This window comes from Sphingobacterium sp. BIGb0165, assembly GCF_024810095.1.
GTDB lineage: Bacteria > Bacteroidota > Bacteroidia > Sphingobacteriales > Sphingobacteriaceae > Sphingobacterium > Sphingobacterium detergens.
The window spans coordinates 634,387-692,057 of record NZ_JANUEB010000001.1 but is presented as its reverse complement, the minus strand read 5'-3'; the positions used below and the strand labels follow the sequence as shown (position 1 = coordinate 692,057).

Here is a 57,671-nt window from a genome sequence, read left to right as displayed (position 1 = left end):
TCCTTAGCGATATCAAAATATCCTTTCCCTCTGAAAGCTACTTTTCGTATGCTACTCCCAAATTCGGTAGATATAGTCAGCTCACTAAAGGGTTCCATGATGATATGGCTACCATCTTTAAGGTATATAGTGTCACGATTGTCTATTGTCACAAAAGTGTACCGTTGTGCTGCATTTTTGGGTTGGAATATAAACCATGCTCCTAACAGCAATACGGGAAGAATAAGTAGCATACTTTTCCTCTTTTTTCTTTTAGCCTGTTCCTTTTTCTGGATACGTTGATCAATGTTTTCCCATAAGGATTCAGACGTCTCCTGCTTCACGGAGGGGGCCTCTGAAATTGCATCCCAGATTTCTTTCGGATCTTTTTTTCCTTTCGCCATATCGTATAGATGGTATCTATAAACTATTACGTCTATACCCCGATATCGTACACCCCCTATTTAGAAAAAAATTAAAAATTAGCCCGAAGAAAAGTCATTGCTTTGTTGATCTGCTTAGCAACGGCTGTTTTGGATATTTTGAATTTATGAGCAATCTCACTGTAACTTAACTCATCCACAACACTATCAAGTACCATTATTTTTCGACGTTCTGGCAGAGCTGACAATAATAAATTCAGTTTGTCTACTTTGATCTGATAGGCAGATTCGTCAAACCTCTCTTCGATTTCTGTCAGCTCGTATGCGCTATCAAGGGAAGTAAATTGAACCTTTTGTTTTCTATAAAAATTGGCAATTTCCTGTTTGGAGGTTTTAAAAATTATTGCTTCTGGATTGGATACCCCATATAGCTTATGAACATAACGCCACAGGTGAATAAAAACTTCCTGTACTACATCTGCAGCATCATCTTGGGATTCAATATAGTATTGAACGAATAAAAATACTTTCTTATGGTATCTATTAAATAGGTCTTTGAAGTACTCCTTCTTCATAACGATTTTTATTCAAATCAGACAAACGATGTCTAAAAGCTAACTCATAATTGGATAAGGTCTTTTACCTTTTACAGATAAATCTACAAAATTAGTAAGAACCCTACAATCCAAATTGAATATTAAGTTGTTCCAATAAGTTCACCAGACAAAAATACAAAGCCTATCACCATTATATGAGCAAAGTAGCAGATTTCATAATTTCTTAACACGAACTTGTATTTAAAATATGATATCCACCATGTACTGATAATTTTTGTCCTGCTTGATCCTTTTGGTTAATTCACACAACTATAAACCTACTTTTCGATATAAAGATTCAAGTCTCAGGTTTCTCCCAAAAAGTAACTAGTAACAAAAAAGAGAAACTATTCTTCTCTGGTACGTTATTTCAGTTAGATTTTTAGGATGATCGCGTCATTGCTTATATTTGAAAGTGAATGAAGAAATATGGATTACAAAAAATATCTAGACACGCGAATTAAAGAAACCGAATCAACCCTTAACAGTAGAATAAAAAGCAACGATTTCAATTATTTTTATAATTGCATTGATAGGTTTCTTGAAGAGAATGAAGAAATATTTTCTGAGACCTTCACCGAATTCGGGATACAATTTGAAAATGAATATCACATAGCAGAAGTCTTTCAAAAAATATTCTATGTCAAGTCGGAGCTTGGCATTATTGAATTCAACAAACAACCTAATATTGAAAACTTTACGAAGTTGATTAACGCTTACTACTGGCTTAATTTGGCTTTTATAAAAGGATATAAAACGAATCGTGAGGTAAAAGGGGAGTTTTTTCAAGATACGGTTTTTGCTGCATTATTGGCCTATTGTTTTTATCCGCATGCTTTAGCTGCAACACTGAATTATTTGACCGTGATATACAACGAATCTTTCAAAGACGAGAAGGAAATGGTCGCTCCTGAAAGAAGAAAATACAACAAATATTATGGTTATTCAGATGTATTTCAGTTGTTAAGAGTACTCGTTTCGACGCCTGAAAATGTAGCTTTTAAAGCTATGATCGATGTACCTATCGAAGAGAATTATCAGTTTGTCATTGATCATTGTCTGAGTGAAGATCGTAATCTTGTCAACACGGTGTTGGAAAGATTAGCGAAATTTCATGTGAATAATAGCGGTGAATCATATTTGGACACATTCAATCATGCTTGTTGGAAAGTTTTTCCCTTGGAACTGATCAGTATTTTAATCTGTAGAAAAAGAAAAGGATTATCCAATGAAGGAATCAGTCATCCTTTAATTAAAGCATTCATTCCATTTATCTACAGCACTGCATTGCTTCCTGCTGACGAATTAACGAAAAAGTTGGAAAAGAAGATTTAGCTTAAAAATGGACAAGAAATATCTGTCACATTCGTATAGTAATATTTAGAGTTTATTCCTGGTGGAAGCTGGCTCTGGACTTATGTTTTTTTGTCAAGTATCCGGTCAAATAGGTCCGAATATCTTTTGGAAGACCACTCAGCATAACTTTTAAGCTTTGGACAGGTTTACAGTCCTTTCCTTCTCCACAATAATAGTCTAGATGGAAGATATAGTCCTTGTTTCCATAAATGACAATATAGGATACTTTCATATCATAGCTCTCATATCCCCCACAGTAATAAAAAGGAATGATAGCCGCCTTTCGCCCACCAAGGTTCTGGATATGTATTTCTTCCTTTACGAAGTAGATTAACGACATTTGAGAATAGGGATATGTGTAGACCACAGATGTAGAACTTTTTTTGTTTTTCACACGCGCTTCGATCTGGGTGAGTACTCCATCAAATCTAGACGAATCAGCATTGCAGGGATTCGTAACTTTTACGTGCAATGTGTTTTTTCCATATGCATCTTGATAGACGCGTTTCGTCACGATGGTATCAAAGACCTGCAGTTCCGAAACACTTCGAACGGTATCTTGCAGATACCTCCTCGAGGTTGCGAAACACGTAGTAGTAAAGAGAAGCAACACCATAAATATGGTACAGCTAGAAATTGTGGCAATATACCCTCGAGAAATCGCTACAACGGGCATATTATGTATATTTATCGGTTTTGCCATGTGCATAGGTTCATAAAAAATGGTATCATTTCGTCTGTATAATCGAGCAAAATCTGTTCCAACATAGGGTCATTTTGCTGTCTTTGAGTTCTTGCTTGTACAAGGTCAATTTTTCGATTATTACCATCGGTATCGGACGCATTTCTGATTTTGCTTTTCAATATCTACATCCATTTTTTTATATTATATCCTTTGAAATTGACAATTCACTAATTAAATATACATTTCAGATCTGAATATACTTATGTCATTTATTATTCGTGTTTAATGGATTTATATTCGCTTAAAAATTCTTTCGTTCTGTGATCCTCAGCTGAAAAATGGTCTCTCAAAACTGTACATTGGCTGCAACTTCTTATACCTTACTGAAATTAGACTATCCAATCACACTTACCACAAACAATATCACCATAATTTCAGGTTTACACTGCAGGATCAGACATTAATCATCGTATATTGTTTTGGGTTGATACCGAAATGCTCCTTGAATACTTTTGAAAAATGGCTTAGGTTGGTAAAACCGAGTTTATAACCAACCTCTGAAACGGAATACTTTTTTTCTTCCAAGAGAAGAGCGGCTTTTTTTATTCTGAACTTCTGATAATAACTAAATATACTGTCGCCGAAAATCTGCCTAAATAGTCGCTTTAGTTTAGTAGGGCTCATAGCCGCTTCAAGTGCGAGCTCTCCAATAACAGGAGGCGTTTCGAGGTGGTCAAGGATTTGATCTTTTATTCTATACAGGATTGCGATATCGTGGTTGCTCAAAGCGTACATACATTTCTCATCCCGCTTTTCCAGTTCCATCAATAGCCTGCAGATCATTTCCTCTGCTTTGATTCTTCGAAAGAACAGTTCGAACGTTTCGTCAACAGTTTCCGATACAATCTCATCGACCACTTTCTGCAAAGAAGGCGAAATGATCTGTTCAAAAAGATAAGGTTGTGTATTCTGAAGGAGACTTTGTAAAACCGAAGACTGCGCTGATATGCTAAATAATTTACTCAGATAGCTGGCCTCTACTTCAATATTAATAGTTGACGTATTGGAATGGATGGAAATTATCTCATCTGTATTAATACGACTGGTTCCTATCAAAACGGTAGGTATTTCTTTGGGATTTGTTCCCATAGATAATGATCCAAGTCTGGGAAAGATGTTCTGGAACTTAAAAAATATAACCTTTTTTGCATCATCACGCTCTAGATTATCAATCACAACATCCTGATTCAACTCGTAGTTACTGATCAACATCCTCATATGTGCATTAAAAACAAACCCACTGCAGTATCCGTTTCCATATTCGTTGGGGATCTCTAATTTTCTTCTTTTAATTTCAGTTCCAAGGAAATAAGCCAGCTTTTGAAGAACAAGGGGAGTTGTCTGATCATCTTTTTTCATAAAAGTCTTTTATAGCTATTTTTGGGTCTAATGTAATTATTTTATTCCTTAAAAGGCAGCCAATTTTGTATTGATCTTAAACAATACAAAAATTATGGTATTCAAAAATAAAAAAATAGCGATCATTGGTGCTGGGCCTGCCGGTCTTACATTGGCTAGATTATTACAACAAAATGGTGCAGATGTCACCGTTTATGAAAGGGATAAAGAAACCCAAGCTAGAATTCAAGGGGGTACACTTGATCTGCATAAAGGCTCAGGTCAAGAAGCATTGAAAAAGGCAGGGCTGCTGGAGAATTATTATTCTTTGGCATTACCTATGGGAATTATCATAACCGATGAAAAAGGAGCTTCACTTTTCACCAAACATTCTACTTCTGAAAATCAATACGACAATCCTGAAATCAACAGAAATGTTTTTCGGAAAATGCTATTAGAGAGTTTGACTGTTAATACTGTCGTTTGGGATAGCAAATGTACAAGACTTGAAGTTACAGATGGACAATGGCTACTACATTTTCAAACAGGCTTCCAGGCAACAGCGGATCTTGTAATCGGAGCCAATGGTGGGATGTCAACAGTGAGATCATATGTTACTGACGCACAAGTTGAAGATACTGGAACCATAATCATTCAGGGAGATATTTCTGATCCCGAACATTGTGTCCCGAAATTTTATCAACGCTGCGATAGGCATAGACTAATGGTTGCCCATAAAGGAAACCTACTAGTGGTCAATCCAAACAATAATGGGTTGTTGAGCTATGGTATCATTTTCAAAAAGCCCGCTGGATGGAACAATCATAAGGAAGAAAACTTTCAAGATCCAAACTCCCTCCATACTTTCCTTTTGGATAGATTTTATGACTGGGATAACCAATTTAAAGAACTGTTCCTTTCAACATTGTCTTTTAGTTGTCTTCCGACAAGAAAATTCTCATTGGACACTCCTTGGAAGAATGGTCGTCCTCTCCCTTTAACACTTATTGGTGATGCGGCACATTTAATGCCACCGTTTGCAGGAAAGGGTGTCAATACGGGGTTGTTAGATGCATTGATTTTATCTGAAAAACTCAGCGATCAATCGTTCACCTCACTTGAGGCCGCCCTTAAGGCCTATGAAACAGAAATGTTCATCTACGCAAAAGAAGCACAACTAGCCTCAAGCAAAAACGAAATTGAAATGCGCCAGCCTAACTTTTCTTTTAAACAGTTAATTCAATAAGAATATAATCACCTGTGTTACCACTATATTTAATTACTTTTGGTTCCGCGCCTGTAATTAAAGATAATTTCTATATAGCTCTTTTTGTCTTCATTTTATTTTGAAAAACACATACAATAGGTTTTAAAGACTAGACAATAATCCACTATTAAATCATTCATTACTTCATTAGGAATAATGTGGTTAATTATTGACCTATAATAGGTTCTTGGCAATCACCGGCTACATATTTATTATTTTTCTCGTCTTTGAGATAGTCAACTTTGTTTGTTTTAGGTTTATACACCAACTTGAATGTTCTTTTTTCAAACCTATCTTCTTTTTCAGGTGTGAAAATCAAAATATCTTTTTCTGTCTTATACGATCCATTGATAAATTGCATATTCTTTTCTTCTAGCAGAACATACCCTTTCTGTTCTGCTTCTTTCTTTTTTATCGGATCATAATTATAGGAGCTAATTACCATTCGGGCATTATCTCCCGCCCAGCCATACTCCAATAAGTTGCTGCTTATGTACAGTAACGAATCTTTCTTTTCTTCGATCTTATAAATAAAACATCTCTTCGTCTGTTCCGTAACAAGATCTTCTATTCTTTTTGCCTCTGGCATGGGATATTCCTTCTTTTTTATTGGTCGCGGAATAGTATTCTTATTCGATTTTTTCTGCTGGCCAAAAACAAAAAAATGGGAAAGGGTTATTAATGCTATCAGGAATATTTTCTTCATTTGCTCTAATTTTTAAAAATTGACTATTGCTATTGGTTAACCAAAAAACTAAAATTTTTCAATGTATTATCATTTCGAAAATAACGTTTCAATAGTTAAATATAGACTCTTCCCTTCAAAAACACTTATATCATTTAATATTCGCTTTTAATGGATTTATATTCGCTTATGTAAATAAAACTTTGGTTTGACTATAGTCTTATAACATATATGTCTGCTGTTCCATTTCCTAACCAGATTACCGGTAAATCAATATATTTTGCTTAATATCTACCATTCCTAGTTATATAATTGAAGTTGTAATTTTATGGAACTTTAAAAATTCTATTTTAAAATGAAAGAAGAAAATATTAGTCAAACTAAGGCTTTGGTTGTAATTGATGTCCAGAACGTTTTTGTTTCGGGTTCCTCGGCAGTACCTGATCATGCTAGATTAATTTCTGCTGTCGATATATTACTTGATAAAGCAAGAATTGCAAAATGTCCCGTAATCTTTCTTCAAAATGATGGTCCACCGGATGCGATAGACGCACCTTTTACCTGGGGCTGGAATTTGTTTTTCTCTCCGCTACCGGAAGAATATGTAATTAGGAAACAAACAGATAATGGGTTCGAAGGGACATCCCTCTATGCTACTCTGACTAGATGTGAAATCAGAAAAATAGTAATATGTGGCATGCTTTCTGAAATGTGCCTCGCTGCGACCGCTAGAGCAGCCCTGGAATATGGTTTTGATGTTTTGCTCCCACATGATGCACACGCAACTTATAATGTCCCACCAGGCCCTGGTTCCGAAGGTGTCCCAGCGGCAATGGCCGCCAGAGCAGCAGAATGGTCCCTTGGCGATGAGATCCAAATATGTGCATCAGCGTATGATGTCGTTTTTGTTTCAAATTCTTTAGAATGACACATTATTAATCTAATTACAAAATTCAAACATGTATAATTTGTACGATTAAATAAGAAACCGGAGAAAAATATCATTCTATTTTTATTACTGGTGAATTTTTTGTGCAATCTGTTTTTGGAAGATCAGCATTGAAACCAGATACCTTTAAGTCATTATGAATGATTGATAAATAATATTTTTTTTATGATTATCACTAAATATTTATTATTATTGTATTGAATTTTAAACTTATAAACCATGAAAGGAATGGACAATATTGTATTCAAGGGATTATATATAATCGTTTGGATCATATTTATTGGATTATCGATAGAAGCTGGAGCCATTATCGTTAACTTCATTTTCAGTATCTTCAAGCCAGAATTTGTAGGAAGACTTTACCAAAAACTTGATTTATCCGAGATGTACAATCAAAGCAGAATGTCTTTTTATACAATTTATTTTTTTATTATTGCCCTTGCGGTACTAAAAGCACATTTATTTTATCTACTGATCGAAATGATGCACAAGTTGGATTTAAATAAACCATTTAGCAATTTAGTTTCGAAACAGATTACACGAATCAGTTATTTTACATTTTCAATTGGTTTGTTGAGCTGTATTGCTCAAGAAACTATCGGTAGAATAATTCGAAAAGGCTATGAAATCGGACACTTAACACAATTCTGGACAGACAGTCAAGCTTTTATTTTAATGGCGGCTGTGATTTATGTGATATCTGTGATTTTTAGAAGAGGAATAGAACTACAAAACGAAAACGATTTAACAGTATAAGATGCCAATAATTGTGAACTTGGATGTTATGATGGCCAAGAGAAAAATGTCATTGAATGAGCTATCAGAGAAAGTTGATCTCTCACTTTCAAATCTTTCAATTTTAAAAACTGGAAAAGCCAAAGCGATAAGGTTTAGTACATTGGAAGTTATCTGTAAAGCATTGGAATGTCAACCTGGCGATATCTTAGAATTTTTGGAAGATTAAAAAGCTCATTAGATTCCAGGGTATATGGTACTGTTCAATTCCTGTCTATCCATAGGCAAATTAACAATTTGTTTGTCACAAGTATTCCAGATTGTTTTGGGTGACAATAGCCTGCCACCATTTTGGGGTAAAACTCTTAGTTCTTGGATAGTTGATAAATTCCGTTATAAACGGTTCTAAAGATGGCTGTTTGTCTGCATAAATCTTTGGATTGTCAAAATTATAGACGATGCGATGCTCTCCATTTGGATATATCAGCAAATTATAAGAAAACCACGTACCTTCCTCTTGGCTTTGTTGGTATATATACTTCTTTACCGCACTCAATAATTTAACAGTTGACTCCTCTCCATCATATAAATAATATGTTAATTCTAATCTTTTTCCATGATCATTGACGTCAAAATAGTATCCTTTCATACCTACACCACCAATATCTTGCCCCTCTATTTCCACCCGATTCCAATATGCCTCCCCAATAGAATTTTTCAAATCCTTCAAAATCAATTCTACAACACGATCAATTTTATTCTTGATAAAACTATCAACATAAACTTTTGATCTGTCCATTTGGATGGGTACTTGTTCCTCATATTCTATTTTATCACCCACAGAAAGATTCGGAGAATTTGAGATTGTAACCACAGTATCCAAAAAGAAATTCCAAAATTCTACTCTTTTCTCTTTACTTCCCTCATGTGAGAAAGGATTTCCACCAGCGAACGCATTTGCCGCACAAAAATCTGTTGACCAACTCTCCGAATCATAAGAATTATCATCTTCATAATCGTCAATATCGAATAGGCTTGCAGCATCAGTATAAATACTCGCACAAAGAGCCAAACAGGCTAATCCAACATCCGAGAAGGGTTTTAAATTAACTGCCTCTAAAAAGTTTTTGTTTTTGTCATAAAGTATTTTAAAATCAAAGTTTTCCTTTCCATATAAATGGCGTTCCGCTTTGTTCAAGATATCGGACAATAGACTGTCATTTATTTCTAAAGTCGAATAGACAAGTTTACAGCAGGCTAGGAAAACCTTATTAATCTTTATAGGATCACGCAGGTTTTCAGCGATATGAGCCCTATTCATCAAGGGCAAATGTCCGAGGTCACTTTTAAGCAATTCTATCTTAGCATCTTTGACTATATCTATTAGCATTCTCTAATTTTTATGAAGACGTTTGTATTTCCATTTTTATTAATTTTAGTCATCAATCTACTATTATACTTCTTCATTTTATCCATGATCGAAAACTAAATTCCACTTAAATTTACCCTATTTCTTGTTAAGGTAGGCCTATCAATTAATATTTGATAGCGTTCATCTATAATTCGCTTTATTATAAACACAATGATTCATGGGTTATTTGATCGTACTTATTATATTTAAAAATCTATCTTCTGATCTACTCTCTTTTACAAATTTCGATATCATCAATTAATAATATCTAAGCTTCACCAATATCACCGAAACTAGAGTTAGCAGCCTATTCCTTCACCCGTATGTATTCATAGTTAGACGTATTATCTGTTCCCGCAAGAAAAACAAATATCCAGCCCCAGCTATTCTGCAACCTATCCACACGCAACTGGCTATCTTGGTCCAACCAGAGTTGGAATTGGTTATTCTGGATCATTCCATATATTAGTGGGATAGGTATAATGGTACGCTTATGCTGAGATACGAAATAATTGCCTTTTAACTTTCCTTTTAGCACAATGCTTTTCTTCTCAATCCCGCTCTCCAACCAAGTCGCTTTGATTTGGCTCTTTCCGATTGCTTTGAGTCTTATTTTCGCGTTCTTGAAATCCAACATATCAATCTCATTTTTCAGGATCAACTGATTCCATAGAGACGAAAATTCGCTCCCCTTATGATCACTTGTTAGATTTTCATAAGTTCCATCGAAGGACTGTAATTCAGAAATTTCATGCATGCTATCTTGTCTTGTCTGCTTCAACGAAGCACATCCACATAGACTTAAAATAATACACAGAAGCACTAATCGTATCGTCACCTTTCTTATGGGCTTTCTTTTGTCAGCTATCACCATTGCACGGTTTATATAACTTTAAATATAACCATCTTTAGGCATATATTATATGTCCAGATAGATCTTACAGACTTAACTCGCTCTATAGATACTACAGAAAATTTTTGTAAGCTAACTCCTCCCTGATGCCAATAAAAATGTATTCGTAGTATATTTCGATTGGATTTAGTCCCGTGTACATTACTACCTATTTTTGGCTATGCGTCTATTTATTCGGATTAAGAGTAATCCTATTAGCTGGAAGACCACAGTTATAATCACGCTATTTGTTAATACGCGATTCATGCCCAGTTCAGAAACATCTACAAAAGGATAAGGGTAAAATCCAGAAAGTGCTCCATGCCATAAAGTATATAGCAAATAGACAAAGGGGTATAATAACCAGCTAAATATAGATCTCCAGTATATAACACGCTGATCAATCATATTCCACCAATAGATTAAAACCAGAATAGGAATAAGTGAGTGGAGCATTTCATCCACAATCCTAGCTATTCCAGCAGGCTGCCACAGGAAACGAAGTATCAGATTATAGATAAGTCCAACAATCAGAATATACAATGTCACTGCTGTGATTGTTGTCGGTTTCGCAAAAAAGAGCCCTATTTTATTCTTTGGAAACAGTACGATACTAGTACAACAAATCGCAACCATGAGATTCGTCAAGATTGTAAAGTAACTAAAGAACCTCACGACTAATTCGCTAATAGCAATAGAGGAATTACTGTAACTAATTAAAAATTGAGCACCAATAGCGGTCCAGCTTAATATTGCAATGAAAGCACCAAAGCTTCTTTGAGACAAAATCTTGTTCTTCATTTACTATCTAAAAATAGGCAATTTATCAACTAAATTCCAAGGATCATCATAAGTAAATCCAAACGTTACGTCTAGCGACTTCCTTTCTTGATGTTAGTTTTATTTCCTATTAATGGATTTATATTCGCGCAAAAATTCGTTAGCTTTATTAACGTACTGCATCATCTGAATCAACAGTCAGTCTGCCTAGAGATGGGTAATCGTTGTCATAAAAGGTGGGAAATATCAGGAAGATAGCAAAATCTAAAAGATCAAGCTACATGTTGACTGTAATAGTCCGAAAAGAAAGATATTTTTTTTAAAATAAAAGGTGATACTTTGACCACAATTGGTACATTGTTATAAAAGGTAATTATAATATGCACAGTATTAGTAATTCAAATCGAGCCGTGAGGCGACAGGCACTTATAATGGATCTGTATAAAAGTGCATTTCCAGCAGTCGCTAAATATGTCAGTCGTATGGGGGGAAACTTTGATGAAGCCAAGGATGTATTTCAAGACGCCTTGGTAGTATATTATGAAAAGACCACGCGGACTCCAACGGTACTGACGAATGATATTGGGTATCTGGTCGGTACAGCCAAAAACCTCTGGTTGAAACGTTATTATCAAACGAGCCAGAACCTACCCTTAGATCATATTGAAATCCCATTAGCGAACGATGAGTCTCCTTCAAGTAAGCGACTGCTTCGCTTCTTGGAAACTGCAGGACGCAAATGTATGGATTTATTAAAAAGCTTTTACTATGACCAGATGTCACTTCAAGAAATCGCAGATGAATTCGGCTATTCAGGAACCCGCAGTGCTACTGTTCAAAAATACAAATGCTTAGAGAAAGTGAGAGAAACTGTTAAAGAAAAATCCTTGGTTTATGACGACTTCATGGAATGAAACCCAACAGATAGAAACTCATCTCCTAGGGACAAACCATCCTAGTAACGCATTGCTTTTCGAAGCCCATTTGTTGCTGGACGAGGAACTGGCGGAGAAAGTAATTATGCAACAAAAAGCTTACGAAGCCATACAACGATATGGTCGCAAGCAGTTAAAAAGTGAAATTGAAGCGATACACCAAACACTGTTTACACAACCCAAATACATCCGTTTTAGCCAAAAAGTAATGCGGCTATTTAGAAAACCATAAATCTCCAAAATCATGAATATTGACAAAAATGAGTTCCGCAAATTTGCGGCTGGGCACTGCTATGTCCCAAAAGAAAGGGTAGATAACTACATTGCACATATCGAAAGTTCCAGTATCCCCCATGCGATGACACCTTATATTACCGAGGAACGCGAGTTGCGAGTATCACAGATGGATGTTTTCTCCAGGTTAATGATCGACCGTATTATATTTATGGGAGCTCCTGTCGAATCCAATATTGCAAATATCGTACAAGCCCAACTATTGTTCCTTCAGTCCGTTGACCCCAAAAAGGATATACATATGTATATTAACTCACCTGGTGGTGAAGTTTATGCGGGACTTGGCATTTACGATACCATGCAATTGATTAGTCCGGATGTTGCCACAATCTGTACCGGCATGGCCCTCTCTTTTGGCGCAATATTACTTTGTGGTGGCGCTAAGGGCAAACGAAGCGCCCTGACGCATGCACGGGTTATGTTGCACCAACCCTTAGGAGGTGTGCAAGGACAGGCATCAGACATTGAAATTACTGCCAATCAAGTTTTAAAAATAAAAAAAGAACTTTATGATATTATAGCCAAGCATAGCGGCCAAAGCTATCAGAAAGTTCACGATGTTAGTGACAGAGATCATTGGATGGTCGCAGCTGAAGCAAAAGAATTTGGAATAATCGACGAAGTTTTGACCTAATGAGCTCTAAGTCATTGATAGTACATAATCGTTATTGACAATTCCCGTTCAATAACGATTATTATATTATCTAGCGAAGGTATATAACTAGCTTTTCCACAACTATATTCAAATCAACTATCCATTACTTTTCTAAGCTTTTTTCTGAACACTAGAAATTCAACAATAGTACATAATAAATAGATTATTGAAAAGCATAACAGTATTTTTAATGGAATCAGTGTTACACTATATTGGTAAATATCAACCAAAACAGTGACAGCCAGAAAAACAACGCACAAGAACGGAATTCCTGAAAATGTCAATAAGGACAAAAAATAACTGTTCCTAATTTTTTCAATTTGATTTAGAAAAAACAACGGGGTACTAACGCAAATAACAACAACATATAGCATTGAAAACCCAAGACTTAGAAACAAATCCATAATGCTAAGAAAACTATCAAAAAGAGTCGCACCGGCAGGCTCTAATCTGCTAATAACAATTCTATAAAGGATAAATAACAGAATACATAGTAGAAGATTAAACAGCGAAAACCTAAATATAATTTTTTTCATATACTTCCAAGTAAACATTCAAAATATGAATTTTCATTAAGTAGTTTCAATTCAATTATTTCTATGACTTTCTTCAAAGTGTTGATCACAGATTAATGGTGAATTCGACTTAAAACTACGTTATTTTTCATCACAACGAACCACAATCTTATATTCGATGCACATTGTTTAAGATTCGTTTTTATGATATGACTATTCGTTATATGTAAATGCACTAAAAGATAGTCTACTTGCGAGAAACCCATCGATTTGTTGCTCCGTTCGCTCTTATTTACTAACTTCAGCAAGTTTATAGAAAAGTATAGGAGAAATATCAACGGCATCCACAAAGTGGATTATGAACAGATATATATACAACTATAATTTGCAAAAGGCCTTTATGCTAAGAATTACAACCCAAACCGATACACACTATTGTTTATCGCTGGATATAAATATCAAATCAAGTATAAATGCCTGTAGACTCTCCATATTTTTCTAGGCAAACTTCATCCGCTATCCCATAAAGTATCTTTTCTGTAAAATCACTAACATTATAGGGTATTTTCTCTGGCTTATCTAAAATTTCAAAATAGAAATTTTCACCATTACTCACCACCCAGTTTGCAATATCTTCCCTCCCGTCTTCTGACTCTTCCATATAATCAGTGTATGGTTCACACTGTAATTCAATAGAAGCGTCCACAAATTCTTCCTGAAACCTAATTATTTCCTCTTTAGAAAAAGAAATAAGAATCTCTTTCAACTTTTCCCTACTAAGTGCTGCCTTTTCTACAATAGCCCAAAACCATTCGGATGTTTCAATATTTTCCATTTATATATTTTGTGAGTCAATTTTAATCATTTTTTCAAGCTTTCTATCATTCGTTTGCTACCGAATTTCTTGGTACAGACAGTTCCGATGTCTTATTTAAGCTTGCAACTCTGTTTGTCCTTTTGTCTTTCTGAATTCAGTCAAGCTCATTACATGCCGCTTTTTAAAGAATTTATTGAGATGGCTTTCGTCGGAAAAGCCAAATTCGGAAACAATTTCGTTAACCCGCATATCGCTGAAAAGAAGTCTATGCTCAATCAATCTTATTTTATAATTCAATATATAATGCTGGATAGTTTCACCACATTGCTTTTTAAAGTAGCTACCAAGATAGCTTTCAGAGAAACCAAATTTTTGTGCTATCGAAGAAACCTTTAACAGGGCTGGATCATGGATATTTCCTTGGATATAATTAATGATATCTAATGCCCTCTTGTCTGTATTAGAGGCTACATGCTCTACCCTCATCTTTGAAATATTGCGTGCAGCAATTACAATAATAGCATTCACATAGTGTAGTGTCAGCTCTTCATGGAAGAGGTCTGGATGATTGATATTGTGAAGAAGTGACGATACAATCGAATCAACCAAAATTACATCAGGTTTATTCTGTAAGATGCAGCCCGACAAATAGGAAGCACCATATAATAGGCACTCCATAGAATTAATACTGTTCCATTTGTAATCCTTAACATAACGTTCGCTAAACTTGATAAGCAAAAGTTCCGTTTTCTCGACAATTTCCAAATAGTGCTGATCATTTGGTGTAAGGAGGATCAGGCTACCTTCGCTGTATGAGGCTGTATTGTTATTTATCTTAAGGAATCCTTTTCCACAAATCACATATATGATTTGAAAAAAAGAGAACTGATTGTCTTTTAGTGAACAGTTTACCTCCTTATGATGCTCTACTTTGACCAATTGGTCGATATTCTCGCGTTTCATCATGTAAAAATACCTATTTATCATTAAAATATACTGATTTTTTAGAATTTTTCTGTTCAAATTTGCTATACATAAATTTTAGACATCAATGAAAAATTCGATCTACGTCCTGGCCCTGGGCGCTTTTGGCATAATCACCACTGAATTTGGGATAGTTGGCATCCTTCCAACGATTAGTCGGCAATTCCAGGTATCAATAGATACTGCGGGGTGGTTGCTTAGTGCTTTTGCCATAACTGTCGCAGTCTCCTCTCCTTTTATCACTTCATTCACGACCAAAATAAACCGAAAACTCCTTTTGTGTTTGGTCATGAGCATATTCGTTTTCTCAAACTTAATCTCAGCATTTTCGTCAAATTTCTCGATACTCATGGTCGCCCGTATACTACCAGCCATTTTACATCCCCTATTCTGGAATATCTCTATTGCCATAGCCTTTAAAAACAATGGTGCAAAAGGTGTTTCTACAGTGATGTTAGGGCTAAGCTTAGCTACAGTATTAGGTATTCCATTAACGACATATGCTGTAGATCTCTTCCACAATTGGCAGGCTTCGTTCTTCCTCAGTAGCGCAATCAGTTTGATTGCCTTTATCGGTCTATTACTCTTCATACCTTCTATCCCAGCAGATAACTCGAAGTCTACACAGAATCAGATATCCGTTCTAAAAAGTCCACAATTGTGGCTCAATCTGATTTCTACCATTTGTACATTAGCAGCAATGTTCTCGAGTTACACTTATCTTACTGCCTATCTTGAGCAAATTACAAAAATGGATGGGGCACAGATCAGTATCATGTTGCTTCTTTTTGGTGGCATGGGAACTTTAGGAAACTGGCTTATGGGGTTAGCCCTGAATAGAAATGTGTTATTGACTGCAAGACTTTTTTTGGCTTCTTTAATTACAGTACAGGTTTTAGCTTACTACCTTGGTGGAATCTTTACGCCAATGGTCGTTATCGTTTCCCTTTGGGGAATGATTCATACGGGAGGCTTTTTAGTTTCAAATATCAGAACAACACAGTCTGTTCCTCATCATGCCTTAGAATTTGTCAATAGCTTACTTACTTCATCATTCAATATTGGCATATCCTTAGGTGCATTTCTCGGTGGGGTAATAAGCGCGTATTACGGAGTTCATTATGTTTTATGGGTAAGTATTCTGTTGCTCGCTGTAACATTCGCTATGAGTTTTGTCAGTTTTCCAAAAGAAAATACAGAAAGTGAAGAGACAATGCACACAAAACTTGCTCCATCGGTCTGTGAATAAACGCTGAAACCATATCAGCTGCTTTGTGGTGTAACTTAAGCAACCTCCGGCAACGGAAAGGTTGCTTTTGTGTATTCTAACATAATTTAATGAAAGAATTGCTATAGAAATAAACGACAATAGAAAGCACAATCGATACTTTATAAAACAAATACAAAATTTACCCGAAGCAATTACTACTGTCTTAAATTTGCTATTTTTATCCCTATGGAAGAATCTTTGAAACAACTCTTTAAGGAAAAAATATACTCATATCATAAAATTTCACAAGTTTCATTTGAGAATCTTTTAAAAATAGCAACAGTTGTGAACCTCGAAAGAAATCAAGTACTTGTGCAACAGGGTTCCATTGGACGTGAGTTTTGCTTTTTGCACACAGGTTATTTAAGAGCATATATAAGTGATGAAAAGGGACAAATTTATAACAAGAATATTGCTGTTGGGGGTGACTTTGTCGCATCTACAGTTTCCTGCATTCTAAATCGTCCCTCAAAATTTACCCTTCAAGCCATAACCCACTGTTCATTATTGAGTCTTTCCTATAAAAAGTTCAGAGAACTGCTTTTCCAAACAGACGACCTAAAATCCTTTTATATTCATTATCTTGAAAAGAATTGGGTCATCGATAAAGAAGAACGAGAAGTATCCATCGTCATGGAGGAAGCTCAAATTAGATATGAGAAATTTTTAAAACGTCATTCTAATATAGAGAACTACGTATCCCTACGGGATATCGCTTCCCATCTCGGTATTACCCCCACCCAGCTTAGCAGAATTCGTAAGCAGTTAAAATAGTATTTTTCTCAACATATGTAAAGCACTATGCGATCTCAGTCTTATAATTTTGACTTATAAAATAACAATGGAAAATATTTCATGAATTATATGTTAAGGGATATGATACGAAAGAGTCTAAATTCAGAATTCAATACGATGTACGAGATTATTAACGATGCATCTACAGCTTACAAGGGTAAGATACCTGAGGACCGGTGGAAAGAGCCCTATATGGATGAACATGAGCTGCGGGAGCAAATTGCTGATGGAGTTGAATTTTGGTGCTATCACCAAGATAACGCTATACTTGGTGTAATGGGGATTCAACACAAATCAGATGTGACCCTAATCCGCCATGCATATGTGAGGACGACAGCCAGAAATAACGGAATTGGTGGCAAATTGTTAAAACACCTTTCAACACTTAGCAACAAACCAATCCTAATTGGCACTTGGGCTAATGCCAATTGGGCAATTAATTTCTATGTAAAAAACGGCTTTCGTCAAGTTAGCCATATAGAAAAAGAAGAATTACTGCGGAAATATTGGAATATCCCCTTGCGACAAATGGAGACATCAGTCGTGCTCGTCAGTTCAGATTTTGATAGTAAGTTAGTGTTCTGAGGCATCTATCTTAAAAGGATCTTGGCGTAATGTACCAGTCCTTCTATGGTATGCGTCCATCTCACATCATCAAATTTGCCAGTTTCAGCGTAAGAGGAAACTGGCTCCGTCGCTCAATGCTAATTCTTAACTGGGTACCTAGAGGCAACTCCTATTGATCCTTGATAACAGGCGCTACTATCATATTTTACCATAAATACGAAGCCAGGCTTATCAATTTCTCCATATCTCTTTAAAATACGTTGTAATTTTACTGTCACTATTGAATCGTGCATTGCTAGGGTATGGCGATCTCCCAACTCCGATCTGTAACTGTAAACCCTAAAAATGGATTTACCCATAAAGAATAAACCTATTAACGGAACAAGAAAATATCTTTTTGGCATAATAATGTATTTTATCTGTTCAAATCTTAAACGAGCATGCGCTTATCTCAAATTGTTTAGTCAAACTTAAAGGATACGAGTTTCTTATTGAAAAAAAAGTGACTAGTTTCGATGATTTGATGACGAAATAAGTTTATCAAAAAATGCAAGAGATCCTTCGATTATGTTGTAACGAGCTAACATCCAAGACGGTAAATTGGTAGAAAGACCTTCCAATATTTATCTGTTATCAGTCAATAAAATTTATTGTCGCTTATCGTATTTTTGATTAAATTAATGTTATATTTATGTTAATTCCCAAAACAACAATAAATTATGGCAAAATCTGCAAAAATTCCATCTCCAAAAAAAGAATTAAAAAGTCAAGTAATTACTCATCTACATAGTGCGATCGAGTACTTGCGTGCTCATTTGAGCGAAAAGGAGTTTCGTAATCGGATAGAAAAAACCGCCAAATTATTGACAGAAGGCATTAAAAACAAGGATTTAAAGAAAAAAAGCGTTAAATCAGCAAAAGAAAAACTTGTAAAAAAAGAACTTGTTGTTGATAAGAGTAAGTCTACTCCTATCAAAGAAAATACACCTAAAGCATCAGCTAAAAAAACACTAATTAAAGATGCTCAACCAGTTACTAAAACGAACAGCGTAGATAATCAAGAACCTAAAGTCGCTCAAGCAACAGTTACAAATACACTTAGTTCAACCAAACAACAGCCTAAGGTCACGCCTACAAAAGCAACATCACCGGCTCCTAAAGCAGCTGCAGTTAATTCGTCTACAAAAAGCAGTGCTCCCAAAGTTGTGCAAACAGCAGCCAAAAATACCCCTAGCTCAACCAAACAACAGCCTAAGCCCGCACCAACAAAAACAATATCATCGGCTCCTAAAACAACTGCAGTTAAATCACCAGCCAAAAGAACAACCCCCAAAGTCGCTCAAGCAACAGTCAAAAATACCCCTAGTTCAACCAAACAACAGCAGTCTAAGGTCACGCCTACAAAAGCAACATCACCGGAACCTAAAGCAGCTGCAGTTAAATCGTCGGCCAAAAGCAAGGTCACCAAAGTTGTACAAACAGCAGCCAAAAATACCGAAGATACTAAAGCAACATAATTTACCTCTTATTTGCAGTGATATTCAAATAGGTCAGATCTGTATTACTTCTTAAAATCAAATTTTGAATGATATAAACCCTTGGTGAGAAGGACTACTTCATTAAATAGATTTTTCAGTTCGGCTGTATTTTTTTCCAATGATTTTACATTCAAAGTCAAAATAGCATTCACTTTATTTTCAAGATTTTGAGGCGTAATTTTTGCCGTTGAAAGCAATTGGATTGCATACTTGTCGCTGATAGGATATGTTTCATTTAATGCAAACAACGTTTGCACCAAACTTTTCAGGATACGGGCAAAGCTGCCGGACAGATTGTATATATCTTTATTTGAAGTGAAGCCATCAAGATGCGCCAATGTAAATTCTGCTGACCAGAGAGCCGTAGTTATCACACTTTCTTTTAATGCCTGGGGATATTTTGTGGACAGCCGCTTTAACCGATTTATAATACCTTTTGCATCATACAAAGGAATACAAGCAATACATTCTGCCAAATAAATCATTGATGTAAATCCAAAAGGTGGCTGTTGTTCATAATGGTTTTCCCATTTGCCCGCTTGTGCTTCGTCAATCGTATTTTCAATATGTTTTATATTTCTATATAAAATATCTACTTTCCCCACTTCTGTATGCATCCAAGCGCCACCGTTTACCCATGGTCCCCATTCATAAAAACCAACGACTACAGGAGTATCATCCATTGTGTATTTTTTTACAAATTCTCTGATGTCTTGGATTGAAAAAGGCTGCTTTTCGTTATAATAAATGGCTATATCAATATCGGAGTTTTCATTTGCTCTTCCCGTCGCATGTGATCCCCCCAATGCAATCGCCTCAATGTGTTCTATCGCGCTTAGATCTTCAACAAAGCGTTCAATAAAATGTCTCTTCCTATCTGTTAAACTTATGATATCTTTCACTATGTACTTCATGTAACTAATTAATTTTTTAATCTCAAATGTGAATGTAAACAGTACGCTACCAGACAATAAAGGTATATACTTTATTCTAATATAACTTTTACGCCATCAATGAATAAAATATATACCTTAATCTAAAATTCACTTGCTGCTATTTTCTAAATAGCGCCTTTTTGAGCGCTAACGCGCCTTGTTCTGTTGAAAGCTTCACTGCTTCGATATGATCCAAAGGATTCAATAATCCATAGTCATGAATAAACCCATTATAAGTTTGAATAGTAGTTGGGACACCTGCTTCATCTAATTTTCTAGCATAGGCTAATCCCTCGTCAAACAGGATATCGTTTTCCGCTAGCTGCACCAATGCCGGCGGAAGTCCCTTCAACTGTTCTATCGAAGCATTGAAAGGTGTTGCATAATATTCTTTACGTTTTGCGGTATCCGGTAGATAATTTGCCCACATCCACTTCATTAACGGGGCTGTAAGAAATCGTCCTTCAGCATATTTCTGCCAAGACTCACGAGAGAAATCGGCATCTGTGACCGGCCATAACAACAATTGAAATTTTATCTCTGGACCAGCTTTGTCCTTTGCCATTAGACAGAGAACAGCCGTCATATTACCACCAACACTATTTCCGGCAGCAGCCAAATTTTGACCATCTACACCAATTTCAACGCCATTTTCAGAGACCCATTTCGTAGCTGCATATATTTGGTTGATAGCAACAGGGTATTGGGCTTCAGGCGAAGGCGTATAATCTGTAAAAACTGCAGCTGCACCGCTATTTACCACTAAATCCCGTACTAATCTCCGATGTGTTGGATAATCTCCTAATACCCAACCCCCGCCGTGCGTAAACATAAATACCGGAAGGTTTTCGGAAGCAGCATTTGCAGGTTTTACGATATGTATATTCACTGTAACTCCGTCCTGCGTAATTTCTCTTTCTGTTTCGGTAATACCAGAATAGTCGACTTCTACTGATTTTTGCGCATCGACTAGTACTTGTCTTGCCTCTTTGGGCGTTAATGTTTCTAATGGCTTACCGCCGCTATTATTTAGCGCTTTCAAAAATTCTCGGATACCCAAAAGGATTTGCGGATCGTTTTCCGCTTTCATGTTCTGTGCCATAATTAGAATTTTAATGATTAACGTAACTATTGTTGATCGTTGAGTTCAATTTATTAATTTATTTCCCTTCAAGTTGTCGGACAACAATCTTGGCCATCTCCTTGGAACTAAAAGGATTATGTCCTGTGATAAGGTGGCCATCGACTTCTACGTTTGAAGTCATCGGGACAAACGCCTTTTTAAGATTCGCTCCACGTGCCTTGATAGCCGCTTCAAGATTAAACGGTACTTTTTTCTTTCTACCAGCAATTGTTTCTTCAAACCAGTCAAAGCCAGTAATTGTTTTTCCTTTGATCAGATATTCGCCATTGGAAAGCTTAACATTAAGTAGTCCACGTACGCCATGGCAAATCGCAGCAACGTTTTTCCCACTTTCGTACTGTGTCTTAATGATAGATTGTATTGTTAAATCATCCGGAAAATCATACATCGTACCATGGCCCCCCGCAAGATAGATCAAATCGTAATCTTCATCTGCAACTTCGGTCAATCGTTTACTATTATTCAACAATTTTCGAAAACTGTCTTCATTCCAATACCTTTTAGAAGTTTGATCAAGTGTAAAATGTTTGAGGCTTTCGGGATCGACGGGAATATCACCTCCTTTAGGGCTCGCAATTGTAACCGCGTAGCCCCTCTCCTCCGCGGCATGATACAAATGGGTCAACTCACTCAACCATAAACCGGTTGCTAGGTTACTATTTGCATATACACCAACATTGGTCACAATAATTAAGATTTTCAGCATACTCATCTTTATTTCCTTTAGTATAACAAAGTTCCATGGAAACAGTTGAAATGAAGTAACCGAAATAAGGAAAGTTGTAGCCAAATCTCTGTGGCAGGCACTAATTAAATGATACCCTAAATTCTAATGGAGAAATCGAGGTACGACTTTTAAATAAGCGATGAAAAGATTGCGGATGTTCAAAGCCCAAATGGTATGCAATTTCGGAAACAGACATCTCAGTGGTTGAGAGCAGTTCTTTCGCTTTTTCAACAAGCCGATTCTGAATATGCTGTTGTGTTGTTTGTCCGGTTTGAACCCGAAGCATATCACTGAGATAGTTTGCACTGAGATTCAATTGTGCTGCAATAGAATGAACACTGGGTATCCCATTTTCAATCAATTTATCATTCTTGAAATAATCATCCAATAAGATTTCCAGTTTAGAAAGTAGATCGTTGTTGGCTTTTTTTCTTGTCAGAAATTGACGGTTATAAAAACGGTCACAATATTTTAATAAGAGGTCAAGATTAGAGATTAGCAAATCTTGTGTGAACGCATCCATGTTGGCATCTATTTCCCTTTCAATATTGTCTATAATATCTGTAATGGATTTTTCCTCCTTATCCGAAAGATACAAAGCTTCATTTGCTGTATAAGAAAAGTATCCATATTCTCTTACCTGGGATGCTAGTGTATATCCATGTAGGAAATCTGGATGAACAACCAGAACAAAGCCTTGAACACCGTTCAATAGTACATCTTTAAATTGCAATACCTGATGTGGAGCGATAAAATACATGATACCCTCGTCAAAATCATAATATTGTTGACCATACCTGCATTTTCCTCCTGCACAGTCCTTCTTTAAAGCAATAACATAAAAATCTGTCGTCACTGCGCTGAGAATAGTTTCTGATTCTAGCCTGACCTGATCAAAATTAAATACACTGATCAATGGGTTTGAAGGTTTTGTCAATCCCAAAAATTGATGCAGTGTGTTAATTGATGAAACCTTCTCCGGGGTGTTCATTGTCGAGTTTATATAATACGAATTTACTTATTCTATTTTGATTGTGAGCTGTTCATTTTTATCAAACTGATGCCCTGATGGTACGATGTTACCTGAAACTCCGGAAATCTGTTCCGAAATTTTGAATCATCGAATATATTGTCATGTTCATATCTTGGAAGAAGCTCAAGTAGCTCTTTTAATCGCTTATTAAATAGTGCTCCTATCTTAAATACAAACTTTGGCACAATGGTATACTGCAGTTCCTTATTGTAAATACCAGACGCGATACGAATAAACTCCTTATAGGTAGGGTGTTTTTTGTCAACAGGAAGATGCCAGGTCTGGCCAAAGGCATCAGGTGTATTTCCGATCAAAGCCGTTGCTCGACTTGCATCTGGTGTCCATATCAGACTTCTTTTCTTAGCCGCGCTCAATGGTACCCTGAGTTTCTTATCTTCCTTAATGTTGTTAAAAATGAGGGTGTTGGTAATGCTCTGGGTTTTATCTGGTCCATAAAATTCAGGTGCCCGACATATCACTGCGTCAAGTTCACCAGACTCGATTTCACTTAATACCATTTCGGCCATTTTCCTTCTTACATTCCCTTTTCTTCCTACTGGGGCAAATGCCGTTTCTTCAGTTAAAGCATGATCATTCTGAGGATACATGTAAGTGTTATCAAAAAATACAAGTTTTGTTACATTGATCTTACAAGCGTCAATCACGTTCCTTAAAATAAGGGGAAACTGTTCTTCCCACAATGCCGAGCTAATCGGAAGACCTAATGTAAAATAGGCAATTTTACTTCCTCTCACTGCTTCAACTGCTTCCTCGTATACGGAAAGATCGGCTGAAAATACCTCATCCGTCTCATTTATCTTTTTTGCATTTCTGCTGACAATGCGAATAGCTGAAGTAAAGTTTTTCTTAAGCTCCCTTGCCAGTTCTTCGCCAATCTGTCCATTGGCTCCTAATATTGTTTGCATATTATTTTGTTTTACCTATCGACACAAAGTTCTGAAGAACTGTAATAATCAGTGTAACTCAACTAGGGGAATTTGTAACAGAATCTCTGCTATTTATAAGTACCTAAGGCATAATTCTAAAAATAGGATAAAGAAGGTGTGACTTTTCATAATAGTTCGAATGTCTGTATACCCAATCTAACTGTGCTTTTCCGTCAGCAGCAAATTTTGGATTGCTTGCTTTCTCTTTATCAAATGCAGATTTTAGATCTTTATCTTCCTTTAAAAGTTTCGCAGCAGTATCTTCAAAAACATAGGCCGAATAGTATTCTTTTTGCCCTAAAATCGCATCAAAGAAATTCCAATTGAAATAGGAATCAATCGCTTCTGGTTCCAGTGTTTCCAAAAGAAATTTTACCCCTACTTGATTCAGCGGGACCAAGAAGTCCCCAGCTCTGAACTTAATTTCCTTCAGTTCTTTGAATACATAAGTATCATAATGGAGATAATGTCCCTCATAGGGGCTTGAAGTTGTCTTAAAATCTTTGATCTTATATTGTTCTACAGTAATAATAGAATCCTTTTGTATTGGATTCAATTTGATCTGATTGAGTTTCAGTAAATCAATAATTTTCCATTCGGATTGTGGAATTACATAATACTTTGGTATAGTAATCTCTTTGGTTGGGATATAGGTGTTATACAATTTAACTTGTTTTGAAAATTTGGCATTTCGGTCATACCATAATCTACTTTCTGAGGAAACTTCACTCGGCTTATATTTAGCCTCAAAACCTTTAAAATCGATGTTTTCATATTTTGTAGAATCGAGTTTCCACATAATGGGATATCTATTCCCTATACGATACTGTTTGAGATTTTCTATTCTTTTTTGTCGGATAACTTTGTGGTTTTCATCAATAAATTTGAGGTTATATAGCATATAATCATATGTTGCCTTTACCCGTTCTTTATAAGGCTTCAACATATGTGTCTCCACGACGGTACCAATTACATTGAATAGACTTGTATAGCCTGTTGCATATCGCGGCGAATCCATAAAAACTGGAAAACCACCATCGGGAACATCATTATGAATATTGACATAAGGGACGGAAATAAAACCGTCATTTTCAAGATCCATAAGTAGTTTTCTTTGCATATGACCATTAAAATAGTCTCCTAACTCCTTTCCTAAACGCTCCTTATTGGTAGATATATAGGTGAATGTATACTGATAATCCGCCCCATTACTGACATGATTGTCAATAAACACATCCGGTTTTATCCATTGAAAAATCTGCTGAAAACTCCTCGAATTTCTGGTATCTGTTTTTATAAAATCCCTATTTAAATCGTAATTTCTTGCGTTCCCACGAAACCCATACTCCTCTGGTCCGTTTTGATTCGCTCTAGAAAAACCATTTCGGTTTAGCATACCACTTACATTATAGCTAGCTATGGCAGCAATAATTACATTTTTAGGCGCTTTTATTTTTCCTGTCGCCAAATCTCGCATGAGCATCATTGTGGCGTCAATTCCATCTGGCTCACCTGGATGAATCCCATTATTGATAAACAACACTGACTTGTCTTTTCTCGATCCTTCCAAAGGTTGTTCTGAAAGGTTGAAAATCACTACATCAATTGGAGCCTTATTATCGTCCTCTCCCCTTGTTTCATAACTGATCGCGGGAAATTGCCTTGACAATCCCCGATAGAATTCACGCATTTCTTCAAAAGTCGTGGATTGATTGCCATTACCTTTTTCGTACGGCGTAAGATTTTGAGAATAGAGTGTATTAGAAACCAGTAGTAGGAATAAAATTGGAAGTTTTTTCATGAGAACAATTTATAAGATCTAATTTAGAAAAATCTTATTGAAATCTATGTCCTACGACAATTCAGCTTATAAATTAACGAGTAACCATATATTATAATGTATTTTCATAGAAGACCCACAAAGGGTAATACGATCTTAATCAACTCCTTTTAAATTGGTTTCCATTTACCCTTTTTTAAAAAATACATTATTAAATTTAGTAGACTCAAACACCAATTCTCGTATTTGCAATAGTGACCTCTATTTTTACTATAATACAAATAATTGTATTGACGAAAAGCCAGTAAAATACAGCACAATGTTTTATGATTGTAGTCTTTCTATGAATACCTTATCTTTATTATGGAAAATGGCACAATACAATCATATTACATAATAGATGAGAAATATTTTTTTGTTCACGTTATTATTACTTATTCAATCGGTTTTGGGCCAAAGTATGATGGTTCCTAATGCATTATCTCCTAATGAAAAACTTTCCTCAGACGCCTATATCGTATTAAAAACCAATAAATTTCTAGATTTCAAAGGCAGAGATTTCATGGAAGAAATCATTGACGGGCAGATGTACAAAAAGACTGATTTAAACAATTTTTTTTCCTATAGAAAAGACTGGAATACGATAGAAAATGAGACATTCTACAACTATAAACAGAACAATCCGAAGTACAGTTATACCTATACCGACAACACAATGACGGAATCCTATACGCTATACGGTAGCTATGATGTTCAGCGCGACATAAAAATCGAATATAATGCAAAAGGCTTTGTATTAAGTCGTGAAGAAAAAATAGCAATCAATAATATTTTTAAAGAAAGACGCCTTACGATCAACAAATTTGACTCAAAGAATAGAGTAATAAAAATTATCCATACGAGCGAATACCTAAAAAAGGAAGAGGATAAAAAAGCGGATATCGATATCACATATGAAGCCGATCTTATAAAAGTAACGAGTGATAATGGCACTATAATCTGTAAATTTATGACTGGAGCAAATCCAGAAGGTTTTATATCCAGGCTAAGTCCGAGAGAAACAATATCTCAATTTATGCACGCGTTAACAGGAGAAAATCCTGAAAAAGCAAAAGATCATCTATCAGATCAAATGCGGAAAAATAATCAATCACTTCCAAAATGGGTTTCAGCGCAGTCTATGGGAGGAACAGACACTTATTCTTCAGACAAAGTAATCGCTGAGGAGAGTTGGTTAATAGAATTCTCAGTAGGAAAAAAGGAACGGCGAAACGTTCAGTTGACCTTGATAAAGCAAATAAATGGATGGAAAATAGACCGGTTTGTAATAGATCAATCCATAGAATCTGCAAGACCGCTATAAGATAAGCTAGTATCATTCAACGAAATAAAAAAAGAACAGTAACCTAAAAATACTAGTTATGATTTTTATTCTTTTTTTGTTAATATCAACATTGGAAAGGATGGACCTTTGTTCGATCCCAAATTTTACGCATATTTCAGCTATCTTTCACAGCTACGTACTTCAAAAAGAAGCCAATAAAAGAAAAGTAAATATGGCGTAGAATGGCAAGTTTATTGTACCTTGATAGTTGCCGACAACCTTAAGCCCAAAACACAACAACAGTTTGCAAAAATACTCCAATGAGGAGAATCATGCTAGTAGTACCACCTGGAAGCTTTGAAATAAAACTTCCATGAAACATATCCACATATTTTGGGAGAACAGTTTCCATCTGGAAAAGCTTCTCATCTCCCGATATTCCCACCGTATTAAGACCCTGTTTAATTTTCTCAACTTAACGACCTTATCTAATAGCTGTTAGAAGTGCTCAGATCGGATTTTAAGCTATTTTATGTTAATATAATTTTAGTATTTAACAATATCTGTTTATATTTAACACAGAGACCTGACAACAATCAATTATATACTAAATGAAAAAAATAATTCCAGACGAAGAGCTGATAACAATCGGAAAGATGCGAAAAGATCCTTTTATAATGGCAATGGAGGAAAAAATAGCTTGGAAAAAAGACCTAGGAAAGGATATCCGCTGCCATCTGTTCTCCCAGCAACTACCTCTGATCTATCATAAAGACGGGCAAATGATTGCTGAATATCAGGATGGAACAATTCGAATTATCTGATTATGGCAACAATCTACGTAATTGCTGGGCCACCAAACATTGGAAAAAGCACTTGTGGACCATATTTTATACCTGAAGGCATTAAAATACTTGATCCTGATCTCACTGTACGGCGTTATCGCGAACTCGGAATAATGAATGGATACAAACGGTTCGAGAAAATGTTGCAGGATAAACTTCTAGCTAATCAGGATTTTGCGATAGAAGTCAATTTAGGGTTGAAAAAACATTTCGACCTGTTGAGGCAAATAAAAGCTTTCCACCCAGATAATAGAATCGAAATGTTATTTTTCTATACAGACAATCTCGACATTTGTCTGGCTCGGGCTCAAAATCGAAAGGATAGCCAAATACCTCGCAGTTTAGAAAATATTGAGGATTTATACATTCGGGCACTCCCACTCCTGAAACGCAATTTGGATATTTTCGATACATTAAAAGGAGTAGATGTGCGGGAAAACCACATAGAGCCCGAAATTATTTTTCAATATCAATATGCTTCAGCAAACATTGAAGTATCCGAAAAACTCCCACAATGGGCCCGATAATAAAATTGAAAATTTATTTGTGTCGTAGCCGAATTTTATTTTAACTTTGCAATCATCAGATGATATGACTATATGAAAAATGAACACATCGTACGAAGATCCTTGGCTGAAGAAGTAGCTGCCGCAATTGAAGAAAAAATCAAATTGGGTAATTTTCCGGTGGATTCAAAACTCCCTACTGAACCCGAGTTGATGAAACAATTTGCGGTTGGAAGATCTACAATTCGGGAAGCAATAAAGTATTTAAGTCAATCTGGTTATCTAAATGTACAACAAGGCTTAGGAACATTTATCAAAAGTGTGACCGGACACCATGCGCTTGATGCAAAAATTGAAAAAGGTAATTTTAACGATATTTTCGAGGTTAGACACGTTCTAGAATTGAAAATAATTGAAAAAGCCGCGATAAATCGTAGCGCAAAAGGATTGAAAGATATGGCTCTCGCGCTTAAAAATAGAGCAAAATATGCCGTTAGTGGGGATCTTATTGCTTGTGTAGAAGCAGACATCGCTTTTCATAGCGCAATCGCCGAATCTTGTGGAAATAACATTCTAACAGCGTTATACAATACCTTATCAGTTCACGTGAATAAATTTTTTATGGAAATCTATAAGGATACCACACCCTTCATTGCCTCACAAAAGCAACATGAGGAGCTGATGGAAGCTATTAAAGATAAAAACATCCAACAAGCTGTTGCTGTCGCAGATCAAATTATCCAACATAAATAATTTCTAAAAGCGTTTGTAATAAAAATTACGAAAACCAAACAATAATAAATAACGTCACAAGACATCAGATGACCTGATGTATTAATTTATGAAAACTGAATCCTTAAAAGCAGATGGTTCTTGGAATAGTTCCCAGACGGTCTACCCTATTTTATTTGCAATTAGTATTTCTCATCTATTGAATGATCTTATTCAATCAGTTATTCCAGCTGTTTATCCGCTGTTAAAATCTAATTATGCCCTTAGCTTTACTCAAATTGGCATTATCACCCTAGTATTTCAACTGACAGCTTCCATTCTGCAACCTTTTGTTGGACTTTACACAGATAAGAATCCTACGCCAAGATCCTTGGCTATCGGAATGTTGTTTTCCCTCGCTGGTTTGCTTTGTATTGCCTTTGCTTCCAGTTTTATCTATATCTTACTATCAGTAAGCCTGATAGGTATGGGATCTTCTATTTTTCATCCTGAGGCCTCACGTGTTGCGCACTTAGCCTCTGGCGGTAAAAAAGGATTGGCGCAATCAATTTTTCAGGTCGGCGGAAATGCTGGTGGTGCAATAGGTCCTCTCCTAGCTGCGCTGATTGTTATCCCATTTGGCCAACAATACATCGGCGTTTTTGGTGTATTGGCAATTCTAGCCATTTTAATTCTTACCTATGTCGGAAATTGGTATCAATTGCATCTTAAACCAAAAGCTACTGTCAGCGCACCCAATACGACACAGGTAAAATCGAGTTTTTCCAGGTCCAAAATCATCTTTGCTCTAGTTATCCTTTTGATTCTTATATTTTCAAAGTATTTCTATATGGCATCTATGACCAGCTATTTCACATTTTATCTTATCGATAAGTTTGGCATTACTGTGCAAGAATCACAAATTTATCTTTTTGTTTTTCTTGCATCCGTAGCGGTCGGAACAATACTCGGTGGCCCATTAGGCGATCGCTATGGCCGTAAACTCATTATTTGGGTTTCAATACTTGGCGCGGCACCCTTCACTTTACTTTTGCCACATGTGGGGCTGACATTAACGATGATACTGTCTATTCTGATCGGACTGATTATATCTTCTGCTTTCTCTGCCATATTGGTTTACGCTACAGAATTGATTCCGGGAAAAGTAGGCATGATCGCTGGACTCTTCTTTGGACTTGCCTTTGGGATGGGTGGAATTGGTTCTGCCATTTTGGGATGGCTCGCGGATAAAACTTCCATTGAACACGTCTTTAACATCTGTGCTTATCTTCCATTGATCGGTATTGCGACGGGCTTATTACCGAATATTGAACGTCAGAAAAAGGCCTGATAAAAAAACATCTCTCCGATAATTACCGGAGAGATGTTTTTAAAGACATTTAATATCCAGGATTCTGAATAAGCTGTGTATTTCTGTTTATTTCATCACGATGTAAAGAGGTAAAATACATCTTATCATCCCAGTTTCTATTTTCGATTCCTGGATCAATATTACTTACAAAATATTTGTAACTATAATTGCTCGGATCATATTTATACAATGTCACTTTCTTATTGTCTTTTAGTGTTCCTGTGATATTGATGATATTGGCTTTACGTCCTATCGTTTCTGCAGCGATCATCCAGCGTCTAGCATCAAAAAAGCGATGCTCTTCATAAGCCAATTCTATTCGACGCTCATTACGGTAGCGGTTCTTGAGTGCTGCTCCTGTCTCTGCAATTGCAGGCATTCCGGCTCTGAATCGAATTCTATTTAGCCAAATTCTTGCTTCCGCCTCTTCGCCTAATTCGATACAAGCCTCCACATAGTTTAATACAGCTTCAGTATAACGCAACATCGGCCAGGGAATACGTTGTCTTGTATTTTGATCTTCCTGAACAGGATCAGGATCAACAAACTTCCGCATATAATACCCCGTTCTTGAGCCATTCCAGTCTTCAACGGGACTTTTTCTGGTGTCTAAACCAAAATGCGTGACTTTACTACCTTGAGCATTAACAATTTCATATTGACCGGTTTGTATCTGATTGCTGGGATCTCTTTTTGTCACATCGGCTGTCCTTGGTTTCCAGTCTGAACCATCGTATAGAATTGTCGCCTTCAATCTCGGGTCACGATTTTGATAGGGAGCCGCAGCCATGACGGCATTTGACCAATCAAATTTTTGCCCCTTATCCGTCTCATAATCATCAACAAGCAATTGTATAGGTGTATTTCCCGCCCAGTTGTGATAACCATTTGGCCCATTATCACGTCCAACCCATCCCCCGCGTTCGTCTTTTTCATTAATGAAAAAACGGCCCAAAATAATATCTTTTGCCCCTGCAGCATCTGCCATTTTACTTCCACCCCCTAGCGACAATGCCATATAGTTTGCAGTTCCTTCTGTTGCAGATACGGGCTTGATCATATCCAGTTTATAGGCAAAGCTTGCTCGATTCAGGACAGCTTTTGCCGCTTCCTTCGCTTTTGTCCAGCGCTCAGTCTGACTACCACTGGTATACATCAAATATTCCGGTTTTGTATAAGCTTTCAAGAGTGCGGATTTAGCACCGGCTTTATTAGCATCATGAAGATCACTCGCGGCATATAACAGCACACGGGATTTTAGCGCCAAAGCTGCTGTTTCACTTGCCCTCCCTTTGGCTGGCGTTATATCCTTTAAAAGTAGCGCCGCACTATCCAGATCTTTGACGATCGCATCGACACATTCAGCGTAGCTATTTCTAGGCTTCATAAAATCCTTATCATTTAAGGTATAGATCTTATTATCTATGGGTACCCCGCCATAGAAACGTAAGAGTTGCTGATAATAATATCCACGCAAGAAATACGCTTCTCCTAATATTTTATTTGCTTTTACCTGATCAAATTTTGCCTGCCTCAAATTTGAAATAGCAATATTGCTTGCCCGAATACGTACATACATACGTCCATATTCATAGGTATCCATGATATAACCTTGATCAGCTGGATTGGACCGTGATTCAGTTACCGTATTAATCCCACGATTTGGGTGAGTGAATAGTGCTTCATCTGTCATAGAAGCCATCTCTTGTTCGTAGAAACCGCCTACACCAAAACCATTATATATTTCAACAACAAAAGCATCTGACAGCCCTGGATCGGACCATACCAGTTCGTTAGGAACCTCACTAAGTGGCTTTGTATTCACAAAATCGTCGTTACAGGACTGGAGTCCACACGATAATACAAGTATTGATAGCGATATATTTACAATTTTTTTCATTTTCTTATCTGATTTATTTTTCTGAGAATAAACTTCCAAAGGCCATTCATTATACCCGAAACCTATTGGTCCATGAGTACGGACGACAAACCTTTCTTTATTTTCATAATTTTATAACACTTAAAACGATAACAACACCCCTGCATTGAGTAGTCTAGCCTGCGGATAATATTGTCCCAGCGCGTTTACTGCCTCTGGATCATACATTTTTAGCTTACTCCAAGTGACTAAATTCATACCATTCGCATACACACGCAAGGAGCCAATACCAATTTTATCGCAGATTGTTGATGGAAGATTGTAACCCAATTCTACATTTTTTAGGCGTAGGTAATCGGTGCTCCGCATCCAATATGTATTATTGTACGAGTAATATTGGTTACTCCGATCCGTTAGTCGAGGGTATTCACTGCTTGGGTTAGTTATGCTCCACCGTTTATCGTAGAATTCTTCCAGAAAATTACCGATAGAACCCGATTCATCTGTACCAACACGGATTTCTCCTCCTGTTGCTCCTTGGAACAAAACAGACAAATCAAAATCCTTATAGCTCAAACTGAAATTAAATCCTCCCTGAAATGTTGGGTCGCTATTTTTATCTCTTCTTACTTTATCATCCGGTGTGATTTTCCCGTCGCCATTATGGTCTTTATATTTCATATCACCCGGACGTAAAGTTTTGGTAATGGCACTATAATCAAGTTTATTGGCCGCGATATCATCCATATCTCGAAATACTCCGTCATATACATAATAGATATCAGTTTTGATAGGCTTACCTGTACTTTGTTGCCAAGCAGGAGCACCTGGGGCCTCATCCCAGAAAATAATTTTGTTCTTCGCATAGCCTCCATTGACTCCGACTGTATATCCAAGTTCGCCGACTTTACCCTTATAACCGAGATTAAATTCCCAGCCTTTATTATCCACCTTACCAATATTTTCAGCAGGTAGAGTCATACCGGTACTTTGTGGAACAGAAGCATTTTTTCGCCATAGAATGGAATTCCGGCGGTTTTTGAAGATATCAAATTCAAAATTTAACTTACCCTGCAAAAATTGGAAATCAAAGCCCAAATTATAATTATTGGCAACCTCCCAGGTAACCATTTCATTTGGTACACGGCTCTCAAACAATGTTTTGGCTAGCTTGTCATCCACAACATAAGTTCCAAATGAATAGGTAGAAAAGTATTGATATTCTTGCAGTTTATCTTCCCAATAAATATTGTCATTACCCATTTGCCCATAAGAGGCACGTATTTTAAAATAGTTGATGACTGGGATATTTTCCTTCCAGAAATTCTCTTCAGATACGACCCAACCAGCCATTGCACCAGGGAAAAATCCAAAACGCTCACTTTCAGGGAACATATAGGAGCCATCATAGCGCCAGAGAAACTCCGCAATATATTTACTTTTGTAGTTGTAACCAAAACGGCCAAAATAATTTAACCGTGCTCTTTTCCAAGCTGTTCCGTCATTATTTTTCTCTTGTTCTCCACCTGCAAATAGGTAATCTATACTATTTGAGAGGAAGTAACGCCTATAGGCACTAAACTTGTCGTTATCTGTCGTCTCTCTGTTCACCCCAGCAATAGCGTTTACTTGATGGTCTCCAAATTTTCGGTCAAAACTTAAAATCCCCCCTAATAGAATATTGAGCTGATCTTCATTACTTTGATTTAGGTTTGGATCCGCTGGGCCACGTCGGCCAGCTTGCAATAAAGGTGTCTTACCATCCGCTTCGTAAGCACCCGGCCAGGAATACAATGTCCAAGGAGTACCCCACGTTTTCTGGTTTTTTACGTACTTATCAACAGAAGCATTTAAGGTTAGTTTAAGCCCTTCAACCCATGGATTTGTGATATCCACTTGTCCATTTGTTTGGAAGTAATATCGCTTATCCCGATCATATCCGGTGGCATTCGTTGTAATAACGACAGGATTTTCGCCATTCTCAATATCAGGCCCCGGTTTTCCATTTGGCCAGATCGCTGGTTGCGTAGGGTTTCCGCGCATCAACATGCGAAAAATAGTTCCTGCACTTTTTGTCGGGAAGTTACGGTTTTCCTGTCTCCCCAAGACCCCAAACTGCGTTTTGATATATTGACTTATATTTGCGTCAAGGTTAATACGTAAATCATATTGTTTGTAACCGGTTGCAGAATTTTTGTAATAAGCATCTTGATTTTGGTAACCCAATGACAATAGATATTTAACATCTTCTGTCCCTCCATTAATCTGGAGGTTATGACGTTGTTGGGGAGACCAATCTTTTAATGTAGATTTATACCAGTCTGTATTCGGGTGGCCCCAAGGGTCTGAACCATCTTTAAATTTCTGAATATCGTCAGGTTTAAAAGGTGCCCCCAACACTGTTCCATCCTTTTTGGTATAAGATCCTGTACCATTTATAGCGGTTAATGCTGCTGACCATTCATCCACAGGTAAGTTATAGATTTCAAGCTCATTACGAATTTCCACAAACTGTGTAGCGTCTGTCAATTTGGGAATTACCGTTGGTTGAGAATACCCTTGATTGAAGGTATAAGAAAACTGTGGCTTACCCGTTTTTCCCCGACGTGTGGTCACAAGGATAACGCCATTCGCTGCCCTTGCACCATAAATTGCTGCTGAAGCATCTTTTAGAACAGAAATGTTTTCAATATCGCGGGGGTTAAGCCGCTCGATTCCCCCTTCACGGGCCGGTACACCGTCAATAACCACTAATGGGCTACTATTTCCCAAGGTATTTGTACCACGAATCTTGATCGTGGATCCATCATTTCCGGGCTCCGCACTACCATTTGTAGCAATAACCCCAGGAATTCTTCCCGTCATTGCATTGGAAATGTTCAATGCCGGTGATTGGGCAAGATCACTCCCCTTAACTGTAGCTACTGCACCGGTTACTGTTTCCTTCCGCTGTTTACCGTAACCAACCACAATGACTTCATCCAGACTGGATTGAGAATTTAGCAGTGTTACATCTATGGCACGTCGTCCATTGATCACTTCATCCATTGTCTGTTTACCAACCATGCGAAAATTGATTTTACTATTGGGCGGAACTTTGTCCAATTTGTAGCGGCCCTCATTGTCCGTTTTTGTCACCAAATTAGTTCTATTAACCGAAACGGTTACTCCAGAAATTGGCATTCCTGTTTCATCTCGCACGATACCAGTGACACTTAATTCTTGTTGAAAGAGATTTCCGTAAGACACAAGGCTTACGGCATCTACAGTTTGGGGGCTCAGTGCTACGATAGAACACAGTGATCCAGTCCAAAACGCTCTCTTCCATTGATTTGAGAAATAATGGCAATTAATCATAAAAACTGTTTAATGGTTTAAATTGTATGTTTATTAGTTATTTATTTGCTTCCACAAGATGCTCGGTTTAGGATCTTATCAAAGGCGGTTTATAATTGAATTTCGAATAGATGAAAATACAAAAATAAATAAACAATGCAAGTGTTATTTTAACACTATTTAAACATAAACACACAAATAACTCATTTACAGACTATTAAAAGAAAATACACAGATCATCACAGCTTGATAATACCGGGTAAAATTTAGCTTGTTGAAACTGTATAATAACCAATTTATAATTATATATACCCCTATTTGGTGGTTTCAACAAAATATCGTCCAAATACATATACATCTGATCTTTTACTTAAAATAGAACAGTTATATTTTGAAAAAACCACATGACAAGTTTTAATTATAATCGCTATAGAATTATATTGAAATACGTATTTTTACAAAAATCATTGTTATCTGTTAATTGCAGATAGCAATAGGAATAATAATGTAGAAATATATCTTTCGAAAAAAAATCTACCTCAATCATGAAGATACACATTAGACAAGAAAGCCCAAGTGATTATCAGGCCGTTTTTGAACTCGTTCAGAAAGCATTTGAGCAGGAAGAATATAGTGATCATCAGGAACAGTTTCTCGTTGAAAAACTACGTCAATCGACTGGATTCATACCCAAACTTGCGCTAGTTGCAGAGATCGATGGTAAACCAGTTGGCTATATTTTAATGACAAGGATTAAAATTGTTAATGAAGAAAATCAAGAGAGCTATTCTTCCCTCGCTTTAGCCCCAATTGCAGTATTACCTGAATTTCAGGGAAAAGGCATCGGAGGTAAACTAATTGCAGAAGCCCATCAAATCGCAAAGCAACTTGATTTCGGATCTATTATCCTACTAGGGCATGCAGATTATTACCCAAGATTTGGCTATGAACAAACGGTCAAATATGGGATTAAAATGCCATTTGAGGTTCCCGATGAAAATTGCATGATTATCGAACTCCACCAGAGAGCATTAGTGGGAGTTAAAGGAGTGGTTGTCTATCCAAAAGAGTTTGGAATAACATAAAAAAGGATTGGCTGTAGATGACAGCCAATCCTTTTTTTATTTAATATTTAATGGGATAATCTTGCATAAGCTCGAATTGGTATCCATCGCTTTTAAGTGCATCGATTAATGAAGATAACTGTTGTTGCCCTTTTTTAGTCTGAAACATGTCATCATGCATTAAAAAAACCACATTATTCGGGACCATCGAACTTTTATTGTTCATAAAGTTGCGTATATGGGATAATGTCGCTTCTTGGCTCACTATCGCATTACCTGTAATACTATTCAAACGCCATTCCACATCCCAACCAAAAATACGATAACCATTTTTGTGAAGCATATCAGCTGTTGTAGAGCCATTTTTTAAATCTATCTTCCGGATATCATCATACATCCAGATATTTCTACCCGGAAGTCTAACAATTTTATGCTGAAGATTAAGATCCTTTTCATTCTTTTCAAAATCTGCAAAAGCTTTTTCCGGATTATTATAGAATCGTGAATATTGGTTATTCGCATGCGTGTAGCTATGATTATAGCAAGCAATTAAAGGATTACTTTCATATTTCTGAAGATCCCGCTTTCTCCCCTTGCTCATGTTGGCATGCTTACCGATTAAGAACACACTTACCTTTATATTTTTCTCTTTTGCCAACGAATCTATCGCCGCACTCCCGATCAAAGGTCCATCATCAAATGTCAAATAAATATGCTTTGGATGCGCATCAAAAGCTCTTCGCAACGAATCCTTGAGGTTACGTTTTTGTTGCTTTACAGGGATAGGATGCAAGCTATCAACTGTAAAATGTAGCTGATTTTTTTGAAGAGAATCCCATTTATTCAAAAGAACAGGTACTTTTTCCTTTTGGGTTAACTTTTCGTTTAAAGTATCCCTACTGCCCTCTTTGCCACTACCCAATACTTTGTTGGAGAAATCTTTGCACGACACATTACCTAAGATCACACCACATGTAAACAATGCAACCAATAACCTTCTACACTTCATATCTATCCTAATAACTTAAGTGATTTTTTTTACATGTCAAAAATACTACAAAAACCTGCTTAAAAAGTATAATATTTTATAAATCCCTATTTTCCGGGATAATCAGCTACAAAAACAACAAAAATATTTGTCTAAACAGTTTAATATCATTAATTATCGTCTAATACATGGCTGTAAAATTTTGAAACAGTATAAGCTATTTCTTCTTAAAGATTAAGGCTCTATTATATTCAAAGTTCATCCTGGCGATATTTAGGACAGATATACCTTGGGGACATTCAACCTCGCATGCTTCGGTATTTGAACAGTGTCCAAAAGATTCCGCATCCATTTGCTTGACCATACTGAGCACACGGTGATTTCTTTCCTCCTTTCCCTGTGGCAGTAAAGCCATATGCGTAATCTTTGCTGAAGTAAATAGCGCTGCACTCCCATTTTTACAGGTGGCAACACATGCACCGCATCCGATACAAGCAGCTGAATCAAACGCTTCTTCAGCGAGTTCATGTGAAATGGGAATAACTGTGGCATCCGGTGCCTGACCAGTATTGATAGATACAAAGCCTCCCAGGGAAATAATTCGGTCAAAAGCGGACCTATCCACTTTAAGATCTTTTTTCACCGGAAATGCTGATGAACGGAAGGGTTCTATCACAATAGTATCATGATCGTTGAACGAACGTAGATGCAACTGACACGTGGTCGTATGTTTCAACGGACCATGCGCAATACCATTAATCATTACGCCGCATTGGCCACAGATCCCTTCCCTACAATCATGGTCAAATTCAACAGGATCCTCTCCGTTCACAATGAGCTTTTCATTTAAGGTATCCAACATTTCAAGAAAAGACATATGCGGATTAAGCCCCTGTAAATCATAAGCTACCAGTTTTCCTGCTGTTTGATTATCTTTTTGTCGCCAGATTTTAAGATGTAGATTCATAATTGTTCATTTTATTTGTAGCTTCTTACAGTAGGTTGTATTTCTTCAAAAGTCAATGGTTCTTTGATCAATTCTGGTTCCTCCCCTTCTCCTTTCCAGGCCCAGGCAGAGATAAATTGAAACTCAGCATCATTTCTCAGCGCTTCTCCATCTGCTGTTTGGTATTCCTCCCTAAAATGTGCACCACAAGATTCTTCACGGGTCAACGCATCATAGCACATCAATTCACCGATTTCAAAATAGTCTGCAACACGTCCAGCTTTCTCTAATTCCGTATTTAATGAATTTAGCTGCCCACTAACCATAACATTACTATAAAATTCCTGCTTAAGCTTCTTGATTTCCGCTATTGCATATTTAAGTCCCTGCTCATTTCTAGCTAGACCGCAATAATCATACAGCAGCTTCCCAAGTGTTTTGTGAAAATAATCGACGGTTTTATTACCCTTAATCTGTAATAATTCATCAATTTGCTTTCTAACCGCTAACTCAGCCTTTTCAAACTCCACATGATCGGTAGAAATCTTTCCGGTGTGAATTTCATTCGATAAATAATTGGCGATGGTATAAGGCGCAATAAAATAACCGTCCACTGAAGCTTGAAGTAACGAATTTGCCCCTAAGCGATTGGCGCCATGATCGGCAAAATTAGCTTCACCAAGTGCAAATAGCCCAGGCAAAGTTGTCATCAGCTCGTAATCAACCCAAAGTCCGCCCATCGAAAAATGGGCCGAAGGTGATATCATCATCGGTTGAGAATACGCATCATAGCCCGTTATTTTATGGTACATATCAAAGAGATTACCATATTTCTCTTCAATTTTTTGCTTCCCCTGTTCCTTGATTGCTTTCGCAAAGTCAAGGTAGACCGCATTTTTTAAAGGACCTATGCCAAAACCAGCATCAATCCGCTCCTTGGCCGCTCTAGAGGATATATCCCGCGGTGCAAGATTCCCGAATGCGGGGTACCGACGTTCAAGATAATAATCTCGATCTTCTTCTGGGATGTCATTGGCTGCTCTGTTTTCATCCTGTTTTAATGGAACCCAAATGCGACCATCATTACGTAAGGATTCTGACATCAACGTCAGCTTGGATTGATAATCGCCTGATTGCGGTAAAGAGGTCGGATGAACCTGAATCCAACTTGGGGATGCCATCAATGCCCCTTTCTTATGTGCTCGCCAAATTGCCGATCCGTTACAACCCATTGCTAAGGTAGATAGATAATAGATTTTGCCATAGCCACCCGTTGCAAGTATAACAGCGTGTGCTGCATGTCGTTCAATTTCACCAGTATCCAAATTGCGAACAATAATACCACGCACTTTCCCATCGATGACAACAACATCCAACATCTCATGGCGGGAAAAGAGTTGAACAGTTTTTTTACCAACCTGCCGCATCAGGGCCTGATAAGCCCCCAATAGCAGCTGCTGTCCGGTCTGTCCCCTTGCGTAGAATGTTCGGCTCACCTGAACCCCACCAAAGGAACGATTGTTCAGATATCCCCCATATTCACGTCCAAATGGAACACCTTGCGCCACCGCTTGATCTATCAAATTCAACGAACATTCAGCCATTCGATAGACGTTAGCTTCACGCGCACGAAAATCACCCCCTTTTAAAGTATCCACAAACATACGATAGACACTATCGCCATCATTCTTATAATTTTTAGCAGCATTTACTCCCCCCTGTGCTGCCACAGAATGGGCTCTTCGGGGACTGTCCTGAAAACAGAATGATTTGACCTGATAGCCCATTTCGCCAAGAGATGCCGCTATTGAACTTCCCGCCAGGCCCGTCCCCACAACAATGACATCTAATTTTTTGCGATTGGCGGGGTTGACAAGCTTTGCAGTTTTTTTATAGCGTGTCCACTTTTGCTCCAAAGGTCCCGCTGGTATTTTTGAGTTTAAAGTCATGTCTTCGCCTTTAGTTAACAGTAAAAAATATATAAATTGGCATTAACGCAAACCCTATGCTGATGACAATGGAATAGGTTGTACCTATTACCTTAAACCAATGGACAAATTTTGGATGATACAGTCCGAGGGTTCTCGCCGCACTATGAATCCCATGGATAAGATGATAACATAAGGCTACCATGGACAAAACATAAATAAGCACATACCACCATTGTTGAAACACTGCAATAACCAATACATAGAGATCCTTATTTCCTTTTGCATCCAGTGGTGGAGCTCCAAACTTATATACGTACCAAAAATTCTGAAAGTGGATGACCAAAAATATCAGAATAAGCGTGCCAAGAATTCCCATATTTCGGGAATACCATTTGCTCGCACGTCCACGCTGGTCTGACTGATAATCCCCACCTGTTTTTTTATTCTTAATAGTGATGACCAATCCATCAATAGCATGCAGTACAATACTCAGGTAAAGGACATAAGAAACAATTTTAATCAGGATATTTCCGGAGAGAAAGTGTGAATAGGCATTAAACTGTAAATGTGCCTGCTCCTGAGGTAAAAATAGCTGCAAATTTCCCAGAAAATGGATAAGCAGAAAGAAAGCGAGAAATAACCCCGTTAAGCACATAAGTATTTTCTTTGATAAGGTCGATAGCATAAGCCTTTTATTTAATAATAACCAATAACTTTCATCCATAAGCCTCCTACACCCATATAGATAATCAGTAGCACGATCCCGATTTCCAGACCCCGCAACCACCAGGACTTAAGATCAACATAACCGCTACCAAAGAATACGGGTGCTGGACCATGACCATAATGTGTTAACACGCCATATATGGAGCCCAGAAACCCAAGCATCATGGCCAACAACATGGGCGGGATGCCTAATGATACACCCACTCCCAATAATGCAGCATACATTGCGGCAACGTGAGCTGTAGCGCTCGCAAAGATGTAATGGCTAAAGAAATACACCAAAACAATTACAGGGAATGCAATCTGCCAACTCAGCCCGCCAATCTGTACCTTGATCAAATCACTAAACCAACCTATAAATCCAAGTTCATTCAGCGAACTGGCCATCATGACTAAAACGGCAAACCAAACAATGGTATCCCAAGCCCCCTTCTCTGCTTTTACATCCTCCCAGGTTAGCACCGAAGTCAGCAAAAGCAAAGTCAATCCAATAAATGCAGTTGTAGTTGCATCAATCGACAGCGAACCTCCAAAAATCCAAAGCGCCAGAAGTATAAAAAATGCCAATAACATCAACCACTCATTTCTGGATATAGGTCCCATCTCTTTTAATTTTTCTGCCGCCATTTTGGGTGCATCACCCGTCTTTTTTAGTTCAGGTGGATACAGTTTATAAAGTACAAGCGGAACGACAAAAAAGGCAACGATGCCCGGAATAAACCCTGCAACGGCCCAAGACATCCACGTAATATCAATCCCTAGATTAGCAGCAAACTTTTGACACATCGGGTTACTCGCTGTTCCGGTTAAAAACATGGAGGAAGCAATCAAATTCATGTAGTAGCTATTCAGTGTCAGATAGGATCCCAGCTTTCGATGCGTCTCTGGTTTGTCTGGAACAGAATCAAAACTGATGGCCATAGATTTCATAATCGGGTAAATGATACCACCGCCTCTGGCCGTATTACTAGGTATCGCGGGTGCCAGACACACGTCAGCCAAACCTAAACCATAAGCCAGTCCAAGTGAACTTTTTCCAAAAACTCGAATAAAAAGAAATGCAATACGATTGCCTAAGCCCGTTTTGATAAACCCGCGTGCGATAAAAAACGATATCCCTATAAGCCAAATGACCTTATCCCCAAAGCCAGTCAACGCTTTCGTAATAGATTTACCCGCATCTCCAGGCGCTAAAACCTGTGTCAGCGCCGTAAATCCAATCGCCATCATACACATGGTACCCATTGGCGCCGCCTTCAGAATAATCCCGAGTATGGTCGCAGCAAATATGGCAAACAAATGCCAAGCTTCAGGACTTACGCCCTTAGGAACTGGAATAAACCACAAAATGAGCGCAACAATAAAGGTGATGGCAACATTTTTGATACTAATTTCCTTCATAATAATTGAGGTTTAAAAGATTAGAATCTACTTTGTACTTGTACGATAAATAAGTTTTTATTGTATTCATTGGTATTCTGAGTCTGCTTCATATAGCGATCGAGTTGAAGACCAAGCTGTATCCGAGCACCATAATTTTTCAAAAACTCCAGACCAAACATTGGCGTAAAAGTTTGCCTTGCATTTGCATTTAACTTATAATTTGGGTCGATATATTCATAACGACAGGAAAGCTCAAATGCACTGAGATTATAATAGTTGACTTCATACCTTAAATTTGGCAGGAAATAAATACCTCGAACGAGATAGTCACTTAATTTTGAAGTACGCGAACTCTCATCCAACGCATAATATAAGTTATGATTGATAGCCTGTTTTGCTTCCAGTTGCATATCCAAGTTCCAACGTTTCCCGAAATCTATGTTTCCACTCAGATCAACTCCGAGTGCATGTACTTTCTTTTTCATGACCTCCCCTACACCGCCATTCAGCCCAAGATTGACCCCATATTTTTTTGAAATTCCAAATACCAAGCGCGTTGAATATTGCTTTCCATTGTCATTGTCGACGACTTGGTTTTTACCATTTCCATTCACAACGGAAAAAGAATAACTAAATGGCATATCTCCTAAATTAACCTCCCCTGTTGCTGCCATTCCAATCTGAAAACTCGCCCAGCCCAATTTGCCAAATTCAAGATATTGATTTGACCAATCCAAGGATTTTATAATATCTATTGGGTAAGTTTCCTCAATCCCAAACCAAGGTCGAAACTGACCAACTGTAATGGCCAGCTTAGGGCTAAACGTATATTTTAAATACGCATTTTCAAGTACCTTTGTTTTTGGGTCACTTTTAAAATCAGCTAGATTGGCAAGGACAGCGACTTCGGTTCGTTTACTGATCTGTGCACGCATCTGCACCCGCATATACTTCACCATAAAATTATTGTCCGTTCCAGAACCATCACTATGGTGAAGCCCGTTCACGTCAACATCTTTAGTTGTGCTAACAAGGTACCGTGCCTGAAAAAGCCCCTTTATCTGCAGTTTGGGATAGGTGATCTCTTCTTTGGTTTGCTGTACAGAATCTCTTTTTACCGGCTCAACTGGACCCGGTTCTTGTCCTTTTACAGTCGTGTATAGCAATAAGTATAAGACAGAAATTGGAATGTAAAGTTTCCTCATATCTAAAAAACAATTATCTATTCGCCAGTAGCCCAGCGTACTTTTCAATGTCAATAATGAATATTATAATTTATTCTTTCTCTAGTAACATCTAAACGGGTGAATAGTTTTAATTTTTTAATAAATTTTGTAACTAAAAGAAAGTTCCCTCCAAAGAGAGGTCAAATTGATTAAATTCCGTGTTTTTGTGTATTTTCACGGTTGGATATATCCAGATTTCAATTTTTGAATTAGTAAAAATTTCAAGATTGAAACAAATACTAAATATCCAAAGAACATATTGTAGATAAATAGATAAATTTTAGAATCAATAAATCATATGAAAGAACAATTAATCAGAAAATGCTGTATTTGCCTTGTACTAATTATGTATGGGTTTTTCGTCCCTGTTTCAAAAGCAGCGGAGCGGGAAAAGCCGGCAATGTTTTGGACTTGGCTGGATTATAATCCAACTACAAATTTTGATTCCATCTGTCGTGAGATGAATTACCTGGGTATTGACGGGGTCATGCTAAATGCAGCTAGTCCGGATGAATATAGAGTCGCCATTCCTATTGCAAAGAAATATGGAATACAGGTGATCGCCTGGCTATGGACGATGAACCTGGAGCATGATCGGGATAAGATCTTAAAAGAACATCCAGACTGGTTTAGTGTCAATAGAAATGGAAAAAGTCTGGCTGATACCACTGCGTATGTTGGCTACTACAAATTCTTATCACCCGTTGTACCAGGAGCGAAAGAGTATATTAAACAAAAAATCCAGTCTTATTGCGAAGTTGAAGGTCTCGATGGCATATCAATAGACTACAACCGCTATGTAGATGTTGTATTACCAACCACTTTGTGGCCAAAGTATAATATCGTTCAAGATCGCGAATACCCAGCATGGGATTATGGATATCACCCCATTGCCATAGAAAAATTCAAAAAACAATATGGTTATGATCCCAGGGCACAAAAAGATCCTTCAAAAGATCTAAAATGGAGACAGTTCCGTTGTGACCAGATCACTGACATCGCTAATATGATTGCTGAAGTTGTCCACAGCCATGGAAAGACTATGGCAGCTTCGCCTTTTCCTACACCAAAAATGGCTTCGAGAATGGTTCGTCAAGATTGGGGTAAATGGAAACTGGACGTTGTATTTCCTATGGTATACAGCAACTTTTACACTGAGGACCCAAGCTTTATAAAAGATTGTACGCTAGAAAATGTCAGAGATAAAGCTGCGAATACCACTTTGTACTGTGGATTGATGGCTAAAAACAATGATGAAATGTTTGTCGATATGGATGAGGCTTTAAATAATGGTGCTCAGGGAATCTCTATTTTCACCATACACAGTCTCCAAGATCCAAAGATTAAAGAGCGCTTCAGAGCCTATACGACAGCCGCTAAATCCAAAAAAGAAAAAAATAATGGAACCTTACCTCGTATTTCAACCGATAAGGTAGAAAACGATCCTTTTAAGAAAGCTGGGATCATGAAATTGATCACCCAAAAAATTCAAGACATGGTAAAAGCGGAAAATCCGGCAGCAAACCCTGTGGTATTATCTAATTATAAGCAAGTTGATGCATACGATGTCACAAAAAAATATCTTGTAAAGGATAAGGTCAGTAACAAAAACTTCTATGTGACCTTCTTTTTCTATGGTGACATACTTTCGGGCTGGAATGTTGATCCTGCACCCTCGAACAGCTAAAGTTCGATACTTTCCTATCTTTGGACTTTCATAAATAGATTGAAGACATGAATAGAACTTTTGGTTTGATAACAGCTTTACTTGTCCTAAGCTATACAGGGCGAATAGATGTGTGCCAGGCGCAGCAGACGACAAGTACCGCAACGGTAAAGGATGCAAAAAAGATAGATCAAGCAACATTAAATAGCATTCTTGAAAAGAATAGTCAGCACTTTAAACTGGGAAAAGTAGCAGATTACATTCCAGAACTGGGCAAAGCAAATGCACAATCCATTGCACTATCTGTTGTAAATAACGATGGTACTCTGGTAAGTGCCGGAGATATACATCAAAAATTTACGATCCAAAGCATATCAAAAATAATTGCGTTGATGATTGCGGTACAGGAGAATGGTGAAAAAGCAGTTTTTGAGAAAATGGGATATTTTGGAACCGACAAACCTTTCAATCACTTTGGCAATTTAGAAACAATGGGTAAACCGCTTAATCCCATGATGAATGCAGGTGCTATATTGACCACAGCCCTTATTAAAGGGAATGCTGAAGAACCCTTTGCTAAAATCCTTAAGATGATACGTTTCATTACAAACAATGAACAGATAGATTATAGCCATGCGGTATATAACTCAGAAAGAGAAACTGGTCATAGGAATCGCGGTATGTTCTACATTATGCGAAATAATGGCTTAATTGATGGTGAAGGGGAAGAAAAGCTCAATAATTACTTTAAACAATGTTCCATCGAAATCACAGTGGAAGATCTTGCCAAAATAGGCTATTTTTTTGCCAATCACTGTGTCCGTTATGATGGAAACAAACAATTTCAAGATCCTAATCTGTCACAGCTTATTCAGTCACAAATGCTGATTGCCGGCATGTACGAATTCAGTGGTGAATATGCCCGTACGGTTGGGCTACCGAGTAAATCCGGTGTGGGCGGAGGAATCGCTGTCAGTGTCCCCCGTTATATGGGAATAGGCGCTTTCAGTCCGGCTTTAGACCAACACGGCAACTCACTTGCAGGTTATCATATGATCCTAGATCTGGTGAATGCCAAACATCTGAGCCTATTTGATTAACAGATCAAATAGCTTAAATTAAATCGTTGGCAAAACCAAATCCCTGTTTTGCTTGTTAATTCCTAAGTCTGCATAGCTATATGCAGGCCTAGGAATAAATTAAAATACCAAAAAATAAACCAATGGTGAGAACAGAAACAATAATCGCTGTAGAAAGTGTTTCTAAAAGCTCAACCTTTTACCAAGATTTGCTAGGTTGTACCAGCGAACATGGTGGCGAGACTTTTGAAATTCTAACAGTTGAAAACAATGTAATTTTATGCCTTCACAAATGGGGTGAACACGCACATCCGACCATGCTCCAACCCAAAAATGCTGGAAATGGTCTAATCCTATTCTTTCGGGTAGATAATCTCCAGGAAGTGTTTGAAAATGCGACCAAACTCGATGCCATGTTCGAAAAAGAAATTCACTACAATGAAAATTCATTAAGAAATCAGTTTATCCTCCGGGATCCTGACAATTATTACCTGATTATTTCAGAATAAGAAGTTCGTCCGTAACTATATACGTTGGTTAGATTTAACAGATGTTAATTTGACATGTGCTTTCTTAAACCAGTTTAAGTTTATTATTCAATCTTTCCTGCAACTTTGTAGTATCAAAATATAAAACAATGACAGCACGATTAAATATTGCAAAAGTAGATGCAACAGCTTATAAAGCGATGATGGGTTTAGAAACCTACCTCGCTAATATCTTTCTTACCCCTATCCAGAAAGAGCTTATTAAAATAAGAGCATCCCAAATTAATGGATGTGCTTTTTGCCTTGACATGCACACCAAAGATGCATTAAAGTATGGTGAAACTCCTCAGCGTATATTCTTGCTGAACGCCTGGCGTGAGACCGAATTATTTACTGCCGAAGAACAGGTTTTATTAGAGATGACTGAGGAGATTACCCTAATTCATCAACAGGGCCTGACGGAGGAAACTTATCAAAAAGCGAAGAAACTATTTGACGAAAAACAACTTGCACAGATCATTATCGCTATTATCACAATCAATTCATGGAATAGAATTGGTATAAGCACACATTTGGAGTTATTAAAGTAGGTAAACCACGGACATACCCGCTAGGATGCGAATTCAATCGCTCCCGACAGGATGTAAATGAATCTATAAAAATGGGGTCAGTCCAACGCGAACGGCCCCGTTTTCGTTTAAAATAATTAGTCGATAAAATCTTAAATCTACCATCCCACAAATCACATTAATCAGCTATCTTTAATCCGAAAAAAGTTTATTAAACCAATTAAACGCAGAAAAATGAAAATCGTTAAAAAAATTTTAATTGTTTTGGTTATTCTCATTGCCATTCCCTTAATTGTGGCGCTTTTTGTTCCTAAAGATTTTGATGCAAAAAGTGAGATTACCATTGACAAACCTAAACAGGAGGTCTTCAACTATGTGAAAATGCTTCGAAATCAAGATCACTTTGGGGTATGGCAACTTTCCGATCCACAAATGAAGAAATCCGAACAGGGCACCGATGGTCAGGTTGGATTTAAATACAGCTGGGATGGCGAGAAAGTTGGAAAAGGTTCACAAACCATTACGCGCATCGTAGATGGAGAAACGATCGAAACATCGCTTGACTTTGGATTCGGCGAACCGTCAAAAGGATATTTTACGCTGAAGGAAATATCACCGAACCAGACAGCGGTAACCTGGGGCATTACCGGTAAATCACCTTACCCCTGGAATCTAATGAGCCTATTTATGAATATGGATAAGGATTTTGATCAGGGGCTCAAAAACTTAAAAGATGTCTTGAAATAGCTTCATACATCATAAAAAAAGGTATTTAAAGCATAATCAAATGATCTTTAAATACCTTCTCTTAAAAACGAATTGAATTAACGACGACTCATCAGAATACGTAAAATATACCAAAACAACAACATGATAGAGGAAAATAGCTGTAATGCAGCCCCTACATATTGTTCATTGCCGTAATTATATTTCAGACTTTGCGTTTGGTACAAAATGCTTCCTGAAGCAATCAACACCATGATGATAGAAAACCAAAGTCCCAATTGAAATCCAAATAATGCGCCCGCGACAATGGCACCCAATGCTAGGAAGCCACCAATAACAAGGATGTTTTTCAGAAAAGAGAAATCCTTATTTGACATAAAAGCAACTGCTGTAAGTGCTGTAAACAAAGCCAGCGTCATTATACTTGCCTGGTAAAGCAAGCCCGCACCATCAGTCATCGAAGCGGCAATAAAAATCATTGGCAGGAAAATAATAGCTTCCAATACAATGTAAAATGCCAGTCCAAGATACTGGGTCTGACGGCTCTGCGCTAATGTCCATCGAGAAGACAATGAAGCTCCCAACCAGAAACATCCGAGAAGAAACAACCAAATAAACTTCCCACTGACCATCCATACAATAAAATCATATGGAACTAATTTTATCAATAGGGTTTCTAAAACGATAAATGCTAAAATAGAAAGGGCAACATGAAGATAAGTTTTTTTGTAAAAAACGCCCCTTTCAGCCTCATCGTTAACAAGTAAATACTCTTGTGATTCCATAAAACAGTTAAATAAGATGTATCAATATACATTAAAAATAAGCATTAATTCGATTTTCACAAGAATTAATTTAAGCAGAGCCTATCGAATTACATCGCATTGATACAAAAAAAGAGGACCCCGCCTAGCAGGGTCCATTCAAACAAACAACTTATTTCCAGCCTCCTCCCAAATCTTTATAGATATTAACAACCGCATTAAGCTGTTGCTTCTTAGTTTCTATCAATTCAAGTTTTGAATCCAACACATCGCGCTGTGTCATCAGCACTTCCATATAATCAGCACGTGCCGACTTAAACAGATCGTCTGATACCGTCACAGAATTATTGAGCACTTCAACTTCCTTCGTTTTGAAATCATAACTCTTGCCAAGGTTTTCGATATTAGACAGTTGGGTAGACACTTCCAAATAGGCATTTAAAATTGCCTTCTCATAATTATAGACTGCCTGTATCTGCTTCGAATTTGCGGTATTGAATTCCGCTTTCAATCCATTTTTGTTTAACAGCGGAGCTGCCAATTCTCCTATTATGTTGTACAACATCGATTCGGGCATTTTAAACAAATAGGATGGCTTAAAAGCTTGCAGGCCCAGCGCAGCCGATATTTCCAAGGAAGGATAGAATTCCTTCCGCGCAATCTGTACATCCAATTTTGCAGCAGCAAGCTCATATTCAGCCTCACGGATATCAGGCCTATTGCTCAGGAGTTGACTCGGTATCCCTGTTTGTACTTTCGCAGGTACCATATCCACGAAGCTACTTTTATCGCGTTTGATTTCCTGAGGAAAACGTCCTAAAAGGAAATTAATTCGGTTTTCAGTTTCCTTAATCTGTTGGCGTGTCTCAAATTCCATACCTTTGGTTTTTAATACTTCTGCCTGGAATTTTTGAACAGCAAGTTCTGTCACACGCGCCGCCTGCTTCTGTAGTTTTATGACCTCCAATGCATTGTCCTGCAACTCGATATTCTGTTTGATAATCGTTAGCTGGTTATCCAAAGCCAACAATTCATAGTAAGATCGCGCAACCTCAGCGATAAGACTGCTCAGAACAAAGTTTTTACCTTCCACAGTAGCAAGATACCTGTTCAATGCCGCCTGTTCAGAATCTTTTAGTTTTTTCCAGACGTCGATTTCCCAGCTTGCATAGGCACCTATCTTTAGATCACCCAGTGGATCGGGCATTTCCTTCCCTGGTGCGATCTCCGTACTGGCATCCCCAGCTCCCTGGCTTGTATAGCGCCCGACCTTCTCCACACCGCCACCGGCACGTAAACCCACACTCGGTTTCAATGCACCTTTTCGCAGTAAAATATCATTCTTGGCAATAGCCAATTCTTGCAAGGTCACATTCAGCTCCTGGTTATTTTTTAATGCCGTATCAATTAAAGCAACTAAATTAGGATCACTAAAAAAATCACGCCACTTCATATTGGCCGAATTCGTTGTGTCCTGTGCAAGTGCTTCAGCAAATTGCTGTGGCACTTGCTTGTTTTCCTGAATCTGAGTCGCTTTAGGAACCTTACAGCCTGTCATAGCTGCGGACAGCAAAACCCCTACTACCCAATATTTATTTGTTTGACTAGCCATTGTTATCGATTTCTTCAGTTAATGGATTTTCATCTTCATGTTTGATAAGCTTACGTTTGGAAGCGATTGTTCCAAAAATAAAGTAGAGACCCGGTATGACAAGGATACCAAAGACAGTTCCAAACAACATCCCTCCTGCCGCTGCAGTACCAATGGTCCGGTTGCCGATCGCTCCTGGCCCAGAAGCCATTACCAATGGAATCAGACCTGCAATAAACGCAAATGATGTCATTAAGATAGGTCTAAACCTCACCTTGGCTCCTTCCAAAGCGGCTTCGATGATACTAAGTCCCTGCGCATGTCGTTGTGTGGCAAACTCAACAATTAAAACCGCGTTCTTACCCAATAATCCAATGAGCATGACCAAGGCCACCTGTGCATAGATGTTGTTTTCCAGTCCTAGAACTTTGAGTAGGAAAAAAGCTCCAAAAATACCAATTGGCAATGATAACAGAACCGCAAATGGCATGATAAAGCTTTCGTATTGTGCTGAAAGAATAAGATAAACAAAGCCTAAACAGATCAAAAAGATATAGATCGCTTGATTACCACGTCCCACCTGATCTTTGGAGATACCAGCCCAATCAATACCATAGCCCTGTGGTAAGGTTTTCGCAGCGACAGCATTGATCACTTCAATAGCCTCACCGCTACTATATCCAGGAGCAGCAGAACCTGAAATTTCAGAAGCCATGTACATATTGTGACGCGTGATCTCGGAGAGTCCATATACCTTTTCCATATGCATAAAAGCCGAAAAAGGCACCATCTCATCCTTATCATTTTTTACATATAATTTCAAGATATCTTCAGGAAGAGCCCGATACTGGGGTAATGCCTGTACCATGACCTTATATTGCCGGTCATACTTAATGAAATTAGTTTCGTAATTACTCCCCACCAACGTAGAAAGCGTATTTAGGGCATTGTCAATAGTCACCCCTTTTAATTGAGCCATATCATTGTCGATATGGAGCATGTACTGCGGAAAACTAGCACTATAAAATGTAAAAACTGAGGACAGCTCCGGTTGTTTATTCAATTCACGGACAAAATCCCTACTTACGGTCTCCATTTTCTTATAGTCACCGGAGCCTGCTTTATCCAAAAGCCGCAACTCAAATCCCCCTGCGGCACCATATCCCGGTACTGCTGGTGGCTGGAAAAACTCGATGGAAGCTCCAGGGATATTCTTCGCAGCATTTTCTAGCTGTTCGATAATTTCCTGCGAGGATTCATTACGCTCTTCCCAACTTTTTAAATTGATCAGACAGGTTCCGGTATTCGCACCGGTTCCCTCAGTCAATATTTCGTAACCGGCCAATGAAGAAACGGATTGTACACCATCGATGTCCTCCGCCTCCTTCTGCAAAGTTTGAGCGGCCAGATTTGTCCGTTCTAAGGTCGATCCCGGTGGAGTTTGGATAATGGCATAAATCATCCCCTGATCCTCGTTTGGAATAAAGCCTGCTGGCACGGAATTATTTAAAAAGTAAGCGCCAATACAGAATCCGATCAATACCACAAAAGTAAAGAGACGCTTGTCAACGATACCTTTCAGTAAGAAAACATATTTGTTGGACATCTTATCAAACAATCTATTGAACGCATCCAAAAATTTGTCCACGATGGATTTCTTACGAGGTTTTCCATGATTGTTCTTCAGCATAATCGCACACAACGCTGGTGTCAACGTCAATGCAACTACACCGGAAAGGATAATAGATGTCGCCATTGTGATGGAGAACTGACGGTAAAAAATACCGACAGGCCCTGACATAAACGCAACAGGAATAAATACGGCCGCCATCAGAAATGTAATAGCAATAATAGCACCGCTGATTTCATGCATCGCTTTCTTCGTTGCCTTATAGGCTGAAATATGCAGTTCCTCCATCTTGGCGTGTACGGCTTCGATGACGACAATGGCATCATCCACAACGACACCAATTGCCAATACCAAGGCAAATAGTGTGATCAGGTTGATTGTGATGCCAAAAAACTGCATAAAAAGGAACGATCCCACTAAGGAAACCGGTACGGCAATGGTTGGAATCAAGGTAGACCGCCAGTCCCCAAGGAATAAAAAGACAACAATCGCCACCAGTATAAAGGCTTCAATTAAGGTATGGATAACTTTTTCCATGGAAGCATCCAAAAATTTAGAAACATCATAACTGATTTCGTAATCCAGTCCTTTCGGAAAAGAAGACTTTAGTTCCTTCATTTTATTTTTAACATCCTGAATTACCTGAGAAGCATTGCTACCATAGGATTGTTTCAGGACAATAGCGGCAGAGGGCTTCCCATTCAATGTAGAATAAATATCATACATGGCGGATCCAAATTTAATATCGGCAACATCGCGCAAGCGCAACATTTCACCGTTTGCATTTGTTCGTAATACGATATTACCATAGCCTTCTGTTGTTGTGAAACGCCCCGGATATTTCAGGACATATTCAAAAGACTGTGAAGTAATCCCGGAAGACTCGCCGGCCTTGCCTGGAGATGCTTCCAAACTTTGCTCTGACAGAGCTTTCATCACCTCCTCAGCGGATATTTTATAGGCGGTCATGCGATCAGGTTTTAACCAGATCCGCATCGCCAATTCCCGTGTTCCAAGAATATTCGCAACCCCAACACCGTCTACACGTCTCAATTCTGAAACGATATTCATATCGGCGTAGTTATACATAAAGTTTCCATCAAGGTCTTTATCCTTGCTATATAGGTTGATATACATCAACATATTGGATTCTTCCCTTGTAATTTTCACCCCCTCGCGTACAACGATAGGTGGAAGCTTATTAACAACAGAAGCCACGCGGTTCTGCACGTTCAATGAAGCTTGATTTGGATCTGTACCTAGATTGAATACCACCTGTATGCTGGCTTCACCATCGTTACCGGCATCTGAAGCCATATATTTCATTCCTGGAACCCCATTTATGGCGCGCTCAAGTGGAATGATAACAGATTTTATCATGAGTTCCCCATTCGCACCCGGGTATTCTGCTGTAATGTTTACTTTAGGTGGCGATATGGATGGAAATTGAGTTACTGGAAGTTGTACCATCGAAAGAACCCCCAGAAACACAATGATCAGCGATATAACAATCGAAAGTACAGGTCTATTTATAAAACGACTAAACATAGTAATTTAAGAGTATGGAGATTTATTCTGTTTTTAACTTCAAATTAGAAATGGCATCTTTAGGCTGAACGAAGCTGTAGTTGATCTTTTCATCTTCTTTCACTTTCTGTATACCTTCCAATAGGAATTTATCATCTTTTTGAAGTCCACTGCTGACCACATAAAGATCAGGAAGGGAATTGCTAATTGTGATATAACGCGCTTTTAACTTGCCGGCTTTATCCACGACATAAACATATTTCCGGTCCTGTAACTCGTAGGTTGCCTTTTGTGGAATAATCAATGCCTGCTTCAATGGAAAATTCATAACGACTTTACCACTTTCACCATGTTTCAATAATCGATTGGGATTTGGAAATCTCGCCCTAAAGGCAATGTTACCAGTTTCGCTGTCAAATTCACTCTCTATGGTTTCAACCACACCATGTTCTGGAAGCAATTCGTTATTGGCAAGCAATAATCCAACATGGGTATCTCCGCGTTTACTCACGTTTGTCTGATAATTCAGGTACTCTGGTTCCGACACATTGAAGTATACCAGCATTTGGCTATTGTCGGAGAGGCTTGTCAATAACTCGCCCTCATCCACCAAACTTCCTAATTTTAGCGGGATACGGTCAATTGTACCATCAAATGGTGCTCTTATTTCTGTAAAAGAAAGGTGCAGTTTGGCAATTGCGGAAGCCGCCTTGGCCTGCTCCAGTTTTGCTTTCGCCATCGCAAGTTCGTTGGGGGATACGACATTTTTATCGGCTAAGCTCTTGGTGTTCTGCACTTCAATCTCGGCGACATTCACTTCCGCCATAGATTTTCTAAACTCTGCTTCATACATTTTGGGCATAATGCGAAACAGAAGCTGTCCTTTGTGCACAAATTGTCCCTCGTCGACAAAAATCTGCTCCAGGTATCCTTTCTCCTGTGCACGTAATTCGATATTACGAAAAGATTTAATCTGAGAAACAAAATCCTTACGGATTGTTGTATCCACCTGTACGGGAGAAGTAACATTGAATTTTTCCTTTTCTTCTTTCTCTTCCTTTTTGGAAGTACACCCAATTTGGCATAATACCATAGCCAAATTAACGAGCATAAATACTCTTTTCATTTGTAAGCGTCTAATTAAAAATAAGTTTGATTGTTTGTTGATATGGTAGTTGAAACAACCTAAGCCTTAGATTATTGTAATACAAAAAACACACAGAATCATTAGTCTATCAATGAAAGTCTGAATTATTCGGAATACAACGAAAATAAAGTTGGGCTATTTCAGAGATTGCTATTAAATTCTCCAGTTTTGTTGAAGAATATACCTTTGGGGGTACAAATAAGCGACAAAATTGCAAAAAGGAATCTTTTTTGCAAAACGAAATACAAAGATAAAAAGTACAACCGCACAGAACAATAAAGCGACAAAATTGGAAGCTGCTTCGAGATCTTTGGTCAATTGAAAATTCTCACTGTTAAACTCTTCAATCACGGGGTTCTCATCATGTACGTTTCCCGCTATTAAAGGATCGATGTGGGCACTTAGAGAATTAATCCTGTCCTTCAGGTTGGCATCATTGTGCTGGTACATAAAACTGACCGTAGGGCGATCAGATTCGTTAAGCACAGCATGGCTATTACCGCTCCTAATCAATAGGAACCCTATAAAACATAGAATTGTAATAACCACTTTCATTTGAGGGCAAATATACCAGCGTATAAATAATTTCAATAAGGTTTAACACAATTTAACAAAATGATTACAATCCATCAATAATGTTTAGAAAAGTGACAACTGTTGCCCTATGTCACCATCCTTTGGAGCTTTTGCCTGACCAAATACGGTTCGACCATTGTACTTCCAAGAGTCTCTACGTTCTTCTGCTATTACCTGTTGAATATCAAACTGGGGTGTGAAATTATGCTCAGCGTCCAATATGATCTGATGGAGTTTATGTATGGATTTTAATTTATCGCTATTCCCCAGTTTTGACCTTTCGATACCCTTTTGTAAGATTTGAATACTTTGGTCGTAAATATCCAAAGGGACAGGAAAAGGATGGCCATCCTTTCCACCATGGGCAAAAGAAAAGCGCGCGGGATCTTTAAAGCGTGCTGAAGCACCATGGATCACCTCACTGACTAGAGCCAAGGATTGTAATGTACGCGGCCCCATCCCCTTTAACAGCAAAAGCTCCTCAAAATCCCGAGGCTGATTTTCGCGTGCCACATATAACATCGCTCCTAACCTTTTGAGATCAACATCTGCAGCACGTACATCGTGATGGGAAGGCATGACCAATTTTTTAAAGTCCAATAATGCACGGGAAGAATCTTCGTTAACGATAGCCATAATGCCTGTTCTGTTAGGGGCTGCACCAGAAGCTGTCAAGTTCAAAATAAGGCCCTGCGAACGACCTTCAATACCAGCATGAGGTTCGTCAATGAAAGAGCGAACTTTCTCCGAATGCCAATGATAGCGGCGGGCAGTTCCATCATGATTATGCATGCCCTGTTGTACCACAGCCCAATGACCGTCTTTGCTGACAATAAAATTGTGAAGGTATAACTGATAACCATCTTGTATCGCAGTATTATCCACCTTTGCCACTAACTTACTTGTTCGAACCAATTTATTCCCGTCCAAACCGGTTTTATCTGCCAAATAAAGTAGCTCCTGCGGTGTGTCTTTAGAAAATTTACCCTTGCCGCCACATATATAGAGGCCGAAGGCATCCGCACAGGGATTGATCGCGCGTTTTAAAGCGCCCATAACCGATGTTGTAATACCTGATGAATGCCAGTCCATGCCGAGTACGGCGCCAAAGCTTTGGAACCAAAAGGGATCTGCCAATCTCCGGAGCACCTCATCTTGCCCATAATCCATCAGGATGACCTCCACAATGGATTTGCCCAGTGAACTCATCCGTTCATACAGCCAAGCCGGTACCTTTCCATAGTGTAACGGCAAATCCGCCGTTCCTGAATGCCTCATAAATAAAACTAAATATATTAGCACAAATGTAACTCTTTTTATTTGCTAAACAAGATTTTCAGAGAATTGGGATTTATCACTTACAACACCAAGATCCTATACATGCCTAAGGAAATCAATAGCATGTAAAACCGGGAAATCAGACTAATAAAAGAACCAATACTAAAAAAGGCTGTATAATCGTGTGATTATACAGCCTTCTCGCTATTTCAATATATTGCCGGCCAAAGCCGATTACTTGCTATCTATCAATAGTTAAAGATTTACTTTCCAGTCAAAGCCGATATAAATCCAGCACGGAACGATGGATCTTTTTCGGAAAATTCAATCGAGTGTTTATA

General features: G+C 37.8%; 54 protein-coding genes (2 of these 54 only partly in view). 23 read left to right on the top strand and 31 right to left on the bottom strand.

The genetic code is table 11. The features are described 5' to 3' along the window. A protein-coding gene (locus tag M2408_RS02975) for a FecR family protein (protein WP_259179109.1) crosses the window boundary here: on the bottom strand, positions 1-383 show its start. Its footprint begins 433 nt before the window's first position; 383 of the gene's 816 nt are visible here — the first part of the coding sequence; its start codon is at positions 381-383; its stop codon lies beyond the left edge, outside the window. Positions 384-454: 71 nt separating this feature from the next. Beyond that, complete coding sequence (locus M2408_RS02970) at positions 455-937, bottom strand: RNA polymerase sigma factor (protein WP_257090285.1); 483 nt, start codon at positions 935-937, stop codon at positions 455-457. Positions 938-1,387: 450 nt separating this feature from the next. Between M2408_RS02970 and M2408_RS02965 the strand changes: the two genes are divergently transcribed. Further along, positions 1,388-2,293, top strand: a complete 906-nt coding sequence (locus tag M2408_RS02965) for a hypothetical protein (protein ID WP_259179105.1) — start codon at positions 1,388-1,390, stop codon at positions 2,291-2,293. 52 nt (positions 2,294-2,345) lie between these two features. Here the strand turns inward: M2408_RS02965 and M2408_RS02960 are convergent, their stop codons facing one another. Next, positions 2,346-3,017 (bottom strand): hypothetical protein, encoded by a 672-nt coding sequence (locus M2408_RS02960; protein ID WP_259179103.1) that lies wholly within the window; start codon positions 3,015-3,017, stop codon positions 2,346-2,348. Between the two features lie 435 nt (positions 3,018-3,452). Beyond that, positions 3,453-4,418 (bottom strand): AraC family transcriptional regulator, encoded by a 966-nt coding sequence (locus M2408_RS02955; protein ID WP_259179102.1) that lies wholly within the window; start codon positions 4,416-4,418, stop codon positions 3,453-3,455. 94 nt (positions 4,419-4,512) lie between these two features. On the opposite strand from M2408_RS02955, the gene M2408_RS02950 reads away from it, so the two are divergent. After that, positions 4,513-5,643: an NAD(P)/FAD-dependent oxidoreductase gene (locus tag M2408_RS02950; RefSeq protein ID WP_259179101.1), complete on the top strand. Its 1,131-nt coding sequence runs from the start codon at positions 4,513-4,515 to the stop codon at positions 5,641-5,643. A 187-nt stretch (positions 5,644-5,830) separates the two neighbouring features. Here the strand turns inward: M2408_RS02950 and M2408_RS02945 are convergent, their stop codons facing one another. Beyond that, positions 5,831-6,370, bottom strand: coding sequence for a hypothetical protein (locus M2408_RS02945; RefSeq protein WP_259179100.1), 540 nt, complete (start codon positions 6,368-6,370; stop codon positions 5,831-5,833). Between the two features lie 334 nt (positions 6,371-6,704). Here M2408_RS02945 and M2408_RS02940 point away from each other — a divergent pair, with 334 nt between their 5' ends. The 3 genes from M2408_RS02940 (at position 6,705) to M2408_RS02930 (ending at position 8,262) form a co-directional block, all read left to right on the top strand. Beyond that, positions 6,705-7,277 (top strand): isochorismatase family protein, encoded by a 573-nt coding sequence (locus M2408_RS02940; RefSeq protein ID WP_259179098.1) that lies wholly within the window; start codon positions 6,705-6,707, stop codon positions 7,275-7,277. Between the two features lie 240 nt (positions 7,278-7,517). Next, the gene (locus M2408_RS02935) at positions 7,518-8,054 is read left to right on the top strand and encodes a DUF2975 domain-containing protein (RefSeq protein WP_259179096.1); all 537 of its coding nucleotides are present in this window, start codon (positions 7,518-7,520) and stop codon (positions 8,052-8,054) included. A gap of 1 nt (position 8,055) precedes the next feature. Next, positions 8,056-8,262 (top strand): helix-turn-helix transcriptional regulator, encoded by a 207-nt coding sequence (locus tag M2408_RS02930; protein WP_259179095.1) that lies wholly within the window; start codon positions 8,056-8,058, stop codon positions 8,260-8,262. A gap of 75 nt (positions 8,263-8,337) precedes the next feature. Here the strand turns inward: M2408_RS02930 and M2408_RS02925 are convergent, their stop codons facing one another. The 3 genes from M2408_RS02925 to M2408_RS02915 form a co-directional block, all read right to left on the bottom strand. Further along, a complete protein-coding gene (locus tag M2408_RS02925) occupies positions 8,338-9,423 on the bottom strand; it encodes an Imm5 family immunity protein (protein WP_259179092.1) in 1,086 nt (361 codons plus the stop codon). 328 nt (positions 9,424-9,751) lie between these two features. Next, complete coding sequence (locus M2408_RS02920; RefSeq protein ID WP_259179091.1) at positions 9,752-10,201, bottom strand: hypothetical protein; 450 nt, start codon at positions 10,199-10,201, stop codon at positions 9,752-9,754. A gap of 300 nt (positions 10,202-10,501) precedes the next feature. Then, positions 10,502-11,137: a Pr6Pr family membrane protein gene (locus M2408_RS02915; RefSeq protein WP_259179089.1), complete on the bottom strand. Its 636-nt coding sequence runs from the start codon at positions 11,135-11,137 to the stop codon at positions 10,502-10,504. A 359-nt stretch (positions 11,138-11,496) separates the two neighbouring features. Here M2408_RS02915 and M2408_RS02910 point away from each other — a divergent pair, with 359 nt between their 5' ends. From M2408_RS02910 to M2408_RS02900, 3 genes are read left to right on the top strand one after another with little or no spacing between them, the layout of a single operon-like run. Beyond that, positions 11,497-12,030, top strand: a complete 534-nt coding sequence (locus M2408_RS02910; protein WP_259179088.1) for an RNA polymerase sigma factor — start codon at positions 11,497-11,499, stop codon at positions 12,028-12,030. Further along, positions 12,011-12,283 carry a hypothetical protein gene (locus M2408_RS02905; protein WP_223585305.1) on the top strand — a complete coding sequence of 91 codons (273 nt, stop codon included), beginning with the start codon at positions 12,011-12,013 and terminating at the stop codon, positions 12,281-12,283. Before M2408_RS02910 ends, M2408_RS02905 begins: the two co-directional genes overlap by 20 nt. 12 nt (positions 12,284-12,295) lie before the next feature. After that, positions 12,296-12,979 (top strand): ATP-dependent Clp protease proteolytic subunit, encoded by a 684-nt coding sequence (locus tag M2408_RS02900; RefSeq protein WP_259179087.1) that lies wholly within the window; start codon positions 12,296-12,298, stop codon positions 12,977-12,979. Between the two features lie 999 nt (positions 12,980-13,978). Here the strand turns inward: M2408_RS02900 and M2408_RS02895 are convergent. Together M2408_RS02895 and M2408_RS02890 are read right to left on the bottom strand one after the other, a co-directional pair. After that, complete coding sequence (locus tag M2408_RS02895) at positions 13,979-14,350, bottom strand: DUF4240 domain-containing protein (protein WP_259179085.1); 372 nt, start codon at positions 14,348-14,350, stop codon at positions 13,979-13,981. Between the two features lie 96 nt (positions 14,351-14,446). Continuing rightward, the gene (locus M2408_RS02890) at positions 14,447-15,298 is read right to left on the bottom strand and encodes an AraC family transcriptional regulator (protein WP_259179084.1); all 852 of its coding nucleotides are present in this window, start codon (positions 15,296-15,298) and stop codon (positions 14,447-14,449) included. A gap of 85 nt (positions 15,299-15,383) precedes the next feature. Between M2408_RS02890 and M2408_RS02885 the strand changes: the two genes are divergently transcribed. The 4 genes from M2408_RS02885 to M2408_RS02870 all read left to right on the top strand — a co-directional run bounded on the left by M2408_RS02885 (position 15,384) and on the right by M2408_RS02870 (position 19,465). Then, positions 15,384-16,565 carry an MFS transporter gene (locus tag M2408_RS02885; protein WP_259179083.1) on the top strand — a complete coding sequence of 394 codons (1,182 nt, stop codon included), beginning with the start codon at positions 15,384-15,386 and terminating at the stop codon, positions 16,563-16,565. Between the two features lie 207 nt (positions 16,566-16,772). Then, entirely contained in the window at positions 16,773-17,360 is a 588-nt protein-coding gene (locus M2408_RS02880) for a Crp/Fnr family transcriptional regulator (protein ID WP_259179082.1), read from the top strand. A 102-nt stretch (positions 17,361-17,462) separates the two neighbouring features. Beyond that, positions 17,463-17,966: a GNAT family N-acetyltransferase gene (locus tag M2408_RS02875; protein WP_259179081.1), complete on the top strand. Its 504-nt coding sequence runs from the start codon at positions 17,463-17,465 to the stop codon at positions 17,964-17,966. A gap of 701 nt (positions 17,967-18,667) precedes the next feature. Next, positions 18,668-19,465: a hypothetical protein gene (locus M2408_RS02870; RefSeq protein ID WP_259179080.1), complete on the top strand. Its 798-nt coding sequence runs from the start codon at positions 18,668-18,670 to the stop codon at positions 19,463-19,465. Between the two features lie 44 nt (positions 19,466-19,509). On the opposite strand, the gene M2408_RS02865 is transcribed toward M2408_RS02870, so the two are convergent. From M2408_RS02865 to M2408_RS02840, 6 genes are all read right to left on the bottom strand, one after another. Next, positions 19,510-20,400 (bottom strand): nucleotidyltransferase domain-containing protein, encoded by an 891-nt coding sequence (locus M2408_RS02865; RefSeq protein WP_259179079.1) that lies wholly within the window; start codon positions 20,398-20,400, stop codon positions 19,510-19,512. Between the two features lie 139 nt (positions 20,401-20,539). After that, the gene (locus tag M2408_RS02860) at positions 20,540-21,523 is read right to left on the bottom strand and encodes an alpha/beta hydrolase (RefSeq protein ID WP_259179078.1); all 984 of its coding nucleotides are present in this window, start codon (positions 21,521-21,523) and stop codon (positions 20,540-20,542) included. A 58-nt stretch (positions 21,524-21,581) separates the two neighbouring features. Then, positions 21,582-22,277, bottom strand: a complete 696-nt coding sequence (locus tag M2408_RS02855) for a type 1 glutamine amidotransferase domain-containing protein (RefSeq protein WP_259179077.1) — start codon at positions 22,275-22,277, stop codon at positions 21,582-21,584. Between the two features lie 94 nt (positions 22,278-22,371). Next, complete coding sequence (locus M2408_RS02850; RefSeq protein WP_259179076.1) at positions 22,372-23,283, bottom strand: AraC family transcriptional regulator; 912 nt, start codon at positions 23,281-23,283, stop codon at positions 22,372-22,374. A gap of 32 nt (positions 23,284-23,315) precedes the next feature. Then, positions 23,316-24,251 (bottom strand): NAD-dependent epimerase/dehydratase family protein, encoded by a 936-nt coding sequence (locus tag M2408_RS02845; RefSeq protein ID WP_259179075.1) that lies wholly within the window; start codon positions 24,249-24,251, stop codon positions 23,316-23,318. A 103-nt stretch (positions 24,252-24,354) separates the two neighbouring features. Beyond that, complete coding sequence (locus tag M2408_RS02840; RefSeq protein WP_259179074.1) at positions 24,355-26,073, bottom strand: hypothetical protein; 1,719 nt, start codon at positions 26,071-26,073, stop codon at positions 24,355-24,357. 379 nt (positions 26,074-26,452) lie between these two features. Between M2408_RS02840 and M2408_RS02835 the strand changes: the two genes are divergently transcribed. The 5 genes from M2408_RS02835 to M2408_RS02815 all read left to right on the top strand — a co-directional run bounded on the left by M2408_RS02835 (position 26,453) and on the right by M2408_RS02815 (position 30,789). Then, positions 26,453-27,415, top strand: a complete 963-nt coding sequence (locus tag M2408_RS02835) for a hypothetical protein (RefSeq protein ID WP_259179073.1) — start codon at positions 26,453-26,455, stop codon at positions 27,413-27,415. A 572-nt stretch (positions 27,416-27,987) separates the two neighbouring features. Then, positions 27,988-28,200: a hypothetical protein gene (locus tag M2408_RS02830; protein WP_259179071.1), complete on the top strand. Its 213-nt coding sequence runs from the start codon at positions 27,988-27,990 to the stop codon at positions 28,198-28,200. 2 nt (positions 28,201-28,202) lie between these two features. After that, positions 28,203-28,748, top strand: a complete 546-nt coding sequence (locus tag M2408_RS02825; protein ID WP_259179068.1) for a hypothetical protein — start codon at positions 28,203-28,205, stop codon at positions 28,746-28,748. Between the two features lie 72 nt (positions 28,749-28,820). After that, positions 28,821-29,480, top strand: coding sequence for a FadR/GntR family transcriptional regulator (locus M2408_RS02820; protein ID WP_259179065.1), 660 nt, complete (start codon positions 28,821-28,823; stop codon positions 29,478-29,480). A gap of 88 nt (positions 29,481-29,568) precedes the next feature. Next, a complete protein-coding gene (locus M2408_RS02815; RefSeq protein ID WP_259179063.1) occupies positions 29,569-30,789 on the top strand; it encodes an MFS transporter in 1,221 nt (406 codons plus the stop codon). 49 nt (positions 30,790-30,838) lie between these two features. Here the strand turns inward: M2408_RS02815 and M2408_RS02810 are convergent, their stop codons facing one another. Continuing rightward, a complete protein-coding gene (locus M2408_RS02810; protein WP_259179061.1) occupies positions 30,839-32,710 on the bottom strand; it encodes a RagB/SusD family nutrient uptake outer membrane protein in 1,872 nt (623 codons plus the stop codon). A 120-nt stretch (positions 32,711-32,830) separates the two neighbouring features. Then, complete coding sequence (locus M2408_RS02805) at positions 32,831-36,046, bottom strand: TonB-dependent receptor (RefSeq protein ID WP_259179060.1); 3,216 nt, start codon at positions 36,044-36,046, stop codon at positions 32,831-32,833. A 524-nt stretch (positions 36,047-36,570) separates the two neighbouring features. Between M2408_RS02805 and M2408_RS02800 the strand changes: the two genes are divergently transcribed. Then, positions 36,571-37,110, top strand: coding sequence for a GNAT family N-acetyltransferase (locus M2408_RS02800; RefSeq protein ID WP_259179059.1), 540 nt, complete (start codon positions 36,571-36,573; stop codon positions 37,108-37,110). 40 nt (positions 37,111-37,150) lie between these two features. Here M2408_RS02800 and M2408_RS02795 read toward each other — a convergent pair whose 3' ends face one another. The 6 genes from M2408_RS02795 to M2408_RS02770 all read right to left on the bottom strand — a co-directional run bounded on the left by M2408_RS02795 (position 37,151) and on the right by M2408_RS02770 (position 44,268). Next, on the bottom strand, positions 37,151-38,098 hold the full coding sequence (locus M2408_RS02795) for a polysaccharide deacetylase family protein (RefSeq protein ID WP_223585287.1): 948 nt from the start codon (positions 38,096-38,098) through the stop codon (positions 37,151-37,153). A 196-nt stretch (positions 38,099-38,294) separates the two neighbouring features. Beyond that, positions 38,295-39,044, bottom strand: coding sequence for a succinate dehydrogenase/fumarate reductase iron-sulfur subunit (locus M2408_RS02790; RefSeq protein ID WP_259179058.1), 750 nt, complete (start codon positions 39,042-39,044; stop codon positions 38,295-38,297). A gap of 11 nt (positions 39,045-39,055) precedes the next feature. Continuing rightward, positions 39,056-40,972, bottom strand: coding sequence for a fumarate reductase/succinate dehydrogenase flavoprotein subunit (locus tag M2408_RS02785; protein WP_259179055.1), 1,917 nt, complete (start codon positions 40,970-40,972; stop codon positions 39,056-39,058). A 10-nt stretch (positions 40,973-40,982) separates the two neighbouring features. Then, on the bottom strand, positions 40,983-41,639 hold the full coding sequence (locus tag M2408_RS02780; RefSeq protein WP_259179054.1) for a succinate dehydrogenase cytochrome b subunit: 657 nt from the start codon (positions 41,637-41,639) through the stop codon (positions 40,983-40,985). Positions 41,640-41,650: 11 nt separating this feature from the next. Then, entirely contained in the window at positions 41,651-43,081 is a 1,431-nt protein-coding gene (locus M2408_RS02775; RefSeq protein ID WP_077433988.1) for an anion permease, read from the bottom strand. 20 nt (positions 43,082-43,101) lie between these two features. Then, complete coding sequence (locus tag M2408_RS02770; protein ID WP_259179053.1) at positions 43,102-44,268, bottom strand: OprO/OprP family phosphate-selective porin; 1,167 nt, start codon at positions 44,266-44,268, stop codon at positions 43,102-43,104. A gap of 319 nt (positions 44,269-44,587) precedes the next feature. Here M2408_RS02770 and M2408_RS02765 point away from each other — a divergent pair, with 319 nt between their 5' ends. The 5 genes from M2408_RS02765 to M2408_RS02745 all read left to right on the top strand — a co-directional run bounded on the left by M2408_RS02765 (position 44,588) and on the right by M2408_RS02745 (position 48,838). Then, positions 44,588-45,976, top strand: coding sequence for a family 10 glycosylhydrolase (locus tag M2408_RS02765; RefSeq protein ID WP_259179052.1), 1,389 nt, complete (start codon positions 44,588-44,590; stop codon positions 45,974-45,976). A gap of 47 nt (positions 45,977-46,023) precedes the next feature. Beyond that, positions 46,024-47,055, top strand: coding sequence for a glutaminase A (gene glsA / locus M2408_RS02760; RefSeq protein WP_259179050.1), 1,032 nt, complete (start codon positions 46,024-46,026; stop codon positions 47,053-47,055). 122 nt (positions 47,056-47,177) lie between these two features. Further along, positions 47,178-47,543, top strand: a complete 366-nt coding sequence (locus M2408_RS02755) for a VOC family protein (RefSeq protein WP_077433996.1) — start codon at positions 47,178-47,180, stop codon at positions 47,541-47,543. Between the two features lie 128 nt (positions 47,544-47,671). Then, positions 47,672-48,112, top strand: coding sequence for a carboxymuconolactone decarboxylase family protein (locus M2408_RS02750; protein ID WP_120257833.1), 441 nt, complete (start codon positions 47,672-47,674; stop codon positions 48,110-48,112). A 213-nt stretch (positions 48,113-48,325) separates the two neighbouring features. Continuing rightward, a complete protein-coding gene (locus tag M2408_RS02745) occupies positions 48,326-48,838 on the top strand; it encodes an SRPBCC family protein (protein ID WP_120257834.1) in 513 nt (170 codons plus the stop codon). A gap of 77 nt (positions 48,839-48,915) precedes the next feature. Here M2408_RS02745 and M2408_RS02740 read toward each other — a convergent pair whose 3' ends face one another. From M2408_RS02740 to M2408_RS02710, 7 genes are all read right to left on the bottom strand, one after another. Then, entirely contained in the window at positions 48,916-49,602 is a 687-nt protein-coding gene (locus M2408_RS02740; protein WP_259179039.1) for a Bax inhibitor-1 family protein, read from the bottom strand. Positions 49,603-49,753: 151 nt separating this feature from the next. Next, a complete protein-coding gene (locus M2408_RS02735; RefSeq protein ID WP_259179037.1) occupies positions 49,754-51,193 on the bottom strand; it encodes a TolC family protein in 1,440 nt (479 codons plus the stop codon). Continuing rightward, positions 51,186-54,350: an efflux RND transporter permease subunit gene (locus M2408_RS02730; RefSeq protein WP_259179035.1), complete on the bottom strand. Its 3,165-nt coding sequence runs from the start codon at positions 54,348-54,350 to the stop codon at positions 51,186-51,188. Before M2408_RS02730 ends, M2408_RS02735 begins: the two co-directional genes overlap by 8 nt. Before the next feature lie 22 nt (positions 54,351-54,372). After that, positions 54,373-55,455 (bottom strand): efflux RND transporter periplasmic adaptor subunit, encoded by a 1,083-nt coding sequence (locus M2408_RS02725; RefSeq protein WP_259179033.1) that lies wholly within the window; start codon positions 55,453-55,455, stop codon positions 54,373-54,375. Between the two features lie 174 nt (positions 55,456-55,629). Next, the gene (locus tag M2408_RS02720; RefSeq protein WP_259179031.1) at positions 55,630-56,031 is read right to left on the bottom strand and encodes a hypothetical protein; all 402 of its coding nucleotides are present in this window, start codon (positions 56,029-56,031) and stop codon (positions 55,630-55,632) included. 84 nt (positions 56,032-56,115) lie between these two features. Beyond that, on the bottom strand, positions 56,116-57,330 hold the full coding sequence (locus tag M2408_RS02715) for a DUF763 domain-containing protein (RefSeq protein WP_259179029.1): 1,215 nt from the start codon (positions 57,328-57,330) through the stop codon (positions 56,116-56,118). Positions 57,331-57,593: 263 nt separating this feature from the next. After that, positions 57,594-57,671: the final stretch of a hypothetical protein gene (locus tag M2408_RS02710; RefSeq protein ID WP_259179027.1), read on the bottom strand. It continues 573 nt past the right edge of the window; 78 of the gene's 651 nt are visible here — the last part of the coding sequence; its start codon lies beyond the right edge, outside the window — the gene reads right to left on this strand; its stop codon occupies positions 57,594-57,596.

What these genes read in the sequence shown, in the direction of transcription:
- M2408_RS02970 (WP_257090285.1), bottom strand. Translation starts at nt 937, where the DNA reads ATGAAGAAGGAGTACTTCAAAGACCTATTTAATAGATACCATAAGAAA.
- M2408_RS02965 (WP_259179105.1), top strand. Translation starts at nt 1,388, where the DNA reads ATGGATTACAAAAAATATCTAGACACGCGAATTAAAGAAACCGAATCA.
- M2408_RS02960 (WP_259179103.1), bottom strand. Translation starts at nt 3,017, where the DNA reads ATGGCAAAACCGATAAATATACATAATATGCCCGTTGTAGCGATTTCT.
- M2408_RS02955 (WP_259179102.1), bottom strand. Translation starts at nt 4,418, where the DNA reads ATGAAAAAAGATGATCAGACAACTCCCCTTGTTCTTCAAAAGCTGGCT.
- M2408_RS02950 (WP_259179101.1), top strand. Translation starts at nt 4,513, where the DNA reads ATGGTATTCAAAAATAAAAAAATAGCGATCATTGGTGCTGGGCCTGCC.
- M2408_RS02945 (WP_259179100.1), bottom strand. Translation starts at nt 6,370, where the DNA reads ATGAAGAAAATATTCCTGATAGCATTAATAACCCTTTCCCATTTTTTT.
- M2408_RS02940 (WP_259179098.1), top strand. Translation starts at nt 6,705, where the DNA reads ATGAAAGAAGAAAATATTAGTCAAACTAAGGCTTTGGTTGTAATTGAT.
- M2408_RS02935 (WP_259179096.1), top strand. Translation starts at nt 7,518, where the DNA reads ATGAAAGGAATGGACAATATTGTATTCAAGGGATTATATATAATCGTT.
- M2408_RS02930 (WP_259179095.1), top strand. Translation starts at nt 8,056, where the DNA reads ATGCCAATAATTGTGAACTTGGATGTTATGATGGCCAAGAGAAAAATG.
- M2408_RS02925 (WP_259179092.1), bottom strand. Translation starts at nt 9,423, where the DNA reads ATGCTAATAGATATAGTCAAAGATGCTAAGATAGAATTGCTTAAAAGT.
- M2408_RS02920 (WP_259179091.1), bottom strand. Translation starts at nt 10,201, where the DNA reads ATGCATGAAATTTCTGAATTACAGTCCTTCGATGGAACTTATGAAAAT.
- M2408_RS02915 (WP_259179089.1), bottom strand. Translation starts at nt 11,137, where the DNA reads ATGAAGAACAAGATTTTGTCTCAAAGAAGCTTTGGTGCTTTCATTGCA.
- M2408_RS02910 (WP_259179088.1), top strand. Translation starts at nt 11,497, where the DNA reads ATGCACAGTATTAGTAATTCAAATCGAGCCGTGAGGCGACAGGCACTT.
- M2408_RS02905 (WP_223585305.1), top strand. Translation starts at nt 12,011, where the DNA reads ATGACGACTTCATGGAATGAAACCCAACAGATAGAAACTCATCTCCTA.
- M2408_RS02900 (WP_259179087.1), top strand. Translation starts at nt 12,296, where the DNA reads ATGAATATTGACAAAAATGAGTTCCGCAAATTTGCGGCTGGGCACTGC.
- M2408_RS02895 (WP_259179085.1), bottom strand. Translation starts at nt 14,350, where the DNA reads ATGGAAAATATTGAAACATCCGAATGGTTTTGGGCTATTGTAGAAAAG.
- M2408_RS02890 (WP_259179084.1), bottom strand. Translation starts at nt 15,298, where the DNA reads ATGATGAAACGCGAGAATATCGACCAATTGGTCAAAGTAGAGCATCAT.
- M2408_RS02885 (WP_259179083.1), top strand. Translation starts at nt 15,384, where the DNA reads ATGAAAAATTCGATCTACGTCCTGGCCCTGGGCGCTTTTGGCATAATC.
- M2408_RS02880 (WP_259179082.1), top strand. Translation starts at nt 16,773, where the DNA reads ATGGAAGAATCTTTGAAACAACTCTTTAAGGAAAAAATATACTCATAT.
- M2408_RS02875 (WP_259179081.1), top strand. Translation starts at nt 17,463, where the DNA reads ATGATACGAAAGAGTCTAAATTCAGAATTCAATACGATGTACGAGATT.
- M2408_RS02870 (WP_259179080.1), top strand. Translation starts at nt 18,668, where the DNA reads ATGGCAAAATCTGCAAAAATTCCATCTCCAAAAAAAGAATTAAAAAGT.
- M2408_RS02865 (WP_259179079.1), bottom strand. Translation starts at nt 20,400, where the DNA reads ATGAAGTACATAGTGAAAGATATCATAAGTTTAACAGATAGGAAGAGA.
- M2408_RS02860 (WP_259179078.1), bottom strand. Translation starts at nt 21,523, where the DNA reads ATGGCACAGAACATGAAAGCGGAAAACGATCCGCAAATCCTTTTGGGT.
- M2408_RS02855 (WP_259179077.1), bottom strand. Translation starts at nt 22,277, where the DNA reads ATGAGTATGCTGAAAATCTTAATTATTGTGACCAATGTTGGTGTATAT.
- M2408_RS02850 (WP_259179076.1), bottom strand. Translation starts at nt 23,283, where the DNA reads ATGAACACCCCGGAGAAGGTTTCATCAATTAACACACTGCATCAATTT.
- M2408_RS02845 (WP_259179075.1), bottom strand. Translation starts at nt 24,251, where the DNA reads ATGCAAACAATATTAGGAGCCAATGGACAGATTGGCGAAGAACTGGCA.
- M2408_RS02840 (WP_259179074.1), bottom strand. Translation starts at nt 26,073, where the DNA reads ATGAAAAAACTTCCAATTTTATTCCTACTACTGGTTTCTAATACACTC.
- M2408_RS02835 (WP_259179073.1), top strand. Translation starts at nt 26,453, where the DNA reads ATGAGAAATATTTTTTTGTTCACGTTATTATTACTTATTCAATCGGTT.
- M2408_RS02830 (WP_259179071.1), top strand. Translation starts at nt 27,988, where the DNA reads ATGAAAAAAATAATTCCAGACGAAGAGCTGATAACAATCGGAAAGATG.
- M2408_RS02825 (WP_259179068.1), top strand. Translation starts at nt 28,203, where the DNA reads ATGGCAACAATCTACGTAATTGCTGGGCCACCAAACATTGGAAAAAGC.
- M2408_RS02820 (WP_259179065.1), top strand. Translation starts at nt 28,821, where the DNA reads ATGAAAAATGAACACATCGTACGAAGATCCTTGGCTGAAGAAGTAGCT.
- M2408_RS02815 (WP_259179063.1), top strand. Translation starts at nt 29,569, where the DNA reads ATGAAAACTGAATCCTTAAAAGCAGATGGTTCTTGGAATAGTTCCCAG.
- M2408_RS02810 (WP_259179061.1), bottom strand. Translation starts at nt 32,710, where the DNA reads ATGAAAAAAATTGTAAATATATCGCTATCAATACTTGTATTATCGTGT.
- M2408_RS02805 (WP_259179060.1), bottom strand. Translation starts at nt 36,046, where the DNA reads ATGATTAATTGCCATTATTTCTCAAATCAATGGAAGAGAGCGTTTTGG.
- M2408_RS02800 (WP_259179059.1), top strand. Translation starts at nt 36,571, where the DNA reads ATGAAGATACACATTAGACAAGAAAGCCCAAGTGATTATCAGGCCGTT.
- M2408_RS02795 (WP_223585287.1), bottom strand. Translation starts at nt 38,098, where the DNA reads ATGAAGTGTAGAAGGTTATTGGTTGCATTGTTTACATGTGGTGTGATC.
- M2408_RS02790 (WP_259179058.1), bottom strand. Translation starts at nt 39,044, where the DNA reads ATGAATCTACATCTTAAAATCTGGCGACAAAAAGATAATCAAACAGCA.
- M2408_RS02785 (WP_259179055.1), bottom strand. Translation starts at nt 40,972, where the DNA reads ATGACTTTAAACTCAAAAATACCAGCGGGACCTTTGGAGCAAAAGTGG.
- M2408_RS02780 (WP_259179054.1), bottom strand. Translation starts at nt 41,639, where the DNA reads ATGCTATCGACCTTATCAAAGAAAATACTTATGTGCTTAACGGGGTTA.
- M2408_RS02775 (WP_077433988.1), bottom strand. Translation starts at nt 43,081, where the DNA reads ATGAAGGAAATTAGTATCAAAAATGTTGCCATCACCTTTATTGTTGCG.
- M2408_RS02770 (WP_259179053.1), bottom strand. Translation starts at nt 44,268, where the DNA reads ATGAGGAAACTTTACATTCCAATTTCTGTCTTATACTTATTGCTATAC.
- M2408_RS02765 (WP_259179052.1), top strand. Translation starts at nt 44,588, where the DNA reads ATGAAAGAACAATTAATCAGAAAATGCTGTATTTGCCTTGTACTAATT.
- glsA (WP_259179050.1), top strand. Translation starts at nt 46,024, where the DNA reads ATGAATAGAACTTTTGGTTTGATAACAGCTTTACTTGTCCTAAGCTAT.
- M2408_RS02755 (WP_077433996.1), top strand. Translation starts at nt 47,178, where the DNA reads ATGGTGAGAACAGAAACAATAATCGCTGTAGAAAGTGTTTCTAAAAGC.
- M2408_RS02750 (WP_120257833.1), top strand. Translation starts at nt 47,672, where the DNA reads ATGACAGCACGATTAAATATTGCAAAAGTAGATGCAACAGCTTATAAA.
- M2408_RS02745 (WP_120257834.1), top strand. Translation starts at nt 48,326, where the DNA reads ATGAAAATCGTTAAAAAAATTTTAATTGTTTTGGTTATTCTCATTGCC.
- M2408_RS02740 (WP_259179039.1), bottom strand. Translation starts at nt 49,602, where the DNA reads ATGGAATCACAAGAGTATTTACTTGTTAACGATGAGGCTGAAAGGGGC.
- M2408_RS02735 (WP_259179037.1), bottom strand. Translation starts at nt 51,193, where the DNA reads ATGGCTAGTCAAACAAATAAATATTGGGTAGTAGGGGTTTTGCTGTCC.
- M2408_RS02730 (WP_259179035.1), bottom strand. Translation starts at nt 54,350, where the DNA reads ATGTTTAGTCGTTTTATAAATAGACCTGTACTTTCGATTGTTATATCG.
- M2408_RS02725 (WP_259179033.1), bottom strand. Translation starts at nt 55,455, where the DNA reads ATGAAAAGAGTATTTATGCTCGTTAATTTGGCTATGGTATTATGCCAA.
- M2408_RS02720 (WP_259179031.1), bottom strand. Translation starts at nt 56,031, where the DNA reads ATGAAAGTGGTTATTACAATTCTATGTTTTATAGGGTTCCTATTGATT.
- M2408_RS02715 (WP_259179029.1), bottom strand. Translation starts at nt 57,330, where the DNA reads ATGAGGCATTCAGGAACGGCGGATTTGCCGTTACACTATGGAAAGGTA.